56 protein-coding genes, 1 other RNA gene and 1 other annotated feature (1 of these 58 running past the window's edge) are annotated in these 57,671 nt (G+C 36.1%); of the genes, 14 read left to right on the forward strand and 43 right to left on the reverse strand.

Annotation, left to right across the window (positions count from 1 at the left end; translation table 11 throughout):
• From ACZYT3_RS02970 to ACZYT3_RS03045, 16 genes are all read right to left on the reverse strand, one after another.
• Positions 1-700 (reverse strand): glycoside hydrolase family 1 protein (locus tag ACZYT3_RS02970; RefSeq protein WP_464087631.1); only part of this gene is annotated, 700 nt, incomplete at its 3' end.
• 76 nt (positions 701-776) lie between these two features.
• Positions 777-1,652 (reverse strand): MBL fold metallo-hydrolase, encoded by an 876-nt coding sequence (locus ACZYT3_RS02975; protein ID WP_464087632.1) that lies wholly within the window; start codon positions 1,650-1,652, stop codon positions 777-779.
• 18 nt (positions 1,653-1,670) lie between these two features.
• On the reverse strand, positions 1,671-3,095 hold the full coding sequence (locus ACZYT3_RS02980; RefSeq protein ID WP_464087633.1) for a PTS transporter subunit EIIC: 1,425 nt from the start codon (positions 3,093-3,095) through the stop codon (positions 1,671-1,673).
• A 142-nt stretch (positions 3,096-3,237) separates the two neighbouring features.
• Positions 3,238-4,071 carry a PRD domain-containing protein gene (locus ACZYT3_RS02985; protein ID WP_464087634.1) on the reverse strand — a complete coding sequence of 278 codons (834 nt, stop codon included), beginning with the start codon at positions 4,069-4,071 and terminating at the stop codon, positions 3,238-3,240.
• A gap of 14 nt (positions 4,072-4,085) precedes the next feature.
• Positions 4,086-4,562 (reverse strand): PTS sugar transporter subunit IIA, encoded by a 477-nt coding sequence (locus ACZYT3_RS02990; protein ID WP_464087635.1) that lies wholly within the window; start codon positions 4,560-4,562, stop codon positions 4,086-4,088.
• Between the two features lie 540 nt (positions 4,563-5,102).
• Complete coding sequence (locus ACZYT3_RS02995) at positions 5,103-5,876, reverse strand: N-acyl homoserine lactonase family protein (protein ID WP_464087636.1); 774 nt, start codon at positions 5,874-5,876, stop codon at positions 5,103-5,105.
• 12 nt (positions 5,877-5,888) lie between these two features.
• Entirely contained in the window at positions 5,889-7,355 is a 1,467-nt protein-coding gene (locus ACZYT3_RS03000; RefSeq protein ID WP_328586467.1) for a glycoside hydrolase family 1 protein, read from the reverse strand.
• A gap of 14 nt (positions 7,356-7,369) precedes the next feature.
• Positions 7,370-8,335: a nuclear transport factor 2 family protein gene (locus tag ACZYT3_RS03005; protein WP_464087637.1), complete on the reverse strand. Its 966-nt coding sequence runs from the start codon at positions 8,333-8,335 to the stop codon at positions 7,370-7,372.
• Entirely contained in the window at positions 8,313-9,362 is a 1,050-nt protein-coding gene (locus tag ACZYT3_RS03010; protein WP_071440998.1) for a nuclear transport factor 2 family protein, read from the reverse strand. Before ACZYT3_RS03010 ends, ACZYT3_RS03005 begins: the two co-directional genes overlap by 23 nt.
• A 67-nt stretch (positions 9,363-9,429) precedes the next feature.
• Positions 9,430-10,692, reverse strand: coding sequence for a PTS sugar transporter subunit IIC (locus ACZYT3_RS03015; RefSeq protein WP_464087638.1), 1,263 nt, complete (start codon positions 10,690-10,692; stop codon positions 9,430-9,432).
• A gap of 19 nt (positions 10,693-10,711) precedes the next feature.
• The gene (locus ACZYT3_RS03020; protein ID WP_071441000.1) at positions 10,712-11,020 is read right to left on the reverse strand and encodes a PTS sugar transporter subunit IIB; all 309 of its coding nucleotides are present in this window, start codon (positions 11,018-11,020) and stop codon (positions 10,712-10,714) included.
• Positions 11,013-11,336, reverse strand: a complete 324-nt coding sequence (locus ACZYT3_RS03025) for a PTS lactose/cellobiose transporter subunit IIA (RefSeq protein WP_071441001.1) — start codon at positions 11,334-11,336, stop codon at positions 11,013-11,015. Before ACZYT3_RS03025 ends, ACZYT3_RS03020 begins: the two co-directional genes overlap by 8 nt.
• A 16-nt stretch (positions 11,337-11,352) precedes the next feature.
• Positions 11,353-12,030, reverse strand: coding sequence for a PTS sugar transporter subunit IIA (locus tag ACZYT3_RS03030; RefSeq protein ID WP_464087639.1), 678 nt, complete (start codon positions 12,028-12,030; stop codon positions 11,353-11,355).
• A complete protein-coding gene (locus tag ACZYT3_RS03035; RefSeq protein ID WP_464087640.1) occupies positions 12,027-13,259 on the reverse strand; it encodes a BglG family transcription antiterminator in 1,233 nt (410 codons plus the stop codon). Before ACZYT3_RS03035 ends, ACZYT3_RS03030 begins: the two co-directional genes overlap by 4 nt.
• A 513-nt stretch (positions 13,260-13,772) precedes the next feature.
• Positions 13,773-14,396: a DUF47 domain-containing protein gene (locus ACZYT3_RS03040; RefSeq protein ID WP_464087641.1), complete on the reverse strand. Its 624-nt coding sequence runs from the start codon at positions 14,394-14,396 to the stop codon at positions 13,773-13,775.
• 18 nt (positions 14,397-14,414) lie between these two features.
• Positions 14,415-15,467: an inorganic phosphate transporter gene (locus tag ACZYT3_RS03045; protein WP_294561696.1), complete on the reverse strand. Its 1,053-nt coding sequence runs from the start codon at positions 15,465-15,467 to the stop codon at positions 14,415-14,417.
• A gap of 350 nt (positions 15,468-15,817) precedes the next feature.
• Between ACZYT3_RS03045 and ACZYT3_RS03050 the strand changes: the two genes are divergently transcribed.
• Positions 15,818-16,447, forward strand: coding sequence for a DUF4230 domain-containing protein (locus tag ACZYT3_RS03050; RefSeq protein WP_464087642.1), 630 nt, complete (start codon positions 15,818-15,820; stop codon positions 16,445-16,447).
• 69 nt (positions 16,448-16,516) lie between these two features.
• On the opposite strand, the gene ACZYT3_RS03055 is transcribed toward ACZYT3_RS03050, so the two are convergent.
• Positions 16,517-18,160: an ABC transporter ATP-binding protein gene (locus ACZYT3_RS03055; RefSeq protein WP_464087643.1), complete on the reverse strand. Its 1,644-nt coding sequence runs from the start codon at positions 18,158-18,160 to the stop codon at positions 16,517-16,519.
• An 80-nt stretch (positions 18,161-18,240) separates the two neighbouring features.
• Positions 18,241-20,067 carry an ABC transporter ATP-binding protein gene (locus tag ACZYT3_RS03060; protein WP_464087644.1) on the reverse strand — a complete coding sequence of 609 codons (1,827 nt, stop codon included), beginning with the start codon at positions 20,065-20,067 and terminating at the stop codon, positions 18,241-18,243.
• Positions 20,068-20,238: 171 nt separating this feature from the next.
• On the opposite strand from ACZYT3_RS03060, the gene ACZYT3_RS03065 reads away from it, so the two are divergent.
• On the forward strand, positions 20,239-20,706 hold the full coding sequence (locus ACZYT3_RS03065; protein ID WP_464087645.1) for an NUDIX hydrolase: 468 nt from the start codon (positions 20,239-20,241) through the stop codon (positions 20,704-20,706).
• 157 nt (positions 20,707-20,863) lie between these two features.
• Here ACZYT3_RS03065 and miaA read toward each other — a convergent pair whose 3' ends face one another.
• The 4 genes from miaA to ACZYT3_RS03085 are packed head-to-tail and all read right to left on the reverse strand — an operon-like array spanning position 20,864 to position 27,793.
• Positions 20,864-21,772: a tRNA (adenosine(37)-N6)-dimethylallyltransferase MiaA gene (gene miaA, locus ACZYT3_RS03070; RefSeq protein WP_464087646.1), complete on the reverse strand. Its 909-nt coding sequence runs from the start codon at positions 21,770-21,772 to the stop codon at positions 20,864-20,866.
• A gap of 10 nt (positions 21,773-21,782) precedes the next feature.
• On the reverse strand, positions 21,783-23,597 hold the full coding sequence (mutL, locus tag ACZYT3_RS03075) for a DNA mismatch repair endonuclease MutL (RefSeq protein WP_464087647.1): 1,815 nt from the start codon (positions 23,595-23,597) through the stop codon (positions 21,783-21,785).
• A 9-nt stretch (positions 23,598-23,606) separates the two neighbouring features.
• A complete protein-coding gene (gene mutS, locus ACZYT3_RS03080; RefSeq protein ID WP_294561705.1) occupies positions 23,607-26,141 on the reverse strand; it encodes a DNA mismatch repair protein MutS in 2,535 nt (844 codons plus the stop codon).
• 59 nt (positions 26,142-26,200) lie between these two features.
• Positions 26,201-27,793, reverse strand: a complete 1,593-nt coding sequence (locus ACZYT3_RS03085; protein ID WP_464087648.1) for a hypothetical protein — start codon at positions 27,791-27,793, stop codon at positions 26,201-26,203.
• A 73-nt stretch (positions 27,794-27,866) separates the two neighbouring features.
• Between ACZYT3_RS03085 and ACZYT3_RS03090 the strand changes: the two genes are divergently transcribed.
• Positions 27,867-29,078: an FtsW/RodA/SpoVE family cell cycle protein gene (locus tag ACZYT3_RS03090; RefSeq protein ID WP_294561707.1), complete on the forward strand. Its 1,212-nt coding sequence runs from the start codon at positions 27,867-27,869 to the stop codon at positions 29,076-29,078.
• A gap of 9 nt (positions 29,079-29,087) precedes the next feature.
• On the opposite strand, the gene ACZYT3_RS03095 is transcribed toward ACZYT3_RS03090, so the two are convergent.
• Complete coding sequence (locus ACZYT3_RS03095; protein ID WP_464087649.1) at positions 29,088-29,858, reverse strand: NAD kinase; 771 nt, start codon at positions 29,856-29,858, stop codon at positions 29,088-29,090.
• A gap of 55 nt (positions 29,859-29,913) precedes the next feature.
• Between ACZYT3_RS03095 and ACZYT3_RS03100 the strand changes: the two genes are divergently transcribed.
• Complete coding sequence (locus ACZYT3_RS03100) at positions 29,914-30,459, forward strand: CYTH domain-containing protein (protein WP_464087650.1); 546 nt, start codon at positions 29,914-29,916, stop codon at positions 30,457-30,459.
• Positions 30,456-30,725 carry a DUF1294 domain-containing protein gene (locus ACZYT3_RS03105; RefSeq protein ID WP_464087651.1) on the forward strand — a complete coding sequence of 90 codons (270 nt, stop codon included), beginning with the start codon at positions 30,456-30,458 and terminating at the stop codon, positions 30,723-30,725. The genes ACZYT3_RS03100 and ACZYT3_RS03105 overlap by 4 nt, the downstream gene beginning before the upstream one ends.
• 27 nt (positions 30,726-30,752) lie before the next feature.
• Here ACZYT3_RS03105 and ACZYT3_RS03110 read toward each other — a convergent pair whose 3' ends face one another.
• The 4 genes from ACZYT3_RS03110 to ACZYT3_RS03125 are packed head-to-tail and all read right to left on the reverse strand — an operon-like array spanning position 30,753 to position 34,714.
• A complete protein-coding gene (locus ACZYT3_RS03110) occupies positions 30,753-32,072 on the reverse strand; it encodes a hypothetical protein (RefSeq protein WP_464087652.1) in 1,320 nt (439 codons plus the stop codon).
• A complete protein-coding gene (locus ACZYT3_RS03115; protein ID WP_464087653.1) occupies positions 32,069-32,938 on the reverse strand; it encodes an NAD(P)-dependent oxidoreductase in 870 nt (289 codons plus the stop codon). The genes ACZYT3_RS03110 and ACZYT3_RS03115 overlap by 4 nt, the downstream gene beginning before the upstream one ends.
• Positions 32,931-33,596, reverse strand: coding sequence for a transaldolase family protein (locus ACZYT3_RS03120; protein ID WP_464087654.1), 666 nt, complete (start codon positions 33,594-33,596; stop codon positions 32,931-32,933). The genes ACZYT3_RS03115 and ACZYT3_RS03120 overlap by 8 nt, the downstream gene beginning before the upstream one ends.
• Positions 33,597-33,655: 59 nt before the next feature.
• Positions 33,656-34,714: a PTS fructose transporter subunit IIC gene (locus tag ACZYT3_RS03125; RefSeq protein ID WP_294560953.1), complete on the reverse strand. Its 1,059-nt coding sequence runs from the start codon at positions 34,712-34,714 to the stop codon at positions 33,656-33,658.
• 255 nt (positions 34,715-34,969) lie between these two features.
• On the opposite strand from ACZYT3_RS03125, the gene ACZYT3_RS03130 reads away from it, so the two are divergent.
• Positions 34,970-35,725, forward strand: a complete 756-nt coding sequence (locus tag ACZYT3_RS03130; protein ID WP_464087655.1) for a DeoR/GlpR family DNA-binding transcription regulator — start codon at positions 34,970-34,972, stop codon at positions 35,723-35,725.
• 72 nt (positions 35,726-35,797) lie between these two features.
• Here the strand turns inward: ACZYT3_RS03130 and recR are convergent, their stop codons facing one another.
• From recR to dnaA, 13 genes are all read right to left on the reverse strand, one after another.
• Positions 35,798-36,391, reverse strand: coding sequence for a recombination mediator RecR (recR, locus tag ACZYT3_RS03135; protein WP_464087656.1), 594 nt, complete (start codon positions 36,389-36,391; stop codon positions 35,798-35,800).
• Complete coding sequence (locus ACZYT3_RS03140; protein ID WP_294560956.1) at positions 36,391-36,687, reverse strand: YbaB/EbfC family nucleoid-associated protein; 297 nt, start codon at positions 36,685-36,687, stop codon at positions 36,391-36,393. The genes recR and ACZYT3_RS03140 overlap by 1 nt, the downstream gene beginning before the upstream one ends.
• A gap of 4 nt (positions 36,688-36,691) precedes the next feature.
• A complete protein-coding gene (gene dnaX / locus ACZYT3_RS03145) occupies positions 36,692-38,338 on the reverse strand; it encodes a DNA polymerase III subunit gamma/tau (protein WP_464087657.1) in 1,647 nt (548 codons plus the stop codon).
• Between the two features lie 43 nt (positions 38,339-38,381).
• Positions 38,382-38,828: a nucleoside deaminase gene (locus ACZYT3_RS03150; RefSeq protein ID WP_464087658.1), complete on the reverse strand. Its 447-nt coding sequence runs from the start codon at positions 38,826-38,828 to the stop codon at positions 38,382-38,384.
• Positions 38,829-38,839: 11 nt separating this feature from the next.
• Positions 38,840-38,929: signal recognition particle sRNA small type (ffs, locus tag ACZYT3_RS03155), an RNA gene on the reverse strand.
• Positions 38,930-39,023: 94 nt separating this feature from the next.
• Entirely contained in the window at positions 39,024-39,713 is a 690-nt protein-coding gene (locus ACZYT3_RS03160; RefSeq protein ID WP_464087659.1) for a class I SAM-dependent methyltransferase, read from the reverse strand.
• 95 nt (positions 39,714-39,808) lie between these two features.
• Positions 39,809-41,092, reverse strand: a complete 1,284-nt coding sequence (gene serS, locus ACZYT3_RS03165; RefSeq protein ID WP_464087660.1) for a serine--tRNA ligase — start codon at positions 41,090-41,092, stop codon at positions 39,809-39,811.
• A 41-nt stretch (positions 41,093-41,133) separates the two neighbouring features.
• Positions 41,134-41,339: a binding site (T-box leader), on the reverse strand.
• 13 nt (positions 41,340-41,352) lie between these two features.
• Positions 41,353-43,800: a DNA gyrase subunit A gene (gyrA, locus tag ACZYT3_RS03170; protein ID WP_464087661.1), complete on the reverse strand. Its 2,448-nt coding sequence runs from the start codon at positions 43,798-43,800 to the stop codon at positions 41,353-41,355.
• Between the two features lie 15 nt (positions 43,801-43,815).
• Positions 43,816-45,762 (reverse strand): DNA topoisomerase (ATP-hydrolyzing) subunit B, encoded by a 1,947-nt coding sequence (gene gyrB / locus ACZYT3_RS03175; RefSeq protein WP_294560962.1) that lies wholly within the window; start codon positions 45,760-45,762, stop codon positions 43,816-43,818.
• Positions 45,746-46,855 carry a DNA replication/repair protein RecF gene (gene recF, locus ACZYT3_RS03180; protein WP_294560963.1) on the reverse strand — a complete coding sequence of 370 codons (1,110 nt, stop codon included), beginning with the start codon at positions 46,853-46,855 and terminating at the stop codon, positions 45,746-45,748. The genes gyrB and recF overlap by 17 nt, the downstream gene beginning before the upstream one ends.
• Positions 46,855-47,058 carry an RNA-binding S4 domain-containing protein gene (locus ACZYT3_RS03185; RefSeq protein WP_294560964.1) on the reverse strand — a complete coding sequence of 68 codons (204 nt, stop codon included), beginning with the start codon at positions 47,056-47,058 and terminating at the stop codon, positions 46,855-46,857. Before ACZYT3_RS03185 ends, recF begins: the two co-directional genes overlap by 1 nt.
• A 179-nt stretch (positions 47,059-47,237) precedes the next feature.
• Positions 47,238-48,356, reverse strand: a complete 1,119-nt coding sequence (gene dnaN / locus ACZYT3_RS03190) for a DNA polymerase III subunit beta (RefSeq protein ID WP_464087662.1) — start codon at positions 48,354-48,356, stop codon at positions 47,238-47,240.
• A 137-nt stretch (positions 48,357-48,493) separates the two neighbouring features.
• Positions 48,494-49,840: a chromosomal replication initiator protein DnaA gene (gene dnaA, locus ACZYT3_RS03195; protein WP_294560966.1), complete on the reverse strand. Its 1,347-nt coding sequence runs from the start codon at positions 49,838-49,840 to the stop codon at positions 48,494-48,496.
• Positions 49,841-50,465: 625 nt separating this feature from the next.
• Here dnaA and rpmH point away from each other — a divergent pair.
• From rpmH to ACZYT3_RS03225, 6 genes are all read left to right on the forward strand, one after another.
• The gene (rpmH, locus tag ACZYT3_RS03200) at positions 50,466-50,600 is read left to right on the forward strand and encodes a 50S ribosomal protein L34 (protein WP_071441036.1); all 135 of its coding nucleotides are present in this window, start codon (positions 50,466-50,468) and stop codon (positions 50,598-50,600) included.
• 161 nt (positions 50,601-50,761) lie between these two features.
• Positions 50,762-50,938 (forward strand): hypothetical protein, encoded by a 177-nt coding sequence (locus ACZYT3_RS03205; RefSeq protein ID WP_464087663.1) that lies wholly within the window; start codon positions 50,762-50,764, stop codon positions 50,936-50,938.
• Between the two features lie 101 nt (positions 50,939-51,039).
• Positions 51,040-51,366: a ribonuclease P protein component gene (gene rnpA, locus ACZYT3_RS03210; protein WP_294561727.1), complete on the forward strand. Its 327-nt coding sequence runs from the start codon at positions 51,040-51,042 to the stop codon at positions 51,364-51,366.
• A gap of 26 nt (positions 51,367-51,392) precedes the next feature.
• Positions 51,393-52,277: a YidC/Oxa1 family membrane protein insertase gene (locus ACZYT3_RS03215; RefSeq protein ID WP_294561726.1), complete on the forward strand. Its 885-nt coding sequence runs from the start codon at positions 51,393-51,395 to the stop codon at positions 52,275-52,277.
• A gap of 12 nt (positions 52,278-52,289) precedes the next feature.
• Positions 52,290-52,904 (forward strand): R3H domain-containing nucleic acid-binding protein, encoded by a 615-nt coding sequence (locus ACZYT3_RS03220; protein ID WP_464087664.1) that lies wholly within the window; start codon positions 52,290-52,292, stop codon positions 52,902-52,904.
• A gap of 200 nt (positions 52,905-53,104) precedes the next feature.
• The gene (locus ACZYT3_RS03225; protein ID WP_294562863.1) at positions 53,105-53,314 is read left to right on the forward strand and encodes a hypothetical protein; all 210 of its coding nucleotides are present in this window, start codon (positions 53,105-53,107) and stop codon (positions 53,312-53,314) included.
• A 27-nt stretch (positions 53,315-53,341) separates the two neighbouring features.
• On the opposite strand, the gene ACZYT3_RS03230 is transcribed toward ACZYT3_RS03225, so the two are convergent.
• From ACZYT3_RS03230 to ACZYT3_RS03240, 3 genes are all read right to left on the reverse strand, one after another.
• Positions 53,342-54,043, reverse strand: a complete 702-nt coding sequence (locus ACZYT3_RS03230) for a pseudouridine synthase (protein WP_464087665.1) — start codon at positions 54,041-54,043, stop codon at positions 53,342-53,344.
• The gene (nadE, locus tag ACZYT3_RS03235; protein WP_464087666.1) at positions 54,030-55,883 is read right to left on the reverse strand and encodes an NAD(+) synthase; all 1,854 of its coding nucleotides are present in this window, start codon (positions 55,881-55,883) and stop codon (positions 54,030-54,032) included. Before nadE ends, ACZYT3_RS03230 begins: the two co-directional genes overlap by 14 nt.
• Before the next feature lie 89 nt (positions 55,884-55,972).
• Positions 55,973-56,572 carry a nitroreductase family protein gene (locus ACZYT3_RS03240; protein WP_464087667.1) on the reverse strand — a complete coding sequence of 200 codons (600 nt, stop codon included), beginning with the start codon at positions 56,570-56,572 and terminating at the stop codon, positions 55,973-55,975.
• Between the two features lie 96 nt (positions 56,573-56,668).
• Here ACZYT3_RS03240 and ACZYT3_RS03245 point away from each other — a divergent pair, with 96 nt between their 5' ends.
• Complete coding sequence (locus tag ACZYT3_RS03245) at positions 56,669-57,433, forward strand: YhfC family intramembrane metalloprotease (protein WP_464087668.1); 765 nt, start codon at positions 56,669-56,671, stop codon at positions 57,431-57,433.
• A 214-nt stretch (positions 57,434-57,647) separates the two neighbouring features.
• A protein-coding gene (locus ACZYT3_RS03250; RefSeq protein ID WP_464087669.1) for a type IV toxin-antitoxin system AbiEi family antitoxin domain-containing protein crosses the window boundary here: on the forward strand, positions 57,648-57,671 show its 5' portion. The gene runs 570 nt beyond the window's last position; the window shows 24 of its 594 coding nt (coding positions 1-24); it begins with the start codon at positions 57,648-57,650; the stop codon falls past the right edge of the window.

Genomic DNA, 57,671 nt, shown 5'->3' on the forward strand with positions numbered 1-57,671 from the left:
CCGGATCGATCTCATGCGCCATCCTTACTGCCAAAGCACTGGCGATAAACTGATGATGCAATCCCTGGAAACGATTCTGAGGAACATCTTTCTGATCCATGAACTCCATCGTTTTGATCTCATTTAAAATACCCTGACTTAAAAAGCCTCCCATCTTTCCCGTTGCGGAATTGATCTCATTAAAGGTCAGCCAGTATTTTACCTTACCTTTGTACCGGGTAAAGATGGCCCTGCAGTATCTCAGATAACACTCGATCATCCTGCGATCTGCCCATCCATTCCATTTCTTGGTCAGACCAAAAGGTACTTCATAATGTGAAATGGTAATCATTGGCTCAATATTATATTTCAAACATTCATCGATCAAACCTTCATAAAACTTTAGTCCGGCTTCATTTGCTTCCTCTTCATCACCATTTGGGAAGATCCTTGTCCATGCAATCGAAAAACGATACATTTTGAAACCCATTTGCGCAAATAATGCAATATCTTCCTTATAGCGATGATAATGATCGATCGCATCATGACTTGGATAAAAGGTTGCTTCCTCCAAAACAGGCGTGATTCTCTTGCTTTGAGTCGCTGTTCCTCCTGTACAGATATCAGGACAGGAAATTCCTTTACCTCCTTCCTGCCATGCACCCTCGCACTGATTGGCTGCTGTTGCACCGCCCCAATAAAATCCTTTTGGAAAACTCATCTTTTAATTCCTCCTTAACTCCGCCGAAAGACGATACCGTTTCTAGTATCGTCATTTTATTTACTCTACTTCCTTATTAATCAAGACTTGTTAATTTATAAGCTATGCTTACACTATCATAATCTTCATAGCGACCTCCGTTTAAATAATACTCATACCCATCACCATCTGCTTCGTGTCTTTCGATTGATTTTGACACATCGATGTTTTCGGCGCACTCGATAAGTTTATCAATAAAAAATGGTTCAAGTGGCCTAAAACCATGCTGGCGATGACCGTGAGCAGCAATAATCCAATCAAAATCACTGGCATATGTTTTCAGTTTTTTCAGGCCATTGATAAAATCTGAAATTTTCATACCTCCCACATGCAAAACGGAGGCATGCCTTAAGACCGCATCACCAACGTATAATCTTCTGTATTTGATATCTAAAAAACAATAGCCACCCGGTGTATGACCAGGAATATGAATGGCTTTAATTTCGCTATCGCCTAAATCAAACAACATTCCATCCTTTAAATATTCAATACTGAAAGTAATCTTTGCATTAGCAAAATTATCGAAATATTCTTTAGTTGAAAAATGGTGAATATCCGCAGTTGCCGAAGCATATGTCTTCATTTCTTCATAAAAGATTTCTTTTTCCTTTTCATATAAGAAAAGATTCTTCATCATTTGTTCGTCTTCTTTTCCGATATAAACCTTATCAAATTGATAATTTGCAGCTACATGATCATCATGTCCGTGAGTATTAATGACAAAATACTCTTTGTTTTGACAAATCTCATCAACTAGTTTTCTTAGATCACCACTAGCGCAACCGGTATCAACTAACATACATTTTTTACTTCCGATAATTAAATAACTGCTACATGCATCATTATCCATTATTCGATATGTATTATCATAAATCTTTCTAACTTCATAACCATATTTTTTAAATGTTTCCATGCATAGTTTCCTCCCTTTTTATTCTACCGATTTAACATCATTGGCATCAATACCAAAAAGATAAGTTAAGATACCGGATACTAACATGGCCAAAATGGCACATGATCCACCAATAATAAGATTCATTGAAGTTCCCCCAGCAAAACCAAGAATGGCAAATAATCCCGAGTGTGCTACTGGCGAATAGCAAGAAATATTAAATAAAGCTGTTAATGCTCCTCCAATTGCACCACCAATGCACATGAATCCAAAGCTCTTCTTATAACGAATACCTACGCCATAAATACAAGGTTCTGATATACCTCCTATAGCTAGCGTGATGAAGTCGGTTAAACACATTCCACTTTCGTCGCCCTTTTTTAATCGCATTAATTTCAAAAAAGCTCCAAAGGCAATACCCATAAGGGCGAAGAAAGCACAAATTACACCAGGAAAAATAACACTGTCAATACCTGCTTCAGTAAACATACCAAGTGCTAAAACATACACAGGAGCATGGATTCCAAACAAAACTAAAACGATCCACAAGCCACCAATTATCGTCGTAACTAAGAAACTTGCAATAGCTCCCTTTGAAGCTAGCCATGTAATAACGCTTAAAATACCAGTGCCGATCCACGAACCAATAGGTCCTATAACACATAAAACAATAGGTAACATAATAAGCAAAGTTAATAAAGGTGAAAAAATTGGTGATATTATTTTAGGCATATATCTTTTGAAAAACCTTTCGATATACGACATAATCCATACCACCATAAAAATAGGAATAATGGTGCTGGAATAATTAACTAGGGTCATTGGGATCCCATAAACTGTAAATGCTGTACCATTTGTTACCATTTCAATTAATGTTGGATGAATCATCACACCGCCAATCAGTGCACCTAAATAGGGAGATGCTTTAAAGGTTTTTGCCGAACTAAACCCCATGTATATTGGCAAGAAATAAAAACCAGCATTACCAACAAAAGTAAATAGCTTATAAAGATCACTTTCAGCCGAAATGACATTAAGTTGAGTTGGACCAAGCACATTGACAATCAACATTACAAATGATGCTGGAATAATAACGTCGCAGACAGGAATAATACTTTTAGATAAGGGATCAATTATTCTAGTAATAATATTTTCTTTATTACTATTATTGTTGATGTCGAGATTCTCATCAATAGCTGCCTCTGGTTTTAAACCATGCTTAGCGCAAATCATTTTATAAACTATCGGAACATCTGTACCAATAATTACCTGAAGTTGCTCACCAAGCCACTGTGTGCCAATCACATCTTTTAATTTTTTAATCGAATCAATTTTAACTAATCCTTTATCTTTCACATTAAAACGTAATCGTGTAATACAGTGTGTAAAATAAGATATATTTTCTTTCCCACCAACTAAATCAACTACCTTTGTAGCTAATTCATCATAATTCTTCTTTGCCATAACTATCTCCTTTCTCTTATAGCTTTTATCTGCAAACAATGGCTGCGCACTTCCATTGGTTTTGCCTAAAATAAAAACCCCAAACCAAAACTAAATAATGAATGAACCATTCATTACTTAGCTTTATGTCAGGGGTAAAGCCCTACTGGTAACAATCCTCTCGAGCACAAAGTCTATTCATATGTAACATCAGATAAATACATTCTTCATCGCTTAGATCCCAATTCAGCTGATCCTTTAAATACTCTCTTACGTGCTGTGTACATTCATATGTTTTGGGATATGCATTTACAAGCGATTCATATAACTTCTGATTTTCACTTTTCACCATTTCATTCTTCTTACCTCTTTTTAAAAGATAGTGCATATGAGAAACAAAACGTGAATAGTTAAAACCTGTTTTATCGATCTTGATCTGGAAATCTTTTTCGATGATTTCACAAATATCATCAATCACTTCTTCATCCATTTTTTCCTGTTTGTTATTCTTATTCATTGATTCCGCATTGATGATATGCAAGGCAATATATGCAGCTTCCTCTTTTGGAAGAAATACCTTTAAAGTCTTTCTAATCAAGGTTAATGCATATTCACCAATCTCCATCTCTGTATCAAATAAATACTCAATATCATGAACGATGGACAGCTTTATATTCATATTTTCCTTATATCGCTGAATCGCAAAATTAATATGATCCGCTAAGGTGATCACAATATTAGAACTTACAGGATTTTCCAGTTTCATTCTTGCGTAATTGATGATCTTATCAGAAATATCCAAAATATCTTCAGGAATATCATTGATCATATTGATATAGGTAGGATCAATACCATAATATGTACGTTGAATCTTATCCAAATCCACCTCATAGGGTGGTTTTGTGAAACCTATTCCTTTTCCAAAAGCCACCACTTCATTGTTATTGCTATCTAAACATAATGAAACATTATTATTGATATTTTTAATAACCTTCATGGCAGCTCCTTTCTTTATTTCTTTTTAACTTTAAGAACTCTACTGCTTACTTCTTTATCACCATATTCATCTAATTCAATAACATAATCTGAACTTGTGATTACCATTGGCATCGTCAGATCAACCTTATTTTCTTTCATGAACGCTCGGTCAAGACGAACAAGTGGATCATGAGCCTTCACCTTATCATGCTCTTTTACCAGCACTTCAAACCCTTTCCCATTCAAATTCACGGTATCTAAACCAATATGGATCAGAATTTCTGCACCGTTTTCTGCTTTGATACCAATTGCATGTCGGGTATTTGCGATTAAGATGATCTCACCTTTACAAGGTGCATAGATTGTATCTCCATCAAATACAAAAGCACATCCATCGCCCATCATCTTTTCAGAAAATACCGGATCATTAACTTCGCTTAAAGGAATCATCTTTCCTTTGACCGGAGAATACAATTCAGATTCAACAACCTTTTTAAATAAGTTAAACATACTTCCTCCTAAAATAAAAACTCTCCAAGTCACACCTTAAAAAACATATCGCTATGTTATGAAAGGTAAAGCCTCAAAGAGTAACAATCCTTTTTATCTACATCCTTATCTTAATGGTTCCGCTTACATTTGTCAAGAGTTTTATAATAAAGTTTTAAACAAAAATCATTCAATTATTAAAGCGAATAAATACAGTTTTATGTAATATTTTTTTTTGGGAATTTCTAACATTTCATGCATATTAAATAGTAGGTGGCATAAGTAGGAGAGAGAAAATATGACACCTGCATTTATTTGTTTGGGTGGTTTGCAGTTGAACTTTTTGTTCATTATTCTCTTCCAGTTATACTATGAAAATAGGCTAGATGTGAAAGAATGCCTTCGTTTGACTGTTCTGTATATCAGAACAGCTAAACGTTAATAGGTTGTGACCTCTCCCTCCAAACGAAACCCCAGTGTTTAGGCCACTGGGGTTTTTATTTATTTGGGGTATTTACATGTTATCATCTTCGCTCAAAATTATCTATAATTTCAAATTTTTTATTCATAATAATCGGGAGCTTTTTTTAATGTCATAAACTGTTCTATATCATGTGAAAATATGATTTTAGCGTTTAACCTCTCTTGTAGATTTCTAACCTTTTCAATTGATTCATAATATTTTTCTAAGTTGTATTGACTATATTGCGGCATGGCCGGTGGTCCATAATTCAAGTGTGTATCAACTGCATCACTTGGAAAAAGCAAAGTACCCTCTTTTTCTAAATGAACGATCATCCCTAATAGACCTTTGCTGTGTCCCGGAAGATTAATCAATTGAATATGATCATGGATCTTTATATCTTCTTTTACTAAATGAATCTTTTCGATATTTAGATGAGCATACTTATACGCTCCTTTAGGCTTTTGATGATTGTCCAAAGCCTCTTTGACATAATCATACTCATCTTGTGCTATATAAAATTCTGCACTCTTAAATATGTCCATATTGCCGCAATGATCATCATGAAAATGAGATAATATAACTTTATCAATGTCAGTTGGTTCAAGATGGAGACTCTTTAACTGATTGATCAGCAATTGTTCTTCTCTGTAATAATACGGACAGCGGATGCTTCGATCATATTCATTTGGATTCTGTCCTGTATCAAATAAGATCTTTTCATTTCCCGTATCGATCAAAACACAATATACCGGTATCTTGATCCATCTGCTTGTTGCTTCGCGATTGGTCTTTGTCTTATAACTATTCAGACAAACGATCCAGTTTTCATCACATTCCATCCAGCCATTATCTAGGATATAGAGTTTCATATATTCTATTCATCAACCAAGGTCTTCGCCATTGCTTTCAATCACTTTTTTATACCAGTAAAATGAATCTTTTTTATAGCGATCATAAGTACCGTTACCTTGATCATCAGCATCTACATAAATAAAACCGTATCTTTTTTTCATTTCTCCTGTTGAATGTGAAACAATATCAATTGGACCCCAGGTCGTATAGCCAATAAGATCTACACCATCTTCCACAGCCTTTTTCATTGCGATGATATGTTCTCTCAGATATTCAATCCGATATTCATCATGGATCGAACCATCTTCTTCTACCTTATCATAGGCACCTAAACCATTTTCAGTAATCATCAGCGGACGCTGATAGCGATCATACATCACTTCTAAATAATACTGTAAACCTGTTGGGTCCATGGCCCATCCCCAGTCCGAATATTCCAAATAAGGATTTCTTTCACCTAATGCCATGTTTCCGCCAACCTGATCTTTTGTTTTATGACTTGAAACATTATTCGACATATAATAAGAAAATGTATAGATATCCACTTTTCCTTGCGCTAAAGCTTCAATATCCTCTTGTGTGATATCAAGTGTGATGTGGTGTTTCTTCCATAACCGCTGTGCATAAACAGGATATTTTCCAAAACATTGTACATCTCCGCAATAAAAAATGCTTTCTTCCCACTTATGACGATTTAAAAGGATATCTTTAGGATCACAGGTATGCGGATAATAAGTGATTCCGCAGATCATACAGCCAATTTTATTTAAAGGATCAATATCATGGCCGATCTTTACTGCCTTTGCACTTGCGACAAACTGATAATGAAGGTGCTGGTATGCCTTTTGATATTCTTCTTCTGTCGCATCTTCTCTTCTTAATAAGTGATTTAAGGTATTGTTGATCTCATTAAATGTCAACCAGTATCTGACCAGTCCCTTATATTCTTCAAAACAGGTTTTCGCATACTTCACAAATAAATCAATGGTCCTGCGGTCTTTCCATCCATGGTATTTTTCTTCTAAATAAGCAGGGGTATCAAAATGCCACAAGGTAACTAAAGGTTCTATATCGTATTTTCTTAATTCCTTAAATACATTGCGATAAAATTCAACACCTTTTGGATTTGGCTGATCTTCAAGTCCTGTCGGATATAAGCGTGACCATGAAATAGACATACGGAATGTTTTAAACCCCATCTCATGAAATAACGCAATATCTTCTTTATAGCGATGATAGAAATCAATGCCTTTTTGATTTGGATAATCATATCCCTCTAAAACAGCATAATGACCTCCCATGACATCCACTTCATCTGCCCGGTTGACAGCATGAGGATTTCCGTCACGATCGACAAAAGTAATAAGTCGTGGTGTATGAAGCGCAGCTGCTGTTGTCACATCAATGACGCTCATACCTCTGCCATCAACATTCCAAGCTCCTTCTGCCTGGCTGGCACTAATAGCACCACCCCATAAAAAATCTTTTTTAAACATACTGATTCCTTTCATTAGATACAAAGTGTCTTGTAAGATACTTTCTGGAATTTAGAAACAGCTTTATGATCTGCACTTGATACGATCCAGTCTTCTTTTTTCACCAGTTTTAATTTCCATTGTTCATTATAATATGGCTGATAGACATTGTTAGAGAATAGATGTTTATAACCTAACTTAGTCGGTTCAAACATTTCTAAGGTTACTTCAGCTTCATCACCATCCACCTTTACATCAATGATGCGACAGCTGTGATGGCTCTGATATTCACGATCGTCGATATGATTCACCAGATTCATGATACTGACTCTTGTACGCGTATCTTCGCTGATTCCCATTCCCTGCCGGGTTGCATCACGATAGGAATAGATACCATCCTCTGTGACATATTGCTTGAATAAATCACTTTGACGGGTATCTACCAGTAACATAAATTCATAGATTCTGCGGATGATATTTTGTTGTTCATCTGTTTTTTCATACGTTCTTATTTCATCTAAAAGAACCTTTCTCGGATCATGTTTCGTTTCATCATACAAATGCCACTGCCAATTCTTTTTTGCCCAATAAGTATTGCCCATCTGTGCTTCTAAATCAAAAGATACTGCCTTGATCTTATCATTTTCCACGATAAATTTATATTTACCGCCATAAACCAATGGAAATACCTGTCCGTTTACTGAGCTAGTCGCAGACGCTACATTATAAGAAGAATATTCTTTGATAAGAAAATGGAAAACATTACAAATGACAACCGATGTATCTTCTTTTTTATAATCAATCAGATTACTTAAAATATTATATCGATATGTAAAATCTTCATTTAAAGCCAACGCTTTCTTTACCTCTTCTTTTCCGCTTATACTTCCCAATGTCGAATAATCAATGGTTATTTCCGTATCCAAAAGATCATCCAATAAATCTGACTCATTCATGATATAGGAATCAAAGAATTTCTTAACCAATGAAACAGCTGTCATCACAGTCACCTCCTATAATATATTCATCAAAGGATACGATATCATCTTCCATAGGAATAAAACGCATTTTCTCTACCGGTTCAAAACCAGCCTGTATCTTATATAATTTCCATACACCATCTATTTTTTTCGCATAGATCTTATGTGCTTCTGTCGTGACCATGGAATGAATGTTTTCTCTCGTATATACCTTATCTCTTAAACGGTGTTCCTCACCTCTTGGCATCCATGCGATGGCTGTATCTCCTGTAATGACACAGCTTCCCATACGGTTGGCATGTTCCATATTCGGTTCTTTGTGCTGTTTATATTTTAAGAAATTGACATAATTGCGTTTGCCCGGTTCTTCAGTAAACTGCCACATATCTTCTGTTGCGACACTTAATGGCAAGTTGAAATCACCGCGGTCAAATCCAAATGTCTTCTTAAACTGCAATTCAAAAATCTGTTCGACATCTGACTGTGGTTCGCAGTCTTCCGGAATCACGGTCCATGGATTATCCAGTTCAGATACGATGACAGGTACATGTCCTGAATAGAGATCCGGACTGATCAGATTCCATTTACCCATTACAAAGCCGTTATTATCATCACCATAGCATAGATCAAAGCGAATATGACTGATACGCCAGCCCTTTTCTGTTTTTACATATGAATTACAATAAACTCCTCCGAAAGTAAACGGGAAGATATTGACACCATCATCAATGGCCATGATGCTTTGGATATAAGCACTTTGCTGACCGAATCCCTCTTTATTGCTTCTTGCGACAAAGCTCCAGATCGTTGATTTCTTGACATTGCATTCAGGTCCCGGCCATTTCAACATTTTTTTAATGGCTTCAATACCAACCGCTTTTCCAACCGTACTGTATTCTGCAATACAATCCTCTGTCAGAATTTCATCAAATACATCTAATTCATCACTACGCAGTGCATCCACCAGTTTCGCAAATAATACATACATGGCTTTTCTGTTTTCACCGGTATAATAATTCAAATATTTATCAAGATATTTTTCGTTCATGAATATTTACTCCTTTACAAATGAAGGATAAGCTTTCACTTATCCTTCTTATTAACAATCATCACATCTAAGCAGCTTCTGCTTCGCTCCTATTTTCTTCTTCTGCATAGCGACGATCGGCAATTTTGAAGAATGGATAATAAATCGCAGTGTCCATGGCAATCATGACAAATGTCAGCACTACTCCTTGCCATCCTAAACCTGCCAGATATACACGAATCGGTGTCGGCAAAGCCCAAGAAGATATGACACCATTTGAAATCGGAAGGAATCCTATCAAAGTCGTAACATAGGCAAGCACACAGTTTAAGATTGGTGCCAAAAGGAATGGAATTAACATGATCGGATTCATCATGATCGGGAAACCATAAAGTACCGGTTCATTGATATTGAATATAGCCGGAATGAATGAAACTCGACTGACAGCCTTGACACGCTCGCTCTTGGCAAACAGCATACAGATCTGTAAACCAAAGAAACATCCAAAACCACCAACGGCATAATAAGCACGATAAATTTCCGTAACCATATTGGTTGGCTGAGCTCCTGCTGTTACTGCTGCCAGGTTTTCTGCAGCGGCAGCCGTTAAGAATGGAAGCCACAGATTTGTCAAAGCTGTTGAGTGAACACCTACAAAGTTAACAAGCACACCGCAAACGATACATAGGATAAAGCTTGGCAGCGTTGCCGCAACACTTGTAAACGGACGTTGGATCAATGTATAGAACGCAGTGATCACATTGCCCCATTCCGTTAAAGAGAAGGCCCATTCAACGATACCGGATAGCAGCAGGACAACCAGTGTCGGTACCAATGCCGCAAAGGTCCGTTCGATCATAGGTGGTACACCGGAAGGCATCTTTAAATAAAAGCCTTTGTCAATGAGCCATTTTGATAACATCGGAATCAAGACACCAATGATCATCGCAACGAATAAGCCCTGAGCTCCCATACCTGAAGTAGCAATGCTTCCGGCTGTGAATCCCTGTAAGATAATGAAGGACATAACTGCAAGAATACAGTTAGTAAACTCATCGCTGTCGATCTGTTTCGACATAGAATAAGCGATGGCAACAGCTGCGATCAAACCCATCAATCCGTTTGACAATGTTCCCAATGTCAAGGAAATATGATAGATCGGTGTTGTTTGTAACCATGCCAATACTTCCTCATTTGGGAAATATGCAATCAAGGTACCAAATGATCCGATCATTAAAATCGGGAAGGTAGCCATGACACCGTCACCAATTGCTGTCAGCCATTTAATATTTTTTATTTTGATCGTAATTGGCACTAACGTCTTATTAATTAATTCAATAATTTTTTCCATTTTTTTCTCCTTTCTTCTTTTACTTGTTCACAGCAGAAACGATCTCTTTAAGGACTTTTTTGCTATTCAGCAATGCAAAGTCACTTGGATCTAAGATATGCATGATACCTGCCTGCTCCGGATATTTTTTCTGTAATTCATTGATACGATATCCAACCTGTGGACCCAGTAAGACATAATCCACTGATTTGATATACTTATCAATATCCGTGATGCTATGTGCTTCGATCTGAAGATCGACATTTTGTTTCTTAGCTTCTTTTCTAACAGCCTCTTCCATCATTGAAGTACTGATACCATACTCACAAACCAGCATTACATTAATCATGTTTTTCCCTCCTTTCTAACATATGAATCATTTCATATACTAAATCTCTCATGCTCATCGTATTCATGACCTGATCCATAGCATGAATCAACAGCACTGAGATATTACTGCCCGGCGCACTGGGATCCGAACTGTTTTGAAACAATATCTCTGTCTGTGCCTGATGACACTTCACAATATCTTTGTCGCTTTCATCTACCAATTGAAGTCCCTCTTCATACTTTCGATCACCGGCTAAGCGCATCGCCTCTATCAGCTTCATCCTGCCTGCTCCGGCATAGCTGATCATGGTCATGATCTTCTCTTCTGTACTCATAAAATTACCTCCTGATTTATAACACCGCAGCTTTTAACTCTTCTATAAACTGCTTGAATGTCTTACACTTTGCAATCGTATCTAATAGATGCTCTTTCTCAATCAGCAAAAGCAAGATATTACTGATCTCTTTATGAAGATACAAATTACCTTTTCTTAGATTGATCAAAAAGATAACACGTACTTCTCTGTTTTCCCAAAAGAAGGGTTTCTCAAATACCGCAACGCTGATCGAATCTTTTTTTGCTTCAAAAACCATCGGATGAGGTCCTGCAACACCATTCTTATATATTGTCGCAAAACGATTTTCTCTTTCTAACACCAGCTCTGTGAAATGATCATTGGCATATCCCTTTTTAATGGCATCATCACCCATATGAACCAGCATTTTCTTATAATCCCTGATTCCGTCTACATAAAACAAGTCTTCATGGAACAAATCCCAGATATCACGAATAGTCGTTGTTATCTGATTCTCTTTCGCACGCATCATGATGATTTCTTCGATCCTTGCGATTTCATTCTCATCCAGCCACTCCTTGATGAAGATAACAGGAACATCCTTATATTCTTCTTCCAACGGAATCGTTGTTAAGATAAGATCATAACTGTGATAATCCGTTTCCTTCATATTATTCACAGCAATCGTCGATATCGATGCATGAGGGAAGATCGATTTCAGCTTAATTTTCAACAGCTGTGCAGATCCTCCACCGGTTCCGCAGATAACAAGTATCTTTTTATATGCTCTTTTTTGCTATTTTTCATCCTTTCAAAATGAGTAGCAAAATGAAGGGCAATATAGCCAATTTCATCTTTTGAAAGCTTAAAGTTATATTTTTTCTCGATCAGATCGCTAAATCTCATCGCTAACAGAAAAACATTTGCATATTCACTATATACCTTATCAATAAGCGGATTAGTCAGCTGAATATTGTGATACATTCGATTGATCAGTGGCAGAACATGAATGATCAAGGCATTCAGCAACAATTCATCATCTTTCGTATTTGTCAGAAATTCTTCATCAATTTCGTTCAAGATATCTTTGATTCCATCTGTAATTTCTTCTTTTTGATCAGAAATCATCTTATCCGAAAACGTCTTGCCGGAAATATGAGCTGCCAGCAAATCAACCTCTTTTGGATCAATGACAATCGGATATCTTTCTTGTAACCAGTCGATAATCTGTTGAGCAATCTCTGTAAAGCATGGTTCAACCGGATATGAATCAAACTGATTGATATATTTTTTCTGTTTTGATCGATAAAGAAGTATCAGGATATGTTCTACGATATTTGCTAATGAAGCATCTGTGACTTCTAGCGAATATTTCTTTAAAAGCTCTTTAAACTTTTCAGTAACTTCATCAACATCAATCTCTTTAATAAACTCAAAATATCCTTTTACAGGTTGTATATAAGCTGAATTACAAATCACATATTTTGAAAAAGCTTTTCTTATATCCTGTTCATTTCCAATAACCCTTATTCCATAACCACTCCTTTTCTCTAATTGAAGATTGCTCTCGTTGATCTTTTTCTCAACTTCCTTAAAATCTCGAATAACTGTTGCTTTGGAAACATCAAGAAGATTACTTAAATATTCATATGTAATATATTCATTTGACTGCAATAAGATATAAAGCATCAATGATACCCGCTTATCGGCATCCAGACCTTCCGTCGGCAGATAGTTTTCTTTTGTAAGAAACTTTTCATATTTTTCTTTATCCCAAACATCCAGATGATACCCCCTTTCACGTATTGTCTGAATCGTAAATCCATGATATTTCCCAATTGCATTTGCTTTGGATTTCAGATTACGAAGAGTACTTTCAGAAATATGCAGTTCTCTTTCTAAATCACTTCTGGATATAATGGATTTATCTTCTAACTTTGATAACAATGTATATAATTTCATAATGTTTTCCTCTGTAAATAATTATAAAAAAAAAGAATATTTGTACAATATTCAAATTAATCGTTAAAATTGCTAATTATGATAACAGCCTTCAGGTTCTTTTTGTCTTTGATAATAAATAAAGAATCTGAACATAAAAGCATAAGGGTATAAATTTATTTTGATAAATCATTTTTTATTTTTTTTACTTTTTTTGGGAATTTTCGTCTTTTTGCGCATATATAATAGTAGGCAGCATAGAAAGGGAGGGAAAATTTATGATGCCTGTATTTATATTGTGGAGGAGTCATTGTTGGGTTTTGAAACCATCATCATTCTCCAGTTATTATATGAGAATATAATAGCTTTGAATGAATGTCTTCGACTGATTCATTTACGATTCAGATAAGACTCTGACTCTTCCCTCCCAAAGTGAAACCCCAGTGTAGTAGCACTGGGGTTTCTTTATATTGTGGAGTTTCATCCACCCATATTCTATCATATCCTTTTTTTATTGTCTATGATTTTATGTAATTAAATATTGTTCATGACGACACTTTCTACGACAATTGCGACATGTTCAATGGAGTCACAGCTTTTTTCAAAGCGATCCATGGCTTCTGTCCATGTTAATAATTCAATTGGATCCTTTGATGTTGAAAACAAATTATGAACGCTTCCGGTATATAATTTATCTCCTTCTTCTTCAAGATCATTGATCTCAATGATATATTTCTGTAATTGGGTTGATTTTTTATAATTCGGAAATTCTGCCATCATTTTCTTTAACGCTTCACAGCTCTTAACGATGATATTGGCAAATTCTTTAGCTTCCGGACGAATCTCGGAAATACAGAAAATATGCATTTTGATCAAAACATCTTCGATCGTATCCGATACATTTTCAATCACATTAAACAAATGATTGATATCTTCTCTTTCAATAGGTGTAATAAATTCTTTTGTCAGGCGATCCATCATCTCATGTTTGGTACTGTCAGCCTTTGTTTCAATTTCATGCATTTCTTTGATTTTTTCACCCATCTTGGATAAATCGAAATGATTGACATAATCATTCAATAAATCAGCAGCCTGTTTTGAATAATCGGCTAATTCCATAAATGCTTCGAAGTAACAGTTATTTTTTTTATTTGACATTTTCTTTACCTTCCTTTTTTAAAATATCCACATAAATACCTGTGCCATGATATATCCGATCAAACCACATCCCGGAAATGTCAATATCCACGTCCAGACCATTTCCTTCACAATGCCCCAGTCTACGGCGCTTAGCCTTTTTGCGGCCGCTACACCCATGATAGCTGTATTTTTAGTATGCGTCGTACTCACCGGAATACCTGTTACAGAAGCTATCAAAAGACAGCCTGCTGCGGCCATATCTGCTGAGAAGCCCTGATATTTCTCCAGCCTGACCATATCCATTCCCACTGCTTTGATAATTTTGTAACCGCCAATCGATGTTCCTAACCCCATAACTGCGGAACATAAGATCATCAGCCATACCGGAATAACAAAATTTTCGGCATTTGCCTGACCTTGAGCTAAAAACAGTCCCAACATGAAGACACCCATAAATTTCTGACCATCCTGTGCACCATGCATAAATGCCATGGCTGCACCACCTGCAATCTGTGCTTTCTGAAAAAAGCCTTGTGTCTTTCTTCGATCTATATTTCGAAAGATCAGCTCGACAAACTTCACCACGATCCATCCCATCGCAAATCCTAAGACAGATGAGAGGATCAATCCATAGATAACGCTGATCCACTCACTTCCATTAATTCCTCCAAGTCCTCCCTGAAGAGCAATCGCTGCTCCGGATAAACCTGCTATCAATGCATGAGATTCACTTGTCGGGATTCCAAAATACCATGCGGCTGTCGCCCACAATACGATTGCAAATAAAGCTGCGCACAATGCTGTCAATGCACTATGCGGATCACCGCCAAAATCAACCATGTTGTAAATGGTCTGCACGACCGTTGCATTGATCATGGTCATGACAAATACACCCAGGAAATTGAAAACAGCTGCCATCATGATTGCCTTTCGTGGTGTCATTGATCTCGTTGACACACATGTTGCAATTGCATTTGGCGCATCTGTCCAGCCATTCACCAATACGACTCCTAATGTCAGTAAGGAAATAATGATCAGCGCAGGGTTGGCAGCAAGCTGATTGAGATATTCTGTTAAGCTAATCGACATTCTTTGCTCCTTTTCTGTCATAAATATCAATGACATTCTTTCTCTTATTTTAACATATGACCCTTTAAGTATATATATATTTTGTAAAATCTAGTGAAAAAATATCTTTTGATTATGTAAATTATGAAATTATTTTTAAGTTTATGTAAATTTTATGTAAAATCAACCTAAATCTTTTATGTTTTTATATATATTTCATCACCTTTAAGTGAATGTCATCTGTATTTTATGTAAATTATATGATTTGACACTTATATAAATGTTTTATCCTAACGAAATTGTAATATTTTATTAATGTCATTTATGAAACATGATATAATTCACATGTCGATAAGAAAGGGGGATATCTCATGAAAATAACCGAAAAAATTCGCAATGCGAGAAAGACAATCTTAAGTTTACTTTTTTTAGTGCTTTTTGCTTGTTTGATTTTCTTTGCCGGCATGATGTATGCAGGTAAAAACAGTGAACCCGAAATTACTTCTACCTCGTTGACACAACAGCTTCAGGAAGTTTCAGATCTTGCGGTTTTAGAATACAATTATACCAAGGTCGGCAAATTTGAAAACTCACTTGAATTAAACGGATGGGATATTCCCTTAACCAAAAAAAGCTTTTTGCTTACATATTCAGGAACGCTTCAAGCCGGCATCGATATGAGCAAGATCGACATAATCGTAGAAGATAAAACGATCACTGTCTTGCTGCCTGATGTAGAAATAATCAGCAATGTGATCGATGAAGACAGTATTGAAGTATATGATGAAACAAAGAATATCTTTAATCCTATCAGCATCAATGATTACAAGACTTTCGCATCTAATCAAAAAACAATGGTTGAAGAAGAAGCAATTGAGAACGGGCTTTTAAGTGAAGCTGCAACACGCGCTCAAAAAGCTATTAGAAGCTTCTTAGAGATGATACCAAATATCAGAGATGATACATGTACGCTTGAGATTCAATTTAACGAGGCTTCTTAGAAGTTATTAAAAAGCTGTAAATATGTTCCTAAAACATGATTTACAGCTTTTTTTCACAATTTTTTATGTCTACAAAGCATAATTTTTTGCCTGCGTCGTAAAAAGCTTATAATAAAGGCTTTCCTTCTTTTTCATCAAATTTGTATGAGTATCAAAATCACTGATCCTGCCCCCATCAATGACCAAGATACGATCACAGAAAATCGATGATGACATGCGATGAGAAATATAGATGGCCATTCGATCCTTGGCAAGTGCATTAAAATTTTCATAGATCTCAGCTTCCGCAATCGGATCCAAGGCACTGGTCGGTTCATCTAAGATCAATAGATCTGCCGGTTTTGCCAGAGCTCTGGCAATCGCAATCTTTTGTGTCTGTCCACCTGAAAGCTCGACACCTTTCTCATCATAGGCCTTTGATAAGATCGATTGCCATTTATTCGGCAACTTCTCGATTATCTCTCCTACCCCTGTATCATAAGACAGCTCTCTTGCTTTCTCTTCATCAATATGAAAAGATATATTGTCTTTGATCGTAATCGCAAACATCTTATAATCCTGAAAAACAGTGCTGACCTTCGACATATACGATTCGTAATCATATTGTGAAACAGGAATATCATTGATCAGTATCTTACCCCTGGTAGGTTCATACAAGCGGCAGATTAATTTTACGATCGTCGTCTTACCGGCGCCATTTAAACCGACAATTGAAATTTTCTCATTCTTATGAATCGTAAAGGTGATATCATCTAAGATCAACGTATCTGTATTCGGATATGTAAAGCTGACATGATCAAAACTTATGCTTCTGATTTCCTTTAATTCTCTTTTTCCTTCATATCTTTCTTCTTGGATATCCATAAGTTCAAGAAGTGGTTTGACATATTCAATTGAGCGCATAAAATTACTGCTGACCTGAATCATATTACTGATACAGTCTGAAAAGCTTATTGCCGCCGATACCGTCAAAAAAAAATTTGAAATATTAGCTCCCGTTACAATCGTCCGTACACCTACTAACGCATATACAAAGGCCATTTGTACATAGCGTACAAGGGAGATCAATGTCTGATAAAAAGATTGTTCAAGGTTCAACGAAGTAAAATAACCGGCAACGATATTCGCAAATGCATTGAATTTATCAAACAAAAGATCAAATTGTGTATATAATCTGAAATCTTTGCCATTTTTCTCTGCGACGATCGTATCCATATAATAACCATATTTGAAATTGATCGGTAAAAGCTCATGAAAAAAACGAATCTGTGATTTCATTGATAATTTCACTAAGATTATGTTCAATAAGATTCCGATTGCCAATATGACAACCAAAATAGGATCAAACGTAAAGATGATAAGTCCAAGGCCTGCCAGAGAAAGAATATTAGATATGATCTTAAAAAAGCTGTCACATAAAAGATAAACAGTTCCCATATTATTAATACCCATCTGTACATTTTTCTTCAATTCCATATAATAAGGATCCTCAAGATAAGAAAAAGGCAGGGACATGATTTTTTCAGAAATCTTCTGGTTGATGATTTCCTGCATGATCACTCGATGAATCTCTAACAGACGTTTTGTAATTTTATTCAATAAAAGTAATATAATCTCCACAACGGTAATGAATACGACCATTTGACAGGCTTTTTCCAATTGCTTATTTTCAATGCATCCAATCAGAAGTGAGATCGTATAAGCACTAAACAATGTTTGTACATGTCACCAATGAAGAGCCCATCATGACAAAGAAATATTTTTTATGGGCCTGATATGCGAATTTCACAAATCTAGGCAAGACATTCTTTTCTTTCATCCTTCGCTTCTCCCTTCTGATAATACTGTCCTTGTACTTCAAACATATGATAATAACCTTTTTTTAGAGCCATCAGCTCTTCGTGAGTGCCATACTCCTGTAATCCGTTTTCATCAAAAAATGCAATTTTATCACAGAATTTCGTTGATGAAAGCCGATGAGAAATATAGATGGCTGTCTTATTTGAAACCAGATCATCAAAGGACTGATAAATCTCAGCTTCCGCAAGGGCATCCAAAGCACTTGTCGGTTCATCAAGGATCACGACATTGCCGTTTTTATATAAGGCACGGGCGATTGCTACCTTTTGTTTCTGTCCGCCTGAAAGATCGACGCCTTTTGGATCGATGCTTTTCACCAAGGATGTATCATAGCCATGCGGCAGGCTTTCGATTGTTTCTTCCAGCCCCACACGCTTTAGACACATCCTTCCTCTCTCTTTTGATGATTCATCCGTATCATTGCCAATCACATTCTCAAGAATGCTTCCGGCATATATTTCAAAATCCTGAAATACAGCACTGAACATTTTATAATATTCCTGTTTACAAAATTCAGATGCTTTGATTCCATTGATAAGTATTTCACCGCTTTCCGGTTCAAACAAACCACAGATAAGTTTTACGATCGTTGTTTTCCCTGCACCATTTGTACCGACAATCGCCAGCTTTTCTTTCGCATGGATCTTAAAATTAAAATCCTTAAGGATATATCTTTTTGTATTTGGATATCGGAAACTGACATTTTTAAATTCAATTTCAATCGGTGTTTCTTTATCAAAGGCCATTCTCCCTGTATTTTCACTATAATAGCTTTGATCCATCACCATTTCGAAATAAGTGCTGCTTAGCTTAAGATCTGTCATCATGATTGACAGATTTTCTGAAAAGGTACGCATGATCGTCGTAAATCCGACAACCGCTGACAGATATAAAGATACAGAAGCTAAACTCAGTTGTCCTTGAAAAAAGCCTTGGACGATCAAATAATAAGAAATTGCATCCTGGATCAAAAGAACAGCCAGCTCGAAGAATCCGATTTTTAACTTCTTATCTTCTATTTCACGAATGACCTGTACATATTGCTTCGATTTATCCTGATAGATCTTTAGAAGCGGAAATTTAAGCTCAAATACTCGTATATCTTTACCATAAGCAAAATCAGAACATGTATTATTGAAATAATTGGCCTGACGGAAAGCCCTGGCTTCGTCATCTTCTTTAGTATGTGCATAATTAGAAATCGAACGATTGATCCACGTTATCATACATGCAGCCACGATACAGATAATTCCTATCCAAATACTGAATTGACTGATCAACACAAAGAAAAGTACGATACTGACAAAATCCGCTGCCAATATACCTAACATGGAATAAACGTGCTGGAAGCCGCGGCCATCACTCTCCAAAGCCCGAAACCCTACATTTACATGATCTTGAAATCGAGAATCTTCGATATATTTATAATCAACATCATGATACAGCCTGGCACAACGATTGAACTCATTTTGGCGCAGACGGATATATTTACTGCCGGCAAAACCTCCTATCATTGTTTTTATTGAAAAACATATCACGCTCGCCATCGTCAATACAACGACCCTTATGATCAACTCCTGCTCATTCTTTGAACCTTGAATGACATCAATGATCAGCTTTGCATAGAATACTGATATGATCGGTATCATCCCTCCAAAAATTGCACTTAATGCATAACATAAATATAAATAACTCATCTTTACTTCTTTGATCAATTGAAGTTGTTTCTTCAATGTTGATAATATGCTGAACTTATTCATAGCGGTTTCCTTCTTTCTGTCCTAATTTTAAGATCCGCATAGATAAAAGTAAATAACTTAGCAGTTGAACACAACAACTCTTGGTTGTATGCATCTCAACTGTTTGTTGTTTCGAGCTTTACATTTCAATTTAACAACGTTATGATTAGGTATGCTTAAAGGAGAATAAATATGTCATCTTATATCATGGATCTACGAAAAATCGTCGGACACCGGCCTCTTCTTCAGGTTGGAGCAAGCGTCATCGTAGAAGATAAAAATAACCGGATCCTGCTTCAATTGAGAAGTGATAATCATTGCTGGGGTTATCCCGGCGGCTCTGTTGAATTAGATGAAGAAGTAGAAAGTGCTGCTAAAAGAGAACTTTTGGAAGAAACCGGATTAATGGCTCATGACTTGGAGCTGTTTGGTGTATTCAGCGGAAAAGATCTGCATTATATTTATCCAAATGGTGATGAGGTATCTAATATTGATATCGTCTTTCTATGTACCAATTATTCCGGAACCCTTACATGTCAAAAGGGTGAGGTTGATGATTTGCAATTCTTTTCAATTGAAAACATCCCTGATAATATTTCACCACCAGTAAGAAAACAGATCCAATTATGGATCAATAGTCATGAAAATAAACATTCTTGACAACATATTTCCAATATATTTCTATAAAAAAGCTCCATACCACGAAAGATATGGAGCTAAATGTTTATATCAACGGTCTTAAAATCTTGTATGCATTACTAAAGAGATCATCCAGTTTTACACTTCTACCTTTCAAAAGCTTTCTTGAATGATGCTCTTAACCTTCTATCCATTGATCTATGTCTTTGAATATATGTTGTTCATAATCCCTTTCTTCAATATCATACCAATGTACTTTCATCTGATGATTGAACCACGTATATTGCCGTTTCGCAAAATTACGGGAATTTTTTTTGATGAGTTCTACGGTTTCTTCAAGTGAGCTTTCATTTTGAAAATAATTCTTCCATTCCTTATAACCGATTCCCTGTAAGCTTTGGAGATTCCAATCAGATTCATCATGAATCAACGATTTTACTTCTTCCAAAAGACCTTCTTCCATCATCTTATCAACACGCTGGTCGATACGCTCATAGAGTGTTTCACGTGAGGCAGTGAGCCCGATCACATAGGCATCATAAATTGGCTGATGCTGTTGAGCTTCTTCCTTTTCACTTTTCTTATTTCCTAAATGAGCACGCATCAACGCTCTTTCAACTCGTTTACGATTGTTTTTATGAATCGTTTCGCATGCTTTAGGATCCACCACCTTCAACATCCCATAACATTCATCATTGCTTCTTGACTGCAGAAAGGCTTTAAAATCCTTATCCTCTTCTTCATCAGCAAACTCATAGTCATAATAAAGTGATTTGATATACAATCCTGTTCCTCCGCAAATGATCGGAAGCTTGTTATTCGAGCTGATTTCTTCAATATACTTCCGGGCTTCACTCTGAAATACTTTGACATTAAATTCATCTTTATAAGAAAAGCAATCAATCATATGATGAACGATGCCTTGCATTTCTTCAGGCTTTATTTTCGCTGTCCCGATCGTCATTTCTTTATAGACCTGCATCGAATCACCGCTGATAATTTCACTGTCATATTTCTTTGCAAGGTCAAGGCTTAATTTCGTTTTACCTACGCCTGTCGGTCCTACCAGAATGATTATTTTTTTCATAATTTCTCCCTTAACGACTGAATTCTTTGATCAGCTGTTCATCCGTTATACAAATCAAGGTCGGACGACCGTGTGGACAAGTAAAAGGCTGTTCACATTTTCTTAAATCCTCGACCACTTGCTTCATTTCATCCATATTGAGCTTACGGTTAAAACGAATGCTGGAATGACAGGCCAGTGATGCCAAAGCTGCTTTACGCAGACTCTCGGCTTGGATCTGCTGGTTTTTCTGATAATAGTCAAAAATATCCAGCATAAATTTAGTGATATCCGTATCCTTGAGCCATATCGGAACTTCACGCAATATAACCGCATCTTCACCGAAACATTCACATTTCAGCTGCATATGGGCAAGCATCTTATTGATATCTTCCAGCTGAACAAGGATGGCCGGGGATACCTTGATGATTTCAGGTATTAAAAGTGTCTGCATATCACATGGCTTAAAGATATTGTTACGCAGTACCTCATAGTGATATTTTTCCTGTGCGGCATGCTGATCGATGATATACAATCCCTTATCTCCCTGTGCAAGTATGTAGTTGCCGTGAAACTGGCCGATAACACTAAGAATCGGAAAGGATGGATTTACGGCAGGTTTCACTTCTTCCGTAAAATCCATATTTTTTTCTTCCTTTTGTGGTTCTGGAATTTCTTCCATGACATCTTTCTTTGGATCATCTATATTTTTTTCATCTTTCAAAGTATCTTCTTCGGTTTTTCGATATTCTGTAAAGCTTTCATGCACTTCTTGATGCAGCTTTGTTTCATTTGGATAGATATCAAAGGTTGGCATTTCAACCTTGATCTTTTCTCTTACCGGCTGCATTTCAGGTATTTGCAATTTATTTTTAAGTGCATTTTGAATCGTTGTATAAACTAAATTCTCTAATTGCTTTTCTTTTGATAAACGAACCTCCCATTTTGATGGGTGGACATTGACATCTAAAAGCTGCGCATCCATCGTTACATTTAAGACAACGATCGGATAGCGGTCCTGCGGCATATATGCATGATAAGCATCCTGAATGGCCTTATAGATGCGTGGATGACGAACCATACGCTGATTGATATAAACATACATATAATATTTAGTTGCCCGATTAATATTTGGCTGGATCGCATAGCCTTCAATCGTATAATCATCATCCTTGCCATAAAGAGGGATCGCTCCTTTAGCGGCCTCTCTGCCGAATATCTGAAAGATGACTTCTTGCAGATTTCCTTTTCCCCCTGTTTTAAAGGTTTCAATATGATTGTGAGTTAAAAGGAAGGATATATTTGGATATCCTAAAGCAAATTTCTGAATGACATCGCTGATCAATGAAAATTCATATTGAGTCGTTTTTAAATGTTTATAACGGGCCGGTGTCTTCGCAAATAGATTTTCGATATCGATCTGTGTCCCTTTCGGTGTTGCATATTTCTGATAGGCCACTCTTTCACCATAAAAAACCTGAATCATCGTTGATTCACTGCCATTATTAGTTTTCATCGTTACTTCACTGACAGAAGCTATCGAAGGAATGGCTTCCCCACGAAATCCTAATGAATGAATATTCCACAGATCGCTTTCTTCTTTGATCTTGCTTGTCGCATGACGTTCAAATGCCATGGCCGCATCTTCACGATCCATGCCATCTCCATCATCAATAATTGTAATTTTTGAAAGTCCTCCATCCAGAATATGTACTTCAATATGTGTCGCATGCGCATCAATAGAATTTTCTACACATTCCTTAACGATCCCCATCGGTCTTTCCACAACTTCTCCGGCAGCGATCATATTGGTGATATGCTTGCTTAATTGTCTTATTTTGGCCATAGGACCTCCTTATCTTTGATTCAGCTTTTCCTGAAGCTTATATAGATATTCTAATGCCTGCTTCGGTGAAAGAGCATCTACATCCATCTGTGCAATCTGATCACAAAGCTGTTTTTCAAATACATTTTCTTCTTTTTTAAACTCATAATGTCCTGCCAGATTTAAATCCAGCTTCGTCTGACTTTCAAGACCTGCCAATATCTGAGTCGCCCTTTCCAGAATGGATTCAGGCAGTTTTGCCAGACGTGCTACATTGATACCATAGCTTTTATCTGCCTTGCCCGGAAGCACTTTATAAAGGAAGGTAACATGATCATTTTCCTCATGAACCTCAACATGCAGATTACGAATGGTATCATATTCCTCTTCCAAAGATGTCAGTTCATGATAATGAGTGGAAAAAAGTGTTTTCGCACGAATCGTCTGATCGATATATTCGATCATCGCATGTGCCAATGACATACCGTCATAGGTTGATGTTCCACGTCCGATCTCATCAAACAGAATCAATGAATTTTCAGTAGCATGTGTCAGAGCCTGATTGGCTTCCATCATCTCTACCATGAAGGTTGACTGTCCGCTCATGATATCATCACTGGCACCGATTCTTGTAAAGATCTTATCGAAAATAGGCAACAATGCTTTTTTCGCAGGAACAAAACAGCCGATCTGAGCCAATATCACGATACTTGCCATCTGTCGCATAAAAGTAGATTTACCACCCATATTTGGACCTGTGATGATATTAATATTTTCATTTTCTCTCATGACCAACGAATTTGGAATATAACGATTTCCTTTAATGACCTTTTCTAATATCGGATGACGTCCGTCAATAACTTCAATTTCATGCTTATTCGTAAATACAGGACGAATATAACCATTTTCATTTGATACGACTGCCAATGAATAAAGACAATCAATGATCGCACAGGCATTGGCACATTCATGCAGCTTCGGCAAATAGCTCTTGATCTGAGAAATCAATTCATTAAACAGATTGACTTCACGACGGATCGCCCTTTCCTGAGCATGCAGGATCGCATCCTCATGATCCTTCAATTCCTGTGTCACATAACGCTCACAATTTGTCAATGTTTGTTTACGGACATACCCGTATTCATCTTTGACCAAAGGTACATTTCCTTTAGAAACTTCTATATAATAACCGAAAACACGATTATAACCGACCTTTAGATTCTTGATCTGTGTCTTTTCTCTTTCCTTCGTTTCAAACTCTAAGATCCATTCCTGACCATTTTTTCCAAGTCTTCGATATTCATCCAGCTCTTCATCATATCCATCTACGAATATATTACCATCCTTGACATGGATGCTTGGCTGATCTACGAATGCGTCCTTCAGCTTCTCATAGAGGGGCTGGCATGGATCACATTTAGCCAGATAGGCATAAGGCTTACATTCACGAATGATGTCTAATATCTTTGGTATTACTGAAAGCGTCTGTGCCAGACGAACACAGTCACGTGGATTTGCTGTTGATATGGCAACTCGCGCACATAACCTTTCAAGATCATAGACATTGGATAGATATTCCTTCAACTCATCCTTTATGATGAAGTTGCCATTCAGATAATCAATGGCATCTTCTCTTTTATTAATTTCCTTCATATCAATGAGCGGTGCTTCGATCCATCTTCTCAGCATACGACTTCCCATCGCACTTTCACAATGATCTAAAAATGACCAAAGCGTCTGTGATTTTGAATTTGTACGTAAGGTCTGTGTCAGCTCCAGATTCTGTTTCGTGGAAAAATCCATCTGCATCGTTTCTTCTTCACTGATCATCTCAACCTTACTTAAATGTGACATGACCATCTTCTGTGTTTCTTCAAGATAATTCGTTAATTGAGCAAAAGCATTTATAATTCCCTCATCATCAATATGTGAAACCAAATCTTCATATACATCATGCATATAAAGATTATCATTTGTTGAAAGGGTGATATTCAGATCCTCGATGACCTTTTTGAATTTACTGTCAAAATGAGAAGACACAACGATCTCTCGGACATTCTTGCTTAAGCATAATCGTGTCAATGCCTGAACACTGCGGTCTGCCTTTTGTCCGTAACATTCTCCTGTCGTAATTTCACAATAAACAATCGATAAGCCAAACTGTGTATCAGCAATGGAAGCAATGAAATAACTCTCTTTTTCATCTCCGCCTTCTTCCATCCATGTTCCGGGAGTAACGATCTTGATACAGCCTCGCTGAACGATCTTACCGGCCACCGGTTCTTCCAATTGTTCAATGATCGCAACCTTGTATCCCTTCTGCGTCAATCTTTGAATATAACCGTTTGCCGCATGATAAGGGATCCCACACATCGGAACCCTCTCTTCCACACCTGCATTTCTTCCGGTCAAAACAAGATCCAGCTCTTGTGCCGCCGTTTTCGCATCGTCAAAAAACATTTCATAAAAATCACCTAATCTATAAAATACGATACAGTCCTGATATTTTTTCTTTTCCTCCAGATACTGCATCATCATAGGGGTATATTTTACTTCTTCGCTCATAAGAAACTCACTCCTGCCTCACTCTATTATATCAAAAAAAGACCTTTCAAAGTAGGTCTTTATTCGTTTGTTTCACTTTTTTTCGTATCATTTTGAACAGGTGGAAATTCCTGAATGGTTTCTTTCTTCATACGCACGATATAATCTTTGACCATCGTTGAGATATTACCGATACGTATCAAATAACCATTCCTGCTTTCAAGCAATAAATAAGCTCCTTTATTCTTCAAGGAATCATAATCTACCATTTCACGGTTCACAAATTTGATCGTCAGCTTATCCGGTGTCGAATGGGCCTCGATGATATTATCGAGTCCGCCGAGATTTTCAACGATTTCGGCACAGATCTTATCCTTATCCACCATCTGGAATAAACCTAAAGCATATTTCTTAAAATAAATCCTTGTAAGGAAATAAAAGATAACGGCAATGATCAATCCAACAGCTAATAGCTTATACACGTTATATGCGATATATGGATTTCTTAAATATTCCAACAAATCCAGACCGCTTCCCGGATCAGCCAATATCAGCAGTTCCGAAAAATTATATCCGACAACCACGTGGAACATTTGCAGGAAGGCATATAAAAGACCAACGATCACGATATATATCAGATAAAGCATCGGTGATAGGATCAGCATGACGATTTCAGCCGGTAAAGGATTACCGCAAAGGATCGTTAATAAAAATGCGATGATAAAAAATCCTATATATCTTTTCTTATCCTCTATATTGCTGCAAAGACGATAATAAGCCAGATAAAAAGCCGGTATGATAAATAAATTGATCACATAATAAGGAGTAATGAACGTTCCTGAGGTCATCGTACTCATTCCCGCCTGACGCTGAGCCGTCCATATCGCCACATCTCCTGAAAATTTCAGTCCGACATTATTCAGCCAGCTGCCGCCCATTTCACTGAACCAGAAAATCTGCCTTGGAATATCCAGAAGTCCTAATATGGCACTGATCCTTTCAAACATGCCATAAAGCAATAAATTGACCGGATTTGAAATATCACTGGCAATGATTTCGAAAAAGGTATTCATCGTATTGGCAACAAATGGCCATACATAAGCAATACCTACTCCACATAACACGCTGACGATCATGGTCATCACTCCTGCCATCGCATCATGATCTACAAATGACGTAATTCCGAAGATAGAATATTTTCTTGAGCGTATATAACAGAAATGCGTGATTGCAAATGCAAGTATATAACCAAAGATTCCTAATTGATATGGCATCCGTATTGATGACAACGTACCGGAAATCTGATTAAAATCAATTTCCGTAATATTGAAGATCGATTGATAAAAATAACTTGGCAAAGATGGATTTAAAAAGAATACCATCGAAATATGAATGATCAAATAAGAAAGTACACCGATCATTACAAGCATCGAAGATTCATATCGGTGTGATAAAATATGTACATAGACAAGGAAAGGAAAGAAATAAATAATGCTTGCCCCCATATACCGAAGCAGTTCAAATACCTGTATTAAAACGGGATGATCGATCTGCCACAAAAATGTGACATTAGGATTTAGGACAATTGTCCCTATTCCAAGCAACAATGTTCCAATAAAAAGCATTTTTAATGGAAATTGAAGTATCTCTAATAATGAATGCCATTTTGACATACAATCACCTCTCATATATAATAACATTATTAAGTGTTCAGTTCAAACAACACTTTTAAGAAGGAGTGACTTCATGAATAAATATCTTCATCGCGTGAAAGAACCAAAGAAGTACGACTACATCCTTATTGTAATTGTCGGTTTATTAGTCTGTTGCAGTCTGGTTGCGATTTATTCATCTTTAAAACAGCTTCAAGCTTATCAGTCAAATATTGTTTTTACACAGTTTCGCTGGGTCTTGATCAGCTTGGTAGCAGTAGGTGTTATCTTATATTTTGGTAATGAGTCTTTATATGATTTTATTGAAATCATTTATAAGATCTTACTGGTGCTTTTGATCATCCTTTTCATTGATATGGTGCTATTTAAGCTTACCGGACGCCATCTTCCCGGAGGACTCATTGATGATATCAACGGAGCGATCAGTTGGTATAACATTCCGGGTCTGGGAAGCTTACAGCCTTCAGAGTTCATGAAGATCGTTTTAGTCATCAAAACAGCCCTGATCATTAATGAACATAATGAGAATAAGACCGAAAACAGCTATGAAGAAGATATACAGCTGTTTATCAAGATTGCAAAGCTTTGTGCATTGCCTTTGATCCTCATTCTTCTTCAGCCGGACACAGGTCTTGTTATGATCATCGGTATCAGTATCGTCCTCATGGTCTTATGCTCGGGTATCCGCAAGGAATGGTTTCTGGTGTTCTTTACGGCAATCGTCATCATTGTTCTGTTGTTTTTATATCTTTATTTTTATCAGCGTAATATCTTGAATATCTTTCTTCAGGATCATCAGTTAAGACGATTTGACGGCTGGTTCTATCCGGAGGAAAGCGTCTTAGAGGATGGACATCAGCTCTATACTTCACTACTGGCCTTGGGTTCTGCCGGATTGACCGGTGTTGGTCTGCAGCCAACGACCATCCAGCTTTCAGAAGCCAATACAGATCTTATTTTTGTTATTTTTGGTCAATCCTTTGGCCTTGTGGGCTCTTTATTTTTATTATGCTTATGTTTCCTGCTTGATTATCGTATTTATCGCATCATCGTCTTATCTGACAATGCCATTGAAAAATATATGATGTGCGGCTTTTTAGGTATGATCGTTTATCAGCAGATTCAAAATATAGGGATGGTCGTCGGTCTATTGCCGATTACAGGTATCACATTGCCATTTGTTTCATATGGCGGAAGCTCCCTACTGTCTTATTTTATAGCCTTAGGCTTTATCTTAAATGCTTCCAGCAAAGCAAAAAAATTAAGTGACTATGTTTATGACTAGTCACTTTTTTTAATAAAGATCTCTCAATCTTTCCAAATAATTGATGTTTCGATATTTTGCGAAATGCACTTTTTTATCACTTAATGATACTTCAACTTTTTTCGCATGATCCAATAACAAATGCTTTTGGTCATAACATAAAATCGCATCATGAAAATTATCACTGAAAAATTCGATCTTCCGATGAGGATCCATGATATAAGGCACTCCTAATGAACGATACTTCTGATGATGGATACCTGTGATCTCATGCAGCTGCAACAAATTCAAGCCTTCTTCAATCACGGCTCCCTTCAATGAACGATTATAAGCTGTTGATCCGGATTGTGTTGAAACACACATTCCTGTACCTCTAAAGGTTTCAAAAAGAACACCATCAATTTTCACATCCAGCAGCTGTGTCCTCACGACATTTTCAATTCTCATTTCATTGACAGCATAATAAGCCTCATTCTCACAAACTATTTTAAGAAGAGGTACGCTTCTGATAATCGGCTCTTTATTAACGACATCAAAAATACACTCATCGACTTCATCAATCGTATAATCCGTAAAAAAGCCTAATGTGCCTGTATGAATGGCAAGGAAACTGCAGTTATCAATAATATCCAAATATTTATGTACGGCATAAAGAAATGTACCATCGCCACCGATACATAATACTAGCTGTGGATTTTTTTTATCATACACCCAGCCTTTTTCAGTTAACTTTTCTTTTACTATTTGTTCGATCTGAATCGAAGTTTCATCTTTTTTTGCGACAATACCAAACTTTTTCATTTCCTTCTTCCTTTTCTGCTTAACCTATTGTATCATAAAGACATAGGTGATGAAAATGATAAATAATTTAGAAGTTGAAAATAAAATACTTGTGACAAAAGAAGATTTTGAAAAATTATCTGCATTATATCAAGATAAAACTTTTATCAAGCAAATCAATTATTATTATGATACAGAAGATCTTGACTTAAGAAATCAAAAATGTGCTTTAAGAATACGTGAAAAAAATAATACTTTCCTTATAACTTTAAAGACGCCTGCTCCTAAAGGCCATCACGAATATGAATGTTATGTCAATGAAAATTCATCTAAGGCTTTTGAATCTTCCGAGATCAAGGGACTTCTTGACCAGTTAAACATTGAAAAACCACTCATGGAGCTTGGTAAATGTGTTACTTATCGGGCTGTCGTTGAATTAGAAAAGGCTGAATTATGCTTTGATATCAATGAATATAATGGTATCACAGATTATGAGATCGAATATGAACAGACAGCTGAACATGACGGTATCTCTGAATTTAATAAGATTTTAAGTCAGGTAAATTTAAGATATGAAAAAAATTGTGCAAGTAAAATAAAAAGGACCTTGCATTCAAGATGACCTATCTGCTTGTTTATCTATTTGTAATAAATGTCATTACCTTTATTTATATGGGAATTGATAAAAGAAAAGCTAAAAAGCATGCTTTTCGCATACCGGAAAAAGTGCTGCTTTCATTATCTTTTCTTGGTGGCAGCTTAGGTACGCTGATCGCTATGTTTTGTTTTCATCATAAAACACAAAAAGCTGTTTTTAAATACGGAGTTCCCATTCTGCTGATCACAAATTTTTTCATGATTTTTTATATTCTTACGCGCTATTATTAAAAAGTCTTGTTTCAAAACAAGACTTTTTTATCCTTCAATCAAAGGAATATCATATAACTTGGCATACATGCGTATCGCTTCTCGTACATGTCCATAGCTCATTGAAAAATGATGAGCAATGCCATTTCCTGCTACTTTGTTAAACACTTCCATGACAGGAGCATTTAGCTTCACATTGGCATATGTACCACGTAATTCTTTCTGCATCGGTATCGCATCTCCTTCACAGATAAATATCCTATATTTACCGTGGACGCTATCGAAACGAAGAAGCTGAACATGTCCCTGTTTTAAGACAAATCCTGTTGTAACTCCTCTGTTTTGCGCGAAATATGTATCAAGTGAACGAATGCTAACACCATCCCATAATGTTATAGGAGCTACACCGCAATGCCAAAGCAGCATAGTATTCTGACCTTGATCAATTTGTGAAAGATCCGCTAAAAAAGGTGTTTTTAAACCTAATGCCTGATGGACCATCATCGAAATCAATCCATCTATATCACCTTCACAAGCCAGCAACATTTCTTCTCCTTGAAGGATCGACATTGCTGCACATGGACTTATACCATATCCATTTGCAAATTCCGGCCAACACCGTATTGCTAATCCATCTAATTTTTTTTGATGATAAAACTTTTTTATTTTGGCACACAATATCGCTGTTTTTGATAATTGAGCTTCATTGATATCTGAAAGATCGAAGATCTTTTTTATTCTTATCATATAATCTTCAACATCATGCTCTTCTTCTTTCATATGGAAGATATCATTTAATTCATAATGATCTATAAGAATACCAAATTTATGATATATAGATAATTCATCTACATCAATATTATAAAAACCTTGAGCATGATGTCCTATGATTCCGATATGTGCTTGGTTTAAAGTATATTGAATCTTTATCGCATCTAAAAATGCTTCATCGACAGTTGATCGGATTGAAGTATGAAATGATTTTTTATTTGCCTTATAAAGATTACTTGCATCCAAATTCACTCCACATAACGAATTTAATCGTATCTTACCGCCATCATAAGGAAGTTCAGGATATCCCCATAAAAGTATTGGTACGGAAAGATATTGGCTGTATTTCAAAGCCAATGTTCCTAAATGGAAGGTGCCACTGATCAGTATCAAAGCCTGAATATGTTCTGCCTTAAATTTTAAGGCACTCTTTATCGCATCTTCATCTTCAATGATCACTTCTTTTTCTATGATCCAATGATACTCCTTTTTTTCATTCAATTCTTTTTGTGTATTTTTATACAACTGTATTGCCGCTTCTACATCATAGGTATTTCTTGCAAGACAAACAACACCTATTTTTATTTTTTCTTTCATATGTGATTTTTTTCCTTTACAACTTTATAGGTTACGCTAAAATCTAGTGAAGCATATTTTTCTACGGCCTGATCATAAATATCTGTACTTATATCTAAGGCTGGAAGTACCAGTTCATATGCTTGAGCTATTTGCTTAGCGATATGAATATCTTTATGCATATTCAATACGGAAAAAGCCGGTTCGAAGTTTTCATTAAGAATCATATCGCCTTTTGTATCCAAATAGGCATTTTGACCGCCACCCATAGATACTGCCGGTATGACCTCCTCTAATGCCAGCCCTGCTTTACTGGCCAGTACCATCATTTCATTCACTCCATTTTGAATAGCTGCAACTAACATATTATGACAGATCTTCATATAGAGTCCTTTACCATGACCTCCCATATATTTGATTTGTTCACCCATACATGAAAGAATTGGTAACAAGTCTGCGAAACATTCTTCCCTTCCTCCGACGTAAATGCCAAGCTTTCCTTCAATGGCTGCTGCCTTACTTTTCACAACTGGTGCATCTAATATGTTTGCCTGTTTCTGTTCAACAAGATCTACGATTTTCAAATGCGTATCAGGTTCAATCGTTGACATATTGATACACAACGCATTTTTACGTAAGCCTTTCAAAATATTCTCATACACTTCTATCGTTTGTTTCGAGGCAGGCACCATTGTAATGATAATATCGCTGTCTGCACTTAACTGTTCCACAGAACTGGCTTTCTTACCGCCTAATTTCGTTAAAACTTCTATTTTTTCAGGAATGATATCATAAACGATGACCTTACATCCACTCTTTTTGATCAAATTTGCAGCCATCGCTTCTCCCATGATGCCAAGACCGATGAATCCTATTACTTTATTCATCTTGCTTCGTTTCCTCCCACGCTTTACAAAATTTCTGAATGCCATAGCTTGTAAATGGATGATATAAGCTATCCTGATAAACACTTAAACCTGCCGTAACGATATCAATACCATAAGCAGCTATTTTTCCAATTTGATATCCATTACGTACTGCCGCAGCTATGATTTCTGTCTTGTAACCATAATTTTGATAGATATCTTTTATATTCTTCAGATAGCTGACTCCATCTTCACCGTTGTTTTCTTTCCATCCAATAAACGGTGATACATATGTACTATTGATACGAGCTGCCTGAAGTGCCTGAGATACAGAGAAAACAAGTGTAATATTTGTTTTGATTCCTTCTTTCACTAATTGCTCCGCAGCAATCAGTCCCTGTTCAGTACAGGCAATCTTTATGACAAAATTTGAAGATAATGACGCATATTTCCTTCCTTCACGGATCATATCCTCAGCTTTATCCATATGTGGATCTATTTCAATAGAAATCGGAAAATTTACATTTTTAAACTCATCTGCCAGTTCTTTGCATATTTTATTAAATGATTTACCACTATTTTTTATATGATTCGGATTTGTTGTAACACCATCTATTTTCAAATATTTATATGCATATCGTATTTCATCAATTTTTGCACTGTCTAAAAAATATTTCATATATTTCTCCTAAGATATGTCTGTTGTTTCAAGTATTTATGAAACAACAGACATGCTATTTATTTAATATCTATATCTAATTCTACAGTTTCTTCTGTTTCTTCTGTTGTCACTGGTTTGGCAGGCTTCAATAATGTTAAAACGAGAGCTGTTACGATAGATCCAATAACTAATGCCAGCATAAACATCCAAGGTTTATTCATGAACGGTACGATAAAGATACCACCTGCCTGAATCTGACTTTCAACTCCCCATAGCATTGTAAGTGCTCCGCCAACAGCTGATCCAGCAACCGTAGAAACGATGACACGAATCGGATCTGTTGCGGCAAAAGGTAATACACCTTCAGTTATGAAACAAAGTCCCATCGGTAATGCTGCTTTTGCAGCTTCATGTTCAGAAGGAGTATATTTTTTTCTGGCAATCAATACACTTAAAGCAACTCCAAGCGGAGGTATCATTCCACCGACCAATTTAGCTGCCGTTGGTCCATATACACCTTCAGCTAATAAGCCATTTGCGAACAGGCAAGCTGTTTTATTCACCGGACCTCCTAAATCAAAGCCCATCATAGCACCTATAATACTGCCAAGCAAAGCTTTCGATCCACCCTGTAATGATGTCATTGTCGCTAAAATCCATGATTGTAATGCAGCGATCGGAGGACCGATTAATACGATCATTACTAAACCAACAACTAAACTTGAAATCAGCGGAATTACAATAATAGGCATAAGTCCCTGCATTGTTTTAGGAAGCTTGATATATTTTATAATTGCCGCAACAACATAACCGGCCAACAAGCCTCCAAAGATTCCTCCTAAGAAACCTGCCTGAATTTGTGTCGATAAATAACCCGCTACCAGACCCGGTGCAATACCCGGTCTTTCTGCAATTGAATAAGCAATCGCAGCAGCTAAAACCGGTACGATAAATGACATGGAAGCATTTCCGATTTGATTAATCATATAACCAATTGTACCTTCAGCATTACCAACATCATAACCGCCTAAAATTCTTGCAATACCAATACAAAGTCCTCCTGCAACGATCACCGGTACCATATAAGAAACACCTGTCATAAGACTTGTTCTTATACTAATTTTTTTCTTTGACATATTACCCTCCTTCTCTTTTCATATGATTCAGCGCTGATTAGAAAAGATCTATGTCCTACTTTCATTTTATGGATTATAAAAAAAGTAATCAATTCAAAATGATAATATTTTGAATAAATTCACTAATTTTTTTATTAATTTTGACAAAATTAATTATAATTTTGATGAAATTATTCATTTTTATTAATATTTAACTCGCCGATTGAATAAATATCTGATATTATGTGAACGTAATAAATAAGAGGAATAAAAGATATGAAAAAAGAAAGAATCAACATGCTTCAAGAACTCATTGAATCCGAACAAGAAATCTCTATGGAAAAACTGATATATCAGTTTGAATTATCTGAAAGTACATTAAGAAGATATTTAGATATACTGGAAAAGCAAGGACTCATCGAGAAACATTATGGTGGTGTTCGTGCAGTCATCAATACGATACCTTATGATAAAAGGTTCGATCGAAATATACAATCGAAACACAGGATAGGAGTATTAGCTGCTTCACTGATCAAAGATAATGATTCTATTTTTATCGACTCCGGAACGACAACGATTCATATTATCGACTCTCTTAAAAATGTCAAAAACATCACAATAATCACCAACAATATGAATGTCGTATATTTATGTAAGAAATTTAAAAATTTCAAGATTATTTTTCTTGGCGGTGAATTTATTAATTCCACAAACTGTTGTGCAAATTATGATACAGTAAAGATATTAAAAAAATATAACTTGGACAAAGCTTTCATAGCTGCAAATGGTTTTTCTTTACAAAAAGGAGCTACTAATTCTGATATTTGTGAGCATGATATAAAAAGCTTGGCTGTTAAACAATCTCAACAATCTATCCTTGTAGTCGATCACAGTAAATTTGGCCGGGCAGGTTTAGCGACTTTCGCTTCTGTTAATGCTTTCCATACCATCATCACAGATCAAATGCCCGATCAGTCGTACATTGATTATTGTTCCAGTAATCAAATTGAATTACTTTGGCCATCTGTATAAAGTGTAGTAAGCATTTATATGATGATACTATTTTTTTCATATCACATAAAAAAAATCAGATTACTCTGATTTTTATTCCATCTTTTTTCTGTTTTCCATGGCTTTGATCAATGTCATTTCGTCTGCATAATCTAAATGAGCTCCCATCGGCAGGCCATGAGCGATTCTTGTCGCTTGAATATTTTTCTTTTCCAAAAGTTTTGATAAATATAAAGCTGTTGTTTCTCCTTCAACTGTTGGATTTGTCGCAATGATCACTTCTGAGATTGTATCATCACATCTTTTTATCAATGAATCTATATTGATGTCATCCGGAAGTATCCCTTTTGATGGTGAGATTACTCCGTTAAGAACATGGTAGACACCTTTATATTCATGAGTCTTTTCCATGGCGATTAAATCCTGCACTTGTTCAACCACACAGATCGTACTCGTATCTCTGGTAGTATCCTTACATACTTCACATAGTTCATCTTCCGCTAAATTACCACATATCTTGCATGTATGGAGATTTTTTTTGGCTATAGAACAAACCTTTAAAAATTCATCAATTTCTTCCTGATCCCATTTTAAAAATTCAAAAGCATAACGTTCAGCTGTCTTTTGTCCAACTCCCGGCAATTTTCTAAAGCTCTCTACGAGTGTTTCAAATAATGCTGGATACATTAGAATGCTCCCGGCATTTTAACGCCGCCTGTAATTTTTGACAGCTCTTGTTCATGTTCCGTTTTAGCTTTTTCAATGACCTTATTAACTGCAACAGCAATCATGTCTTGAAGCATTTCAATATCTTCTAGATTTTTATTTTTGATTTCGATCGTATTGATATGATATTTTCCATCACATTCAACACGAACAAACTCATTTTCTTCTTCATAAACTCTGGCTTCTAATTCCTGTTCGACTTTTTTTAGATCAGCCTGCATTTTCTGAGCCTGTTTTAATAATGCTTGTATATTCATCTTCTTACTCCTTTATTTCTATATTTTCTTCTCCAAATAGATTTTTCACTAATTCAAGACTATCTTCTTCCAGCTTTACTGAAGCTGCTTCCGGTAACGTATGACTTTTTTGACGTTGTATAAATTCGTTGATAAGCTGTTTCTGTTCCTCATTTGTAATAGCAAATACCTTTTTCTTCTTTGATAATAGGACTTCCATGAAATCTATAAAAGCTCCTTGAGCATCTAATTCGTTGATTTCATTTGCAATTGCTTCGTTCTTAACACCAACGATAATATATTCTTTACCGCTGGCAACTAAATTCATGTCTCGTAACAGATTTGCATACCTTGCCCATGCCGGACTAAGATAATAATTTGATAGCTTTTCTAGCTTTGATAAATCTTCATGTTTATATGTCTTATTAGCTCCTACTAGCAATGAAATCATATATTCATGATCTAATCCTTTTATTTCTTTTTTTACAGATTGTTTTGTTTCAGGTGGTGACTCGATTGCACTTTCTTCTGCAGTTTCAGTTATATCAGGTATATCATCAGTTGAAGATGTTTCACGTGAAACATTCACTTCTTTATTTTCAATAGACATCATATTCAATAGACACACCTCAAAATAAGATTGTATGTTGGATGCGAACCGATATTGATCATAAGCCTTGATCAACTCTTCAATCATAGACAATCTTTCCTTTGTAGACCGTCCAAGCTTCGCATCATGAATCTCATCTTTATTTAAGATGGTACACAACGAAGCGTCTTTTGTGTAATCGTGGATAACACTTTCTTTTAATATTTCAATCATATCATTAGTACATCTTTTTATATCAATGCCACGTTCTGCAAATTCATTGATTTTCTGCATACAACCTTTGGCATCCTGATTTGACACCATCTGAAGAAGCTCTATTTTTTCAGGAACAGTTACGATTCCATAAATTGCATTAATAGCCTCACAGGTAAGTTTATCAAGTGAATATGCAATAACTTGATCAACGATACTTAATGCATCACGCATTCCACCATCAGCCAGCTGACATACAAGACGCACTGCTTCTTCTTCATATTGAATATTTTCCTTCTCCAATATTTTTTTTATGCTCTCCATCATATCCTTAACGCTGATTTTTGTGAAGTCATATCTTTGACAACGGGATATGATCGTCGGCAGCACCTTATGTGGTTCTGTGGTTGCGAAAATAAAAATTACATGTGCCGGTGGTTCTTCGATCGTTTTTAATAGGGCATTGAAAGCCCCCGAGCTCATCATATGTACTTCATCAATGATATAAACTTTATATTTTCCTTTCAATGGAGCATATTTTACTTTTTCAATCAGATCACGAACCTGATCGACACCATTATTACTGGCAGCATCTATCTCTATGATATCAGGATGATTTCCCTGTTGGATTGCAAGGCAATTATCACATTTTCCGCATGGACGCTTGGTCTTACTTTCACAATTGATCATTTTTGCGAATATTTTCGCAGTACTTGTTTTTCCTGTTCCTCTTGGTCCACAAAAAAGATAAGCATGCGCAATACGATTTTGTTGTACAGCATTCTGAAGTGTTTTGACAATATGCTTTTGTCCTGCGACATCTTCAAAATTCGTTGGTCTATATTTTCGATACAATGCAATATAAGCCATAAAACACCTGCTTTCTGCTTTTTATTATATCATTATCGTTTATCTATTTCATTCTTTTTTGTTTGAAAAAATCCTTTAAAATCTTCGAGCATTCTTCACATTCAAGATAGAGCGTTTCCGGATAATGATTGTATCCTTTCGTTTCATACATTTTCATTACTGATTCAATGGATCCACCCTTAGGGTCCTTGGCACCATAGACTACTTTTTTTATTCTAGACTGCAGTATTGCTCCCGCACACATCGGACACGGTTCAAGAGTCACGTAAAGTTCACAATCATCTAATCTCCAGCTTCCTAGTTTGCGACAAGCTTTTTCGATTGCCAGTATTTCAGCATGAGCAGTTGACATCTGTTTTTTTTCACGCAAGTTATGTGCTCTCGCAATAACTTGATTATCATAAATGATTACTGCACCGATCGGCACCTCATCTTTCTTGAATGCTTTTTCTGCCTCTTTCAAAGCAAGCTCCATGTATCTTTTTTCCATATTTCACCTATAATAAAAGCTACCACACATGACAGCGCCACCTTATGGCTGCTTCGTTCCCGACCTGACCAGGTTCAGTAGTTATCATTGTGATAGCTATGACATTATAACATAACTCTGTTACTTTATACAAGGTAAAAGTTATATCTTTTCAATTCTGTGTTTGTGATCCTTTAACACGTGTATTTATAACTATTATAAAGATGATTCATTATCTTTTTTTACGACAGCAAACATCATCATAGGAAAATCCGGTTCTATGTGTGTGTTACCTTTTTCAATAATGCTCAAGCAGCTAGAATTGATTTCACTAACAAATGTATTAAAATTAACGATCCTGCAAGATGTTTGTGCAATCATCAGTTCTTTCTGTGTTTCAGTATGTATTCTTCTATCTAATTCAAATGCTTCATTGATATCGCTTTTCTTTTCAAATTCACCATTTCCCATCGTACATATAAGAGCAATACCATCATTATCTAAATGGTCATATATGAATTTATAAAATTGATATCTATCTTCATCTAATACAAGCATATGTAAAAGTGCAACTGCATAAATATAATCAAATGTTCCATCTAAATGATCTTTTAAACAATCCAATACTTTAAATTCATTACAATATTTCGAATATTTTTTATGACAGTATTGAATAACTTCTTCTGACACATCCGTTGCGAGAACATGATATCCTTTTTCTAATAAAAAAGCTGCATCTCTTCCTTCACCACAGCCGAGTTCTAAAATATTATCTGTTGGTGAAATATGGTATTCCAAAATTGTATCTGACACGATATTTGAAGGATTATCTGAAGCCCATTGGAGTGAATGATCATGCACCTGCTTATATCTGTCATTGTATGCTTTATAGTATTCTTTATTCATTTTTCCTCCCAGCATATTTCATAATACTAGTTTATCACAGAATAAAATAAAAAGTGAGGATATTCTCTCACTTTTATGATGTTTCACGTGAAACATTATTTCTTTTCAATTTTTGTCTTTCCACCCATATATGGCTGTAAGGCTACCGGAATATTTACTGAACCATCTGCATTCAGATTATTTTCTAAGAATGCAATCAACATACGAGGAGGAGCTACCACCGTATTATTCAATGTGTGGGCAAAATATTTTCCATTTTCACTATTAACACGAATTTGTAGTCTTCTTGCCTGTGCATCTCCTAAATTCGAACAGCTACCTACCTCGAAATATTTCTTTTGTCTTGGCGACCATGCTTCTACATCCACTGATTTTACTTTTAGATCGGCTAAATCACCGGAACAGCATTCAAGGGTTCTCACCGGTATATCAAGGGTTCTGAAAAAATCAACTGTGTTTTGCCATAAACGATCATACCACATGCTTGAATCCTCAGGTTTACATACAACGATCATTTCCTGTTTTTCAAACTGATGGATACGATATACACCTCTTTCCTCTATACCATGAGCTCCTTTTTCTTTTCTGAAGCAAGGTGAATAGGAAGTCAATGTATAAGGAAGATCTTTTTCATCAATGATCGTATCAATAAATTTTCCAATCATTGAATGTTCGCTTGTTCCAATAAGATAGAGATCTTCACCTTCTATCTTATACATCATATTTTCCATCTCAGAAAAGCTCATGACTCCATTTACCACATTGCTGCGAATCATAAATGGCGGAACACAATACGTAAATCCACGATCGATCATAAAATCACGAGCATATGAAATTACAGCACTGTGTAAACGTGCAATATCACCCATCAAGTAATAGAATCCATTACCGGCAACCTTTCTTGCGCTGTCTAAATCGATACCATTGAAACTTTCCATGATCTCAGTATGATAAGGAATTTCAAAATCAGGTACTTTTGGTTCTCCATAACGCTGGACTTCCACGTTTTCACTATCATCTTTGCCGATAGGTACTGAAGGATCGATAATGTTTGGAATGACCATCATGATATTCTTTACTTTTTCTCCCAGCTCCACTTCTTTAGCTTCAAGCTCTTCCAATCTGCCGGCAAATTCTTTTACTTTTTTCTTGACTTCTTCGGCTTCTTCTTTCTTTCCCTGGGCCATCAGTGCACCGATCGTTTTAGATATTTTATTACGTTCAGCTCTCAGATTTTCAGCTTCCTGCTTTGTTTTTCTGTTTTCCTTATCCAATTCGATAACTTCATCTACCAATGGCAGTTTATGATCCTGAAATTTCTTTTTTATATTTTCACGAACTAAATCAGGATTCTCGCGGATCAATTTTATATCGATCATCTTTTTTTCCTCCTCTTTGAATAAAAAAAGAGGTATCGTATTAAAGGGACGATACCTCGTGTTGCCACCCTTTTTGACAAGTAAGATCACTTGTCCTCTCGATAGTTATAACGGAACCACCGTAGCGGAATACTTAATTCCTCCGCTCGCTCCAAGGTTGATTTCAATACCTTTCACTGATAACTTTCACCATCCGTTATCTCTCTGCAAGTTAACAGTATCTACTTATCCTCATCATCGCTTTAAACGAGTATATTTAATCATTCCTGAGAAGAATTGTCAATGGCTTCTTCATTTTCTTCTTCTTTTTCAACGATCGTAACCTTGCTGACAATTGCATCACTATCGCTGAGATTGATCAGACGGACACCCTTTGTATTACGTCCATAGCTTGCAACCTTATCAAGGCTCAAACGAATGATGATACCTTCATTAGTAATGATCATTGCATCCTCATCACCATTGACAGAACGAATTGAAGTAAGCTTACCTGTCTGTTCAGAAACATTGACAGTTAAGACACCCTTTGCCCCACGTTTGCACATACGATAATCAGCAATTGGTGTTTTCTTACCATAACCCTTTTCTGTCACAGATAAAATAGATTCACCTTCAGTTGAAAGAGCCATACCGACAACATCCGAACCATCAACATTCATACCTTTGACTCCGATTGATTTTCTTCCCATAGGACGAACATCTTTTTCTGAGAAGCGAACACATTTACCATTTGTTGCAGCAATCAGGATTTCATCATTTCCGGTTGTACCTTTCACATCAATAAGCTCATCATCTTCATTCAGTACGATGGCAATCTTACCATTCTGACGTATTGACTCAAATTCTGAAACAGGTGTACGTTTGACGATACCTTTCTTTGTCGCAAAGAATAAATATTTCACATCCTCATGTGGTGAATATGCTACCAATGCCTGTACCTTATCATCTTTTTCGATATTTATCAGATTAATGATCGGAATTCCTTTGCTCGTTCTGCTTCCTGATGGCAGCATAAATCCTTTCAAACGGAAAACCTTTCCTTTATTTGTGAAAACCAAAAGATAATCATGTGTTGACATATTCAACAATGTTTCAACAACATCATTTTCATTCATATTTAATCCCTTGACACCTTTACCGCCACGGTTCTGAGTACGATATGTGTTAAGTGGAATACGTTTGATATAGCCTGTCTGTGTCATTGTAACAACAATTTGTTCTTCCGGTATCAACGATTCATCATCAATATATTCAATCGCTGTCATATCGATGCTTGTACGTCTTTCATCGCCATATTTATCTTTGATTTCCAAAAGCTCATCTTTTATGACTTTTAAAATATTTGCCTCACTGGATAATATTTCTTTCAAAGCATCGATCTGCTTGAATAATTCCAATAACTCGTTTTCAATCTTTTCTCTTTCCAGACCGGTCAAACGACGCAATCTCATTTCAAGAATAGCGTTTGCCTGTACCTGAGATAATTGAAATTGATCCATTAAACCGCTGCGGGCTTCATCATCATTTTTTGAAGAACGGATCAAACGAATGACTTCATCAATATGATCCAGCGCAATTTTCAATCCCTCTAAGATATGGACTCTTTTTTGTGCCACATCAAGATCATAGCGTGTTCTTCTTTCAATGATTTCTTTCTGGAAATCAATATATTTACGAATGATATCTAAAAGTCCTAATGTTTTAGGAACACCATGATCAAGCATCAATAAGATGATTCCATAAGAAGTCTGAAAAGAAGTATGTTTATACAACTGATTCAAAATCACTTGTGGATTGGCATCTTTTTTTAATGTGATCGTAATTTTAATACCATCTTTTAAATCAGAATGATAATCAGAGATACCATCAATGATCTTATTATGTACCAGCTCAGCAACCTTATTTTTAAGCTCTGCGGTATTGACACCATAAGGAACTTCATCAATGATTATGACATTACGGCCTTTTTCTTCTTCGATCCGTGCCTTACTGCGTACCGTAATGACCCCACGGCCTGTTTCGTAAGCTTTACGAATGCCGCTGTTGCCAAGAATGATTGCTCCGGTCGGAAAATCCGGTCCCTTGATATATTTCATCATTTCATCAAGACTAATGTCATGATTGTCAATATAAGCTACACATCCATCAATCACTTCACAAAGATTATGTGGAGGAATATTGGTTGCCATACCCACCGCGATTCCGGAGGTTCCATTTACCAAAATATTTGGAAAACGTGAAGGCAAGACCTTTGGTTCTTTTTCACTTTCATCAAAGTTAAGATCAAAATCAACGGTATTTTTATTGATATTGCGTAAAAGCTCTAAAGAGATACGCGACAGACGGGATTCCGTATAACGCATTGCCGCAGCACCATATCCTTCGATATTACCAAAGTTTCCATGGCCATCCACCAGCATATAACGATAACTGAAATCCTGGGCCATTCTTACCATTGCCTCATAAATACTGGAATCTCCATGAGGATGATATTTACCCATGACATCTCCGACGATACGGGCACTCTTTTTATGAGGCTTATCAGGCGTATAACCACTTTCATACATTGAATATAGAATTCTTCTATGAACCGGTTTTAACCCATCTCTTAAATCCGGCAATGCACGTGCCACGATAACGCTCATTGAATATTCAAGAAAGGAATCCTTGACTTCTTTTACAATGTTATTTTTCTCTAATCGATCCATCAAATCCTCCTCCCATTAAATATCAAGATTTGTCACATATGTCGCATTATTTTCAATAAACTGCCGGCGAGGTTCGACTTCCTCACCCATCAGAGTCGTAAATATCTCATCTGCCATGATGGCATCATCAACAGTAATCTGACGTAAGATACGCTTGTTGATATCCATCGTTGTTTCATTCAATTCTTCCGCATCCATTTCACCAAGACCTTTCATACGATTGATCTCATATTTTGTATTTGGTGAAAGCGTCGCAAGATATTCATCTCTTTCAGCTTCATTTAATACATACTTGATCTTTTTACCATGCTTGATGACAAACAGCGGTGGTTGGGCAGCATAAACATGCCCTGCTTCAACGATCGGCTTAAAGAAACGATAGAACAATGTCAACAACAATACACGAATATGACTGCCATCGACATCGGCATCCGTCATGATGATGATCTTATCATAGCGCAGCTTAGACAGATCAAATTCTTCACCGATACCGGTTCCGAAAGCAGTAATGATCGTTCTGATTTCTTCATTTGATAAGGCTCTGTCTAAACGAGCTTTCTCTACATTTAAGATCTTTCCTCTCAATGGAAGGATAGCTTGAGTCATACTGTTTCTTCCCTTGATGGCACTTCCTCCGGCAGAATCACCTTCGACAAGGAATATTTCACATTCACTGGCATCCTTGCTCTTACAATCAGACAATTTGCCATAGAAATTCGTAATATCCAAATCACCCTTACGTCTTGTAAGCTCTCTGGCCTTTTTAGCGGCAAGACGTGCTTTGCTTGCCAATATTGCCTTATCGACGATCGTTCTGGCTGTCGAAGGATTTTCCAAGAAGAAACGCTCCAATTGCTTTCCGAAGATATTCGAAACGATCTTTCTGACCTCTGAATTTCCAAGCTTGGTCTTTGTCTGTCCTTCATATTGCGGATCTGGATGCTTCACCGAAATGATCGCTGTAAGTCCTTCACGAACATCATCGCTGGATAAGGATTCATCCTTCTTCAACATATTGATCTCTCTTGCATAGTTATTGATCACACGTGTTAAGGCAAGACGGAATCCTTCTTCATGAGTACCGCCTTCAACCGTATTGATATTGTTACAGAAGGAGTAAATATTTGGAATATAGCCGTCATTATACTGCATTGCTACTTCACAGAGAACATTCTCATCTTCTCCTTCACAATAAACGATATCTTCATGAAGCGGCTCCTTATTTTTATTCAAATAAGCAACATATTCCTTTATACCGCCGACATATAGATAATCTACCTTTTTATCTTCAGGATCAAATTCAAAATGCATATGTATTCCCTTATTTAAAAAGGCCAACTGACGAATACGCTGATTCAGCGTATCAAAATCATATTCACACGTTTCCTGAAAAATCTCAGGATCTGCCTTGAAGGTAACCAAAGAACCATGTTTTTCAGGATCACACTCACCAATGACATGCAAAGGTGTTTCAACATTGCCGCCATTCACAAACTTGACAAAATATTCCTTGCCTTCATTAAAGACTGAAACTGTCAGCCAGCTGGAAAGTGCATTTACAACAGATGCACCAACACCATGTAGACCACCGGAAACCTTATAAGCGCCTCCGCCAAACTTACCTCCGGCATGTAGGATCGTAAAGATCGTTTCAACTGCACTGATGCCGCTCTTGCTGTTGATACCGACCGGCATTCCTCGTCCATTATCCTCAACTTCAACGACATGATCCTTCGTTACACGAATATGAATATCCGTTGCATACCCCGCTAAAGCTTCATCAATGGAATTGTCTACGATTTCCCACACCAGATGATGCAATCCCTTCTGCGAAGTCGAACCGATATACATGCCCGGTCTTTTACGCACAGCCTCAAGTCCTTCAAGAACCTGAATATCATCTGCCTCATAAGAATGTTCAACCTTAGCCTCTAAATCATAAAGCTCATGTTTTTCTTCCATTTTGATGCTCCTCCTTTATCTTTCCATCCTGTATCACGATCGTTTTGATCGGACGTTGATAATTTTTATCTATTTCTTCAGTAGTAGAAATAAATATTTGTATGTTCTTAGGCAACAAATCCAATAATTTTCGACGCCTTTCCTCATCCAGCTCACTGAATACATCATCCAGCAGCAAAATTGGCTCATCATCAATGATTTTCTCGATCAGTTTGACGATACCTACCTTCAAAGCCAAAAGTATCGTTCTCTTTTGTCCCTGAGAAGCATAATCGTCAGCATCCTTACCATCGATCATCAGCACAAAATCATCTTTATGAATCCCTTTCTCAGTCGTTTTTAAAAAGAGATCACGTTGAAAATTATTCTTGTATATCGTTTTTATTTCCTCCTTCATCTGCGATTCATCCGCAATATGAACAAAGGTTTTATAGACAATAGAAAATTTAGTAGAATCATTTGCCAGCTCATCATAAAATTTTTGAGAAATTTCAGTCAGATCATGAAGAAATTTATATCTTTGCCGCAAAATGATACACTGCAAATCAGCACATTTCTCATCAAGTATGCTTAAATAATCATGATCGATATTTTCTGTTTTGAGATAGGCATTTCGCTGCTTCAAAATTCGATAAAACTCATTCAAGGTAAACATATAAGTCTTAGAACACTTTGAAAGTTCGATATCCATAAACCTTCTTCTGAAGCGCGGCTGTGCCGAGAAAATATTCATATCATTGGGCGAAAAAATAACAGCATTCACAAATCCCACAAAATCACTGACCTTCTTTACAGGATTTCGATACAGATATAAATTTTTTCCTGATTTACTATAAATAGCTGTAAGATCCACTTTTCGATTCTTTTTTATCACTGCCGCATCAATGCGAAAGGCATCATACCCTTCATAGATACAGCTGACATCGTCTACATTTCGATGAGTCTTTGTCGTTGAACAATAATAAATACTTTCAAGCAGATTTGTCTTTCCCTGAGCATTTTTACCTACGATATAATTGATGCCCCTGTCAAACTCAAATGATTGATTCAGATAATTTCGATAATGAACCAAATGTAAATGCGAAATATACATCAGATCAATTCAAACTTCTTTCCTTCAATGACTACAACATCACCGCTGAAAAGCTTTCTTCCCCTACGGTTTTCATGTTCACCGTTAACAGAGATATCCAACATGTTTACCATTCGTTTTGCTTCTCCGCCAGAAGAAATAAAATCCGTAACTTTCAATAACTGACCCAGTGTGATAAATTCTTTATTCAGCTTGATTTCCATTCGTAACTCCTTTATCTCATCTATATAATTATAACATATTTACGCTCTTATTTGGGGAATTTAAAGCAAAAAACAAGAATTATCAAGGATTTATTTCATAATAAAATGCGATTCCTCCGCACATCGGCAAATGAATGCCCAATGAGTTGATCAGAATCGCATCATGGCTTATTTTTTATTTAAGCATATGTTCGTAAAGGAAGGATCAGCTGGATGATCGATGCATCATCCTCACTTTGAACGATAAAAGGTTTCATATCTCCGGAAAAGCTGAAACGAACCTTTCCCTTATTAATGACCTTCAAGGCATCAAATACATATAATCCGTTAAAAGAAATATCAAGATGTTCTCCCTTAAAGACACCGTTTTTCAGATTTTCCTTACTTGAACCCACTTCTTGAGAACGGCTGGACAATAAACATTCCTTTTCATCCAAAGAAAGCTTGATGACACTTACACCGTCATTCTTAATAAAGCTGGCTCTATCGATTGCACTGGTGATTTCCTGGGAATCTATTTCCAGCTCATAAGCGAAGCTGACCGGGATCAGACGATCCGTTTCCGGATATACCCCATCGATCAGCCTTGTCTGGATCAATGTATTTGCAATCACAAACTGTGCTTTCTTGTCACTTACAGCAATCATGACATTCTCATCAAGATCCAAAGTCTTCATGACTTCATTAAGATTTCTTGCCGGTATAGTTATATTAAAATCAAGATCCTGTTCAAGATCAACCGTCTTTTTCGCAAGACGGTAAGAATCAGTAGCCACACAATTCAATCTTGAATGTGAACAGTTAAAATTGACACCTGTCAATACCGGTCTTGTTTCGCTCTTGCTGGTTGCAAAACACGTCTGTGAAATGATTTCCTTCAACAGCTCCGATTTCATATCAAATTTCAAGATCGGGCAGGTAAAATCAATATTTGGATATTCGTTTGCCCTCATACCGTTGATCTTAAATTCACTGGTTTCAGAAATGATTCGGGCACTGGCATTTTCAATCAGTTCAAACTCAATATTTTCAGAATCCATTTTACGAATGATCTCAAGAATATACTTGGCTTCGATAACGATGCTGCCTGTTTCATATATATGTAACGATTCTTCTTCATCCGCTCTTATGATCGTCTTTATAGATATGTCCGAATCGCTTCCTACCAAAACGATACAGTCCGTCTTTACCTCAATCTTGATACCGCTGAAAGCAGGCAGAGGTGAAAAGTTAGAAATAGCTCTTGAAGCAATCAACAAAGCGTTATAGAAGACAGTTTTTGAAATTTTAAAGTTCATGGGAACCTCCTTTTATATATTTTTTATTTAATGAATAATAATAATTAGGACTGTGGAAATGTGGAAAAGTCCGAAATACTCTTATTCCCAGGTACTATTTTACACTATTTTGACTGTGGATAACAGTGGGGAAAGAATCAAATACCCAGTTTCTTTTCAATTTTCATCACAGCACTTGCAAATAATTCTTTTTCTTTGATCAGCTTATTGACTTTTTCATAGCTAGCCATGATCGTAGAATGATCACGTCCACCGAATTCCATGCCGATTTTCGCAAAAGGCATGTCCAGATGTTTACGGCAAAGATAGATGGCAATATGACGGGCATTTGAAATATTTGTCGTCTTCATTTTGCTTTCCAGCTGCGATTTTGTAAGTCCATAAAAATCACAGACGGCCTTTTTTATCTTTGAAACCGTTAATACCCCGGGCGATTTGTTGTTAGGATCATCCTTGAAGGCCATGATTGCGAAATCGAGATCAATGACCTTCGGATTATAGAGGATTGCTTTAAAGATCAGCTTATTAAGATTTCCTTCAAGTTCGCGCACATCATTGGAATAGGTCGTAGCGATATATTCCAGCACGCTTCTTTCAATTAATAATTGCTCATTTCTTTCTTCGATCTTTTTTTCCAGAATCGCTAAGGATGTTTCAAATTCAGGAGAATCGATCCCTACGGACAATCCGGAATTAAATCTTGAAATCAGACGGTTTTCAATACCTTTAAGCTCGCTTGGATGAATATCACTTGTCAAAACGATCTGTTTACCTTTTGAAAAAAGATTATTATAGAGATTAAAGAAGATTTCCTGACTTCTTTCTCCCTGTTTCAAGCGCTGGATATCATCAATCAGGAGATAATCAGCTTCTTCGATGATCCTTTTCACTTCCTCGATCGTCTTATCACGAATAGAATTGACGATAAGAGATATAAAATCTTCGCTGTAAATATAAATGACCTTTTTTTCAGGTGAATGCTCTTTTACATAATTACCGATTGCATGAAGCAGATGGGTCTTTCCCAGACCTGAATTACCATAGATAAATAACGGGTTGAAGAATTCGCCGGGATTGACCGCACATGACAGGGCAGCTGCCTGACTTTCGCGGTTTGAATGACCGACTACAAAGTTATCAAAGGTATATTTATCTAATAATTTATCTTCAAGGATGATTTTCTTATTTTCTTCGTTTAATTCGGTATAGTTTTGAATATCTTTCTTTAATGTAAAGTTAATGGTAATCGTTTGATCAAGCACTTCACTCAGAGCTTTTTCAATGACAGCCTTGTTATTTTCGAAAATTTGCCGGGATACAAAGCTGGGAACAATGACAACAGCTCCGTTTTGATTCAGATCATAAAGTTTTGATTCATGAATATAGGTATTGAAAATAGCCATATCAAAAAAAGCACCGGTTTTTAATTTATCCAGTGTCTGATTCCAAATGAGTTGTAAAGAATTTCTTGTATAATTTGACATGTCTTATTCCCTCAATTCAGCATATATATTCTAAAACAAAAAAGTATAAATTACTAGGACAACTTTTTTTGAAAGGATGTTTTCCACAGTCCAGAATTAAAAAATAACCTTTAAGAATCATTACTTATAAGAATTCCACATCTTTTGATTGTGGAAAACTTGTGGATATGTGATATGTGGAAAAGGAAATTGTGGAAAACGTGGAAAACAATTGTGGAAAAAGAGGATGTTTTCCCCAATCGTATAAGTGAAAAAAAGCCTATAAATAAAGGTTATTTTGACATTTCAATAATTCCACAGTCTTTTTTTTGAATTATTTTTTTATTCCCCAAGTTATCCACAAATAATGTGTAAAACAAGTAAAATTTAAAGGGATATTTCCACAAAAAAGTTAGATAAGCTGTTTAAATTTATAGAAATGTAAAGCATAGATAAATTATGAATAAAGTCTTTTCAACACCGTTACCGCTCATTTCAAAGACCTTATATGCCGATTCCTTGATCATTGCAGGAATGATGCGTGATGATCATAAATAAATAATATTTGACTTTGACTCAATTGTTTTGTATAATCAATAAGCAATGTTCTATTAGTTTATAGATTAGAAAAGATGGAGGTGGCTCTATGAAAAGAACATATCAACCAAGTAAGAGAAAACACCAGACTACTCACGGATTTAGAGCTCGTATGAAAACAGTTGGAGGACGCAACGTTTTAGCTCGTCGTCGTGCTAAAGGAAGAAAAGTGTTATCAGCTTAAGGATCACCGCAAGGTGATTCTTTTTTATATATTAGGAAATTTCAATTTTGATGGACAGGAAGATAATGAAAGAGAATGAAAAAAGTTAAGTATACTTATATTATGATTTTATGTGTCATTAATATCTGTGTGAATACTCTTTTTTCTATCAAGGAGGCATCATGAAAGTCTTTTCTCTTTCCAACCGTTTCTATTACCGTGAATTCCCTGATCTGAAGAACATCATTCTTCATGATCTGAGAGTCTATAACCGTGTTTTTCATAAGGCTTATGAATGTCTTTACGATCGTGCCTATGATTTTGGTTACAAAATCATTTTCTTGCTTTATGAATCTTAAATGAACAGAAAATTCAAAAGCTTTGGTAATTCACAGACATTTTTCATTATTTCTGATATAATACATAGGCAATTATAATTTGGCTGATATAGGAGAAGGAAATGAAAAAACAATATCGGATCAGAAAAAGCCAGGAGTTCTCTGAAATCATCAAAGCTAAAAATTTTTATTCCTCACCAGTCATGACGATTTATGTAAGAGAAAAGAAAGAAGATAACTGTCGTGTCGGAATATCTGTCAAGAAGAAGATCGGTAATGCGGTCGTTAGGAATAAAATAAAGCGTCAAGTACGAATGATGGTACAGGAGCTCTATACTTTTGATGAAAATTTTGATACAATTATTTTAATTCGTGACAAATTTATTGAAGAAAGTTATGAATCAAACAAAAAAGTATTGGAAATGCTCTTAAAAAAAGTTAAAATATAAGGGCGATGTTACACGAGGAGAAGAAAATGAAAAACTTATTGAAGAACAAAAAGAAGTTACTGCTGTTAAGTCTGTTTTTATTGATTTTTGTGGCAGGTTGTAAAAGTTATGTAGATCCTAATACAAATCGAGTAAAAGAAGAATTTATTATTTATACGACGACTTCGTTTTCGGAAGTATTTAATGAAGGATGGTTTGAAGGAATCTTTGTTTGGCCGTTGGCTCAGATCATCAACTTCTTTGGAAATCTGACAGATGCCGGTATCGGTATTCTTATTACGACGATCTTATTTAATATCGTAATTGCCGTATTATCCATCAAGAGCCAGGTACAGAATCAGCGTATGCAGATGATGCAGCCGGAAGTCCAAAGGATCCAGAAGAAATATGAAGGAAAGACAGACGATGCTTCAAGAATGAGAATGGCTCAGGAAACGCAGGCTTTGTATGCGAAATATCAGGTCAATCCTTTCTCATCCATTCTTATCCTGATCATTCAGATGCCTGTATTGATGGCTTTCTATTATGCTGTGCAAAGAGCCGCTGTTGTTGTTAACGGTACGTTCCTTGGTATCGATCTGACTCGTACGCCAAGTGAAGGATTAAGTGAGCTTCAGTGGCAGTATCTCTTGATATTCGGTGTCATGATCCTGCTTCAGTTCTTAAGTATGAAGGTTCCGGGATGGCTGGCAAAACAAAGAAAGAAAAAATCAGGTATCAAAGAGAAAAAATATACTCAGCCGAAGAAGAGCGGTCCAGATCAGATGACGATGATGACGATCTTCTCAACGGGAATGATTGCTTTCATCGGATTTACATGGCCGGTAGCGATGTCTTATTACTGGGCTGTTTCATCATTGGTTCGTATTATCCAAAATATTATTATTGACAGGGTATTCTTGAAGGATTAAAGGTGATCGCATATGGAAAGGTATGAAGGAAAAAATTTAGATGAAGCTTTAGAAAATGCTGCTAAATCAAAAGGATGTAGCAAAGAAGAGCTTACGTATAACGTAATTTCTGAAAAGCAGGGGTTATTCGGATTTGGAAGCAAAGTTGAAATAGAAGCTTATTTTGACGGAGATATTGAGAATTTTATTATAAAATATCTTACTACCTATTTTGATGGAATTGAAATGCAGGTAGATGTGAAGTGTAAAAAAGAAGATTACTATTTCAAGGTAGAATTAGATGGTGAAAATAATGCTATCCTGATCGGGAAAAAGGGACAGACATTACAGGATATCAACAATGTGGTAAAGGCTGCCGCTTCCAGTGTATTTAAAAAGAGAGTGATCGTCGTTAGTGATATCAACGGTTATAAAGAAGAAAAATATCATAAGGAATGTTCAATGGCATTGAGGGTTGCGAAAACAGTACAAAAAACAAAGATCAATGCTTCCTTGGATCCGATGCCTAATGACGAGAGAAAAGCAATTCATTCCTATTTGGTGAATATGCCAAGGATCCGTACGGTCAGCGAGGGCGATGGAAAGGAAAGACACATTGTCATCGTTTATGATGAAAATAAACATTAGAAGCTGAAAAAGCTTCTTTTTTTATATATTAGGAAATTTCAATTTTGATGGACAGGAAGATAATGAAAGAGATTGAAAAAAGTTAAGTATACTTTATGTTATGATATTATGTGTCATGAATATGAAATTATAGTATCATTATAGTTACTATTATGATATAATATCTGTGTGAATACTCTCGTTTCTATCAAGGAGGCATCATGAAAGTCTTTTCTCTTTCCAACCGTTTCTATTACCGTGAATTCCCTGATCTGAAGAACATCATTCTTCATGATCTGAGAGTCTATAACGGTGTCAGTGGAACCACGCCGCTAGAAAGGCAGGTGGGTATGCAGATAGGGAGTTACTTATTTGCATATGATTTTGGTTACAAAATCATTTTCTTGTATAAAAAGCTGCAGATCGGCTAACCATCCGTTAGCTTCTTTACAGCTTTTCTATTTGATTCCTTTTAATGAATTGATTTCTTTTTCTGTTAACAGACGATATTCTCCTTCTTTTACATCCAAATGCAGATGCATGAAGCGAATTCGTTTAAGTGAGCGTACATGATAGCCACATGCACTGCACATTCGTCTGATCTGACGATTGTAGCCTTGTGTCAGAATAATAGTAAATTTGGTCTTGCTGATTTGATTAAGCTTGCATGGCAATGTTGTTACAGAACAGTTATGAACAGGGTTATATATTTTTACGCCATTGGCCATTTTCTTTAAAAAATCATTGGTGATCTTATGATCCACTTCTACAAGATATTCTTTTTCATGACCATTCTCTGCCCGCAGACAATCGTTGACCAGATCACCTTGATTTGTCAGAAGAATCAAACCGCTGCTATCCTTATCCAATCTTCCAATGGGAAAGATCCTTTCAGGATAATGGATGGCATCAATGATATTTCCTTTGATATGTCTTTCAGTCGTACAGGTAATGCCTGTGGGCTTGTTGTAAAGAAGAACGATGGTATTGCTTTTTGGCTGAATCAGTTGATCGTTGATTTTAACGATATCACCTTCTTCTACGATATCTTGAAGGATGGCTTTTTTGCCGTTGATCGTAACAATTCCCAAAAGAATATATTCTTCTGCTTTTCTTCGTGAACAAAAGCCGCTGGAGGCAATATACTTATTGATTCTCATGACCCAAAATAGCTTCCTTTAAAGATAAATAAGCATTTGATTTTTGATAATTGACCTGATTTTCTCTAAAATCACTGCCAAAGCATCCTCTTGAAACCATGACGATCGGTGGTGTCTGCAAACGTTTGAAAACACCTGACTGGAATTTTTGAAGAACCCATTCGAGATCTTCAATAAACTTATGAGGATCGTCCAATCCATAGTAGCGGATCCATTTACCTAATTCAGTATCATAAATAGACTTATCTAAATACTGCTGCATCAGTTTTTCAATGCCATATCCCGGATATTCTGTTAATATTTGTATGATTTGATCATGATAGAACCATTTCATAGGGTCCAACTGATTGTTTTTTAATTCAGCACTTGGAGGTGTTACCCATTTAATATGATCATTTTCAATTTCCGGTAAGAGATTATAAGGAATCACTTCTTGATTCATCATTTGGTTAATGCTGCGAGCTATATCAAAAAGTTCCACCTTGGTGACATCCTGTAAAGGGGCTAAACAGCCAATCGTATCTCCATAAAGAGTCGCATATCCTAAGGCCCCTTCAATTTTATTGCCGTTATTGATGATGACACCATTTTCAATCTGAGAAATGGCACTTAAGATAGAGCCGCGGATCCTTGCCTGTATATTTTCTATTGCAAATTCACTGATTTCTTTTTGTGTATATTGTTTCAAACATTCAATCTGTTCTTCTACAAGCTTTTGGATGATACCATCCCTGCATTCGATACCCAAAGCATTGGAGAGCTTATGAGCATTGTCGATGGTTGCAGAGGAATTATAGCGTGTAGCCATGTTTAAACCGATGATACGTTCTTTTCCAAGACTTAATGTTAATAATGCGGCATTTACACTACTGTCTAAACCACCTGACAGACCGATGATCCATTTAAAACGTGATTGAAATACTTGTTGATCAAATTCACGAATAGCGGTGATCAATGCTTGTGTAAGTTTATTTTGACATGTATCAGCCAAAGAAGAAGCATTTAGATCTATGACCTTACATTCTTCATGAAAAGCATCATTACAGCTTGAAATACGATTTCCCTTTGAATTATAGATACTGCTGTCACCATCAAAGACACAAACGGTTTTTGAATTATTCTGCATACCGACAGCATTTACATAAACAAAAGGAACAAAATGATCTTTCGCATAACGAAGGATCTGTTTCTCTCTTCCCTTTTCCTTATTTCTTGTCCAAGGTGAAGAAGAAATGTTTACGATAAGATCGACATGCTGATTTAAATATTGGGAAGTAGGATCAAACTGATAGTCCTGACTCCAAAGATCTTCACATATTTCAAGACCGATTCGATAAAGCTTTTCATCCTTCTTAAACAAGAAAGGCGATGTGAAATCGGCATCATTTAATTTCATCCTTTTAGAAAGCTCTAAGGCCGATAAAAAATAACGACTGTCATCAAAGATGCGATAATCAGGATTTAAACATTTGATATAGCGGCCATCCAGCAAATCATTTTCTTTTTTTACCCATTCATCATTATAAGCGAAATAAGCTGTATTACAGCGTACATGACGTCCATCACGACCTGGGATATCCTTGAATGTAGCTACATTTCCCCAAATGATTCCAATATCCTTGCTTGCTTTTTTTAAGATATCATTATAAGAAAGTGCTGTTTCCACAAAGCTTTGATCCATCCATTTATCCGCTAATAGGTAACCTGTAACACAAAGCTCAGGAAAAATGATCAAATCAGCCTGTTCCCTTTTTGCTTTTTCGATCATGTCCAACATCTTATTCACATTTTGTGACATTTGTCCGGCAAGTACATTCATTTGTCCTAATGCAATTTTCATTAACTATCACCTTATTTATTCTACCATAAATCAGAAAGAAAAGACATTGATTCAAGTCAACAAGAAAAAAAACAGCATTCACTGTTTTTTTATACATTCGAATAAACGATGACACGTTCATCTGCATCCAGCTTTTCCTTAGGTTCAGGAATGCTTCCAATACCGCCAAATACCATCTGTGCTGTCAAATGATAGTATTCAGGAACATTCCATTGCTTTTTCACTTCATCATCGATCAAAGGGTTATAGTGCTGTAAAGAAGCTCCAATCTTCAATTCAGCTAATGCATTCCAAATATTTCCCTGAAGCAGGCCCATGCTATGATCTGCAAACATATCAAACTGATCTTTATAAAGTGGAAAATCTTTTTTCAATTGATCGATCACATGACGGTCATCGAAGAAAAGAATCGTTCCTTTTGCTTTGGAAAACATATCCATCTTGGCCTGTGTAGAAGCAAACTTATCTTCTGCAACTTCCTTCTTTAATGTGTCTGTAACGATCTGCCACAGCTTTGAATGATCATCGTTCATCAAAACAACCAGATGAGATGACTGCATATTAAAGGCTGTGGGTGATTCTACGATTACATGCTTGATCGTATTAATGACCACCTTTTCACTGATAGGAAGCTGATCGTTTAGATCATAGATGCTTCTTCTGCTTTTTATAATATCTATATAACTCATAATATCCTCGTTTCTATATCTTTACTATACGCTCTATTTCATTAAAAACAAATTATATGCTTCTAAAATATGATATAATGAAAAAAAGGAGAAATTATGATACCTACATCTTCATTAGTGATCTTAGGATCTACGGCTTTATTTTGTTCCCTTTTGCCAATTATTTTGGCATTCATATGGACAAGAAAAAAAGAATTATCAATGAAACCTTTTTTTATGGGTGCTGCTTTTTATATATTTTTTGTATTGGTCATAGAAAGTGTCGTCAATGAGCTGGTTTTTCAAAATGAGATATTATTTAATAATACGCTTTTTTATATCATATACAGCTGTCTGGCAGCAGCACTGATTGAAGAAGGAAGCCGATATATTGCTTTTAAATATATTCTAAAAGAGAATCATAAAGAAGATGCCCTGACCTATGGATTGGGACATGGCGGCATCGAAATGATTCTGATCATTGGTATCTCTTTATTGAGTTCATGGATGTTTGGCATGATTTTTAATTCTGTGGGTTTAGATGCCATGCTGAGTGGGAGTAATGAAGTACAGCAATCAGCTATCGTAGAAATGATAACTTCTTTGAAAAATTATGGAATAAGGGAGAGTATGATGTGCATAGCAGAGAGGATCAGTATTCTTGTTTTTCATCTTTCATGCTCACTTATTGTTTATAGGGCTGTCTATAAAAAAGAAAAGCGTTATTTTATTTATGCCTTAATATTCCATTTCGTTATGAATCTTCCTTCTTTATTGAATCAAAGAGGATTGATATCAAATATATGGATAGCTGAGGGACTTATTATGCTGATTGCCTTAAGTTCGGCTGCTTTAGGATATAAATATTATAGAAAAAATTAAGGAAAATCATAAAATCTTTGTGGAAACAAGGATTTTTTTATTTTATGTGGGAATTTTGAAAGATTCGTGCATATATAATAGTAGGAGGTAATAATTATTAAGAAATCATGATTACTTTATTTTGATCATAAATGAAACCATATCAATAAATTGACAAATACACATTAATTTGATATAAAATAATGTGTTATTGTTCAAAAGAAAGGATCAATTTATGAAAAATAAGGAGAAAATCGAT

Source organism: Traorella sp. mt218 (genome assembly GCF_055420025.1).

Bases quoted from the DNA above. Each gene is read 5' to 3' on its own strand.
- ACZYT3_RS02975 (WP_464087632.1), bottom strand. From the start codon at position 1,652: ATGGAAACATTTAAAAAATATGGTTATGAAGTTAGAAAGATTTATGAT.
- ACZYT3_RS02980 (WP_464087633.1), bottom strand. From the start codon at position 3,095: ATGGCAAAGAAGAATTATGATGAATTAGCTACAAAGGTAGTTGATTTA.
- ACZYT3_RS02985 (WP_464087634.1), bottom strand. From the start codon at position 4,071: ATGAAGGTTATTAAAAATATCAATAATAATGTTTCATTATGTTTAGAT.
- ACZYT3_RS02990 (WP_464087635.1), bottom strand. From the start codon at position 4,562: ATGTTTAACTTATTTAAAAAGGTTGTTGAATCTGAATTGTATTCTCCG.
- ACZYT3_RS02995 (WP_464087636.1), bottom strand. From the start codon at position 5,876: ATGAAACTCTATATCCTAGATAATGGCTGGATGGAATGTGATGAAAAC.
- ACZYT3_RS03000 (WP_328586467.1), bottom strand. From the start codon at position 7,355: ATGTTTAAAAAAGATTTTTTATGGGGTGGTGCTATTAGTGCCAGCCAG.
- ACZYT3_RS03005 (WP_464087637.1), bottom strand. From the start codon at position 8,335: ATGACAGCTGTTTCATTGGTTAAGAAATTCTTTGATTCCTATATCATG.
- ACZYT3_RS03010 (WP_071440998.1), bottom strand. From the start codon at position 9,362: ATGAACGAAAAATATCTTGATAAATATTTGAATTATTATACCGGTGAA.
- ACZYT3_RS03015 (WP_464087638.1), bottom strand. From the start codon at position 10,692: ATGGAAAAAATTATTGAATTAATTAATAAGACGTTAGTGCCAATTACG.
- ACZYT3_RS03020 (WP_071441000.1), bottom strand. From the start codon at position 11,020: ATGATTAATGTAATGCTGGTTTGTGAGTATGGTATCAGTACTTCAATG.
- ACZYT3_RS03025 (WP_071441001.1), bottom strand. From the start codon at position 11,336: ATGAGTACAGAAGAGAAGATCATGACCATGATCAGCTATGCCGGAGCA.
- ACZYT3_RS03035 (WP_464087640.1), bottom strand. From the start codon at position 13,259: ATGAAATTATATACATTGTTATCAAAGTTAGAAGATAAATCCATTATA.
- ACZYT3_RS03040 (WP_464087641.1), bottom strand. From the start codon at position 14,396: ATGTCAAATAAAAAAAATAACTGTTACTTCGAAGCATTTATGGAATTA.
- ACZYT3_RS03045 (WP_294561696.1), bottom strand. From the start codon at position 15,467: ATGTCGATTAGCTTAACAGAATATCTCAATCAGCTTGCTGCCAACCCT.
- ACZYT3_RS03050 (WP_464087642.1), top strand. From the start codon at position 15,818: ATGAAAATAACCGAAAAAATTCGCAATGCGAGAAAGACAATCTTAAGT.
- ACZYT3_RS03060 (WP_464087644.1), bottom strand. From the start codon at position 20,067: ATGAATAAGTTCAGCATATTATCAACATTGAAGAAACAACTTCAATTG.
- ACZYT3_RS03065 (WP_464087645.1), top strand. From the start codon at position 20,239: ATGTCATCTTATATCATGGATCTACGAAAAATCGTCGGACACCGGCCT.
- miaA (WP_464087646.1), bottom strand. From the start codon at position 21,772: ATGAAAAAAATAATCATTCTGGTAGGACCGACAGGCGTAGGTAAAACG.
- mutL (WP_464087647.1), bottom strand. From the start codon at position 23,597: ATGGCCAAAATAAGACAATTAAGCAAGCATATCACCAATATGATCGCT.
- mutS (WP_294561705.1), bottom strand. From the start codon at position 26,141: ATGAGCGAAGAAGTAAAATATACCCCTATGATGATGCAGTATCTGGAG.
- ACZYT3_RS03085 (WP_464087648.1), bottom strand. From the start codon at position 27,793: ATGTCAAAATGGCATTCATTATTAGAGATACTTCAATTTCCATTAAAA.
- ACZYT3_RS03090 (WP_294561707.1), top strand. From the start codon at position 27,867: ATGAATAAATATCTTCATCGCGTGAAAGAACCAAAGAAGTACGACTAC.
- ACZYT3_RS03095 (WP_464087649.1), bottom strand. From the start codon at position 29,858: ATGAAAAAGTTTGGTATTGTCGCAAAAAAAGATGAAACTTCGATTCAG.
- ACZYT3_RS03100 (WP_464087650.1), top strand. From the start codon at position 29,914: ATGATAAATAATTTAGAAGTTGAAAATAAAATACTTGTGACAAAAGAA.
- ACZYT3_RS03105 (WP_464087651.1), top strand. From the start codon at position 30,456: ATGACCTATCTGCTTGTTTATCTATTTGTAATAAATGTCATTACCTTT.
- ACZYT3_RS03110 (WP_464087652.1), bottom strand. From the start codon at position 32,072: ATGAAAGAAAAAATAAAAATAGGTGTTGTTTGTCTTGCAAGAAATACC.
- ACZYT3_RS03115 (WP_464087653.1), bottom strand. From the start codon at position 32,938: ATGAATAAAGTAATAGGATTCATCGGTCTTGGCATCATGGGAGAAGCG.
- ACZYT3_RS03120 (WP_464087654.1), bottom strand. From the start codon at position 33,596: ATGAAATATTTTTTAGACAGTGCAAAAATTGATGAAATACGATATGCA.
- ACZYT3_RS03125 (WP_294560953.1), bottom strand. From the start codon at position 34,714: ATGTCAAAGAAAAAAATTAGTATAAGAACAAGTCTTATGACAGGTGTT.
- ACZYT3_RS03130 (WP_464087655.1), top strand. From the start codon at position 34,970: ATGAAAAAAGAAAGAATCAACATGCTTCAAGAACTCATTGAATCCGAA.
- recR (WP_464087656.1), bottom strand. From the start codon at position 36,391: ATGTATCCAGCATTATTTGAAACACTCGTAGAGAGCTTTAGAAAATTG.
- ACZYT3_RS03140 (WP_294560956.1), bottom strand. From the start codon at position 36,687: ATGAATATACAAGCATTATTAAAACAGGCTCAGAAAATGCAGGCTGAT.
- dnaX (WP_464087657.1), bottom strand. From the start codon at position 38,338: ATGGCTTATATTGCATTGTATCGAAAATATAGACCAACGAATTTTGAA.
- ACZYT3_RS03150 (WP_464087658.1), bottom strand. From the start codon at position 38,828: ATGGAAAAAAGATACATGGAGCTTGCTTTGAAAGAGGCAGAAAAAGCA.
- ACZYT3_RS03160 (WP_464087659.1), bottom strand. From the start codon at position 39,713: ATGAATAAAGAATACTATAAAGCATACAATGACAGATATAAGCAGGTG.
- serS (WP_464087660.1), bottom strand. From the start codon at position 41,092: ATGATCGATATAAAATTGATCCGCGAGAATCCTGATTTAGTTCGTGAA.
- gyrA (WP_464087661.1), bottom strand. From the start codon at position 43,800: ATGGATCGATTAGAGAAAAATAACATTGTAAAAGAAGTCAAGGATTCC.
- gyrB (WP_294560962.1), bottom strand. From the start codon at position 45,762: ATGGAAGAAAAACATGAGCTTTATGATTTAGAGGCTAAGGTTGAACAT.
- recF (WP_294560963.1), bottom strand. From the start codon at position 46,855: ATGTATATTTCGCATTTACATTTGGTTCATTATCGAAATTATCTGAAT.
- ACZYT3_RS03185 (WP_294560964.1), bottom strand. From the start codon at position 47,058: ATGGAAATCAAGCTGAATAAAGAATTTATCACACTGGGTCAGTTATTG.
- dnaN (WP_464087662.1), bottom strand. From the start codon at position 48,356: ATGAACTTTAAAATTTCAAAAACTGTCTTCTATAACGCTTTGTTGATT.
- dnaA (WP_294560966.1), bottom strand. From the start codon at position 49,840: ATGTCAAATTATACAAGAAATTCTTTACAACTCATTTGGAATCAGACA.
- rpmH (WP_071441036.1), top strand. From the start codon at position 50,466: ATGAAAAGAACATATCAACCAAGTAAGAGAAAACACCAGACTACTCAC.
- ACZYT3_RS03205 (WP_464087663.1), top strand. From the start codon at position 50,762: ATGAAAGTCTTTTCTCTTTCCAACCGTTTCTATTACCGTGAATTCCCT.
- rnpA (WP_294561727.1), top strand. From the start codon at position 51,040: ATGAAAAAACAATATCGGATCAGAAAAAGCCAGGAGTTCTCTGAAATC.
- ACZYT3_RS03215 (WP_294561726.1), top strand. From the start codon at position 51,393: ATGAAAAACTTATTGAAGAACAAAAAGAAGTTACTGCTGTTAAGTCTG.
- ACZYT3_RS03220 (WP_464087664.1), top strand. From the start codon at position 52,290: ATGGAAAGGTATGAAGGAAAAAATTTAGATGAAGCTTTAGAAAATGCT.
- ACZYT3_RS03225 (WP_294562863.1), top strand. From the start codon at position 53,105: ATGAAAGTCTTTTCTCTTTCCAACCGTTTCTATTACCGTGAATTCCCT.
- ACZYT3_RS03230 (WP_464087665.1), bottom strand. From the start codon at position 54,043: ATGAGAATCAATAAGTATATTGCCTCCAGCGGCTTTTGTTCACGAAGA.
- nadE (WP_464087666.1), bottom strand. From the start codon at position 55,883: ATGAAAATTGCATTAGGACAAATGAATGTACTTGCCGGACAAATGTCA.
- ACZYT3_RS03240 (WP_464087667.1), bottom strand. From the start codon at position 56,572: ATGAGTTATATAGATATTATAAAAAGCAGAAGAAGCATCTATGATCTA.
- ACZYT3_RS03245 (WP_464087668.1), top strand. From the start codon at position 56,669: ATGATACCTACATCTTCATTAGTGATCTTAGGATCTACGGCTTTATTT.